The organism is Streptomyces sp. cg36 (genome assembly GCF_041080675.1).
Classification (GTDB): domain Bacteria; phylum Actinomycetota; class Actinomycetes; order Streptomycetales; family Streptomycetaceae; genus Streptomyces.
This window is the reverse complement of the sequence record NZ_CP163520.1, coordinates 4,375,217-4,431,934: the sequence shown is the minus strand read 5'-3', so window position 1 is coordinate 4,431,934 and position 56,718 is coordinate 4,375,217. Positions and strand designations below refer to the sequence as shown.

The following is a 56,718-nucleotide window of genomic DNA, read 5'->3' as shown; positions in this document are numbered from 1 at the left end:
GGTCATCACCACGATGGAGATGAGGATCGCGCCGGGCACCTTGCGCACCATCAGCGCCAGGGTGAGCAGCACGCCGAGAACGAAGACCAGGACCGGCCAGCCCAGCAGATGGCCGTTGCCGCCGAGCTGGAGCGGGACGGTGGTGTGGGCGGCGTCCGGGATCCGGGAGACGAAGCCCGAGTCGACCAGGCCGATCAGCATGATGAAGAGGCCGATGCCGATGGCGATGCCCTTGCGCAGGCCCAGCGGCACCGCGTTCATCACGCGCTCGCGCAGCCCGGTGGCGACCAGGATCATCACCACGAAGCCCGCGAGGACCACCATGCCCATCGCGTCCGGCCAGCTCATCCGGGGCGCCAGCTGGAGGGCGACCACGGTGTTGACCCCGAGCCCGGCCGCCAGCGCGATCGGCACGTTGCCGATGACGCCCATGAGGAGCGTGGTGAAGGCCGCCGTCAGCACGGTCGCGGTGACCAGCTGGCCGCCGTCGAGCTGGTGCCCGTACATGTCCTTGGCGCTGCCCAGGATGATCGGGTTCAGCACGATGATGTAGGCCATCGCGAAGAAGGTGGCGAAGCCGCCGCGGATCTCGCGGGCGAAGGTGGAACCCCGCTCGGAGATCTTGAAGTAGCGGTCCAGGCCGTTGACCGGCGGCGTCGGGGACGGCGGCGGGGTGTCGACCTTGGCGGTGGCCGAGGGGGACATGCGAAACCTCAGTCGGGAGACGGGGCAGGGAGGCGGGGCGGGGAGGAACAAGCGAAAAGCGGCCTCAACCCGAACTTCTTTGGACGTTTCAACGAACAAAACGAGTCAGCCACAAGCGGTTTCAGTATGAATACATAAGTCGAAGATCGCTATCTCCGCGCGTAGACCCAAGGGACGCCCGGCCTCCCCGCGGCCCGGAGGCCCCCGGAAACCCTCCCCCTACACTGGGCGCATGGCGAAGTGGACACCGAAACACGAGGCACCCGAGCCCCTCGAAGGGCCCGTCGTCGCCACCATCACCGGCGGCACGGTCCTCTGGTTCGCCCTCTTCCTCGTCCAGCTGCCGTTCTACGGCTGGTTCGACGACCACGGCCACCTCTGGTGGGTCTGGACGTGCCTGGCCGGCGGCGGTCTCGGGCTGATCGGCATCTGGTACGTCCGCGGACGCGACGCGGCCCTGAAGCGGCACGCGGCGGCGCGGGCGGCTACCGGGGAGGGCGCGGACGGGGACGCCCCGGCCGACGGCACCAGGGTCTAAAGTCCACGGATCCCCCGAGAAACCGGTCGCGGCGCATACCGCCGCAGGACCATTCGCCTCCTCCCCTGGTCTGATGTTCGACCTTCCCGGCAGGTGAAGCGGGAATTCCCCCCGTACCGTCGAAATCATGACGCAGCGCGCCAATATCGACGCCGGGGCCGAACTCGACCCCGTCCACCCCGTGCCGCCGCCCGCCGCGCCCGGCCGGGCCACCGGGCTGACCACCGCCGAGGTCGCCGAACGCGTCGCCCGGGGCGAGGTCAACGACGTCCCCGTGCGCAGCAGCCGCTCCACCGCCGAGATCGTCCGCGCCAACGTCTTCACCCGGTTCAACGCGATCATCGGCGTGCTCTGGGCGATCATGCTGGTGGTGGCGCCGCTCCAGGACAGCCTCTTCGGGTTCGTCATCATCGCCAACACCGGCATCGGTATCATCCAGGAGCTGCGCGCCAAGAAGACCCTCGACGGGCTCGCGGTCATCGGCGAGGCCAAACCGACGGTCCGGCGCGACGGCGCCGCCGCCGAGATCTCCACCTCCGAGATCGTCCTCGGCGACCTGGTCGAACTCGGCCCCGGCGACAAGGTGGTGGTCGACGGCGAGGTGGTCGAGACCGACGGCCTCGAAGTCGACGAGTCCCTCCTCACCGGCGAGGCCGACCCCGTACTGAAGAAGCCCGGCGACAAGATGATGTCCGGGTCGTTCGTGGTCGCGGGCGGCGGCGCGTTCACCGCGACCAAGGTCGGGCGCGAGGCGTACGCGGCGCAGCTCGCCGAGGAGGCCAGCCGGTTCACCCTGGTCCACTCCGAGCTGCGCAACGGCATCTCGCTGATCCTCAAGTACGTCACCTGGCTGATGATCCCGACCTCCATCGGGCTGGTGATCAGCCAACTGGTGGTCAAGGACGACAACTTCAAGCAGTCCATCGCGTACACCGTCGGCGGCATCGTCCCGATGATCCCCGAGGGCCTGGTGCTGCTGACCTCGGTGGCGTTCGCGATCGGGGTGATCCGGCTCGGCCGCAAGCAGTGCCTGGTGCAGGAGCTCCCCGCGATCGAGGGCCTGGCCCGGGTGGACGTGGTGTGCCTCGACAAGACCGGCACGCTCACCGAGGGCGGCATGGACGTCACCGAACTGCGCCCGCTGGGCGGCGCGGAGGAGACGTACGTGCGCAAGGTGCTCGGCGCGCTCGGCGAGTCCGACCCCCGGCCCAACGCCTCCCTCCAGGCGATCATCGACGCGTACCCGGACGCCGAGGAGTGGCGCTGCACCGAGTCGCTGCCCTTCTCCTCCGCGCGCAAGTACAGCGGGGCCGCGTTCAGCGAGGGCGACGGGGAGAACTCCACCTGGCTGCTGGGCGCACCCGACGTCCTGCTGCCCGCGGGCGACCCGGCGCTCGCCGAGATCGACTCCCTCAACGAACAGGGCCTGCGCGTCCTGCTGCTCGCCCGCGCCCGCCGCGAACTCGACGACCCGCAGGTGGCGCAGGACGCGCGGGCCACCGCGCTGGTCGTCCTGGAACAGCGGCTGCGGCCCGACGCGGCCGAGACCCTGCGCTACTTCGACGAGCAGAACGTCCACGCCAAGGTCATCTCCGGGGACAACGCGGTCTCCGTGGGCGCGGTGGCCGGCAAGCTCGGGCTGCCGGGCGCGCAGAACACCGTGGACGCGCGGCAGCTGCCCACCGACCAGGGCGAGATGGCGGAAGTCCTCGACCAGAACGCGGTGTTCGGCCGGGTCACCCCGCAGCAGAAGCGGGACATGGTGGCGGCGCTCCAGTCCCGGGGCCACACCGTCGCGATGACCGGCGACGGCGTCAACGACGTCCTCGCCCTCAAGGACGCGGACATCGGCGTCTCGATGGGCTCGGGCTCCGAGGCGACCCGGGCCGTGGCCCAGATCGTGCTGCTCAACAACAGCTTCGCGACGCTGCCCTCGGTGGTGGCGGAGGGCCGCCGGGTCATCGGCAACATCACCCGGGTGGCGACGCTGTTCCTGGTCAAGACGGTGTACTCGGTGCTGCTCGCGCTGCTGGTGGTGTGCACGCAGGTGGAGTACCTGTTCCTGCCGCGCCATCTGACCCTGCTGTCGACGCTGACCATCGGCATCCCGGCGTTCTTCCTCGCCCTCGCGCCCAACACCGAACGCGCCAAGCCGCACTTCGTACGGCGGGTGATGCGGTACGCGGTCCCCGGCGGCGTCATCGCGGCGCTCACCACCTTCGCCACGTACCTGCTGGCGCGCCACTACTACGTGGGGGACGGCGCGCGGGAGGCCGAGACCAGCGCGGCGACGCTGACGCTGTTCCTGGTGTCGATGTGGGTCCTGGCGATCATCGCCCGCCCGTACACATGGTGGCGGATCGCCCTCGTACTGGCGATGGGCGCGGCGTTCCTGCTGGTCCTGGCGGTGCCGTGGCTGCAGAGCTTCTTCGCGCTGAAGCTGGTGGGGACGACGATGCCGTGGGCCGCGGTGGGGATCGCGGTGGTGGGGGCGGGGCTGCTGGAGGTCGCGTGGAGGTGGGTGGGGAGGAAGTGGCCGGCGTAGTCCACTGCCCGCACCATCTTCTGGCCGGACCTTTCTCTACGGCCCGGCCGCACAGGGGCACGGGGCTGCGCCTGCGGCCCGGCCGCACAGGGGCACGGGGCATTGCCTATGACCCGGCCCCATAGGGGCGCGGGGAACTGCGCGACCAGCCCCCACCGGCCCGCAGACAAAGACGTGCGCAGTCCCACCAGCCCCATTTGGCCGGGGCTTTGCCCGCCGGCCACCAGGGGCGCGGGGAACTGCGCGACCAGCCCCCACCGGCCCGCAGACAAAGGCTCGCGCAGTTCCCCGCGCCCCTGAAACCCGATGCCGTCTGCGGACCGTGCCCGCCTCTCGCGCAGTTCCCCGCGCCCCTGAAGAAACCCACCTTCATCTGCGGACCGTGCCCGCTTCTCGCGCAGTTCCCCGCGCCCCTAGGGGTACGGCTCAGCCGGAGCAGCCGGCTCGGCCCTGGTGGCCCGGCCAAGATCGCCCCTCGGCCGGGGGGGGCGGGCCCAAGCGCACCCGGGGTCAGTCGAACCAGCGGGCCCGGGACAGTTCCGTCGTGCGGGTCGGGTCCTCCAGGAGGGCCGCCACCTCGAAGCGGCGGGGCCACTGGCCCGCCGCCCAGGCGAGGCCGGCGGCGACGCCCTCCAGGGTGGCCGCGTGGACGGCCCCGTCGGGCGCGCGGCGCCAGTCGAGCTCGACGCCGCCCGCCAGCAGCTCCTCGTGCTCGAAGTACGAGAGCGGGGCGGCCGGTCCGAGCAGTGTCCGTACCGGCTCCGGCACCTCGTGTTCCGTGCCGACCGTCGTCACCTCGGCCGACGCCGTCTCACCGAGCCGCCGCACCTGGAGCAGCTCGGCCAGCTCGGCCGCCCGGGCCGGGGCGACGGGCAGCAGCGGCAGCCCGTCGGTGAGCGGCAGCAGGTCGGGCGCGTCGGCGACCACCGCGTCGGCCGCGTCCACCACCCGTACCTCCCCGTCGACCACCGCGCGCAGCTCGTCCGGCAGCGTGACCTGCTCGGGGTCGAGGTCGGCCAGCGCGGTGTAGAGGGCGTGGAGCTGGGCGCCGGTGACGGGGAGGCCGTCGTCGGCGAGGCGGGCGAGCAGCTCGGCCGCGCCGCCGGGCTCGTCAAGCAGCGCCGCCACCGAGGTGCGCACCCCCAGCGCCCGCAGGACCTGTTCGTCGTCGAACCCGGTCGCGTCGGCCGACTCGTACAGCCCGGACAGCAGCGGGTCGGAGCCCGCCGCGCGCAGACCCGCCGGGCGGCGTCCGCCGAGTACGGGGTGGCCGCGCAGCCACCACGCCGTGTACGGGCGGACCGTCTCGGTCGTGCCGTCCGGCAGCAGGACGCGTACGGGCTGGGTGAGGGCGTCCCGCAGCGGCGGCCGGGCGAGCATCGCCAGCGCCCGCGGCCAGGCGTCGTCGTCGACCAGGTCGAGGTCGCGGACCGCCACGATCTCGGTGGCCACCGGCGGCACCGGGGTGTGCGGCAGCTGGTCCAGCAGGTCCTCGCACCACACGTCGACGGCGTCCAGGAGCCCGGCGTCGTCGGGTTCGGCGAAGTCGCCGTCGCGGGGCTCCAGTTCGTCCGGGTCGAGGACCACATCGGTGGCGCGCACCAGCGCGAACGTGGCCAGCACGCCGCAGGCGGCCAGCGGCTGCTCGCCCCAGCGCTCGGCCAGCTCGGCGTCGACCTCGGCGAGTTCGCCCGCGCGCACGACGGACGCGAACGGGCTTCCGGGCAGCACGAGTTCACCGGCGGGGGCGAGCTCGCCGTCCTCGTCGGGCAGGGCGAGCGCGCCCAGCCAGGGCTCGTCGCCGGGTTCGAGCCCGGCGTCCCGCACCAGCGCCAGTACGGTCTCGGCGAGTTCGTCGGCGTCCGGCGCGTCCTCGTCCCAGATCTCCCCGCCGTCCAGGGACCCGGCGACCGCCGCCCGCACCTGAGCCGTCGTCAGCACGGCCCGGGGCGTGGCCGGGAGGGCGCCGAGCTTCTCCAGGAGGGGGTGCGCGGCAGCCGCGTGCGCGACCTTCAGACCGAGCCGGGCGAGGTCGGCGGGGGTGTCGGCGAGCGGCAGCAGGATCTGGCGCGGGCCGACGGCGGTACGCCCGTCCGACAGCGGTACGGGCAGCCCGCTGAGCCGGTCCGGGTCGACCCCGGCGAGCGTGTCGTAGAGCCGGTACCACCACTCGGGGGCGCGCTCGGCGCCGCCGATCCGCTCGATGGCGTCGCCCAGCGGCAGCCGGCCCACGCCCAGCGTGCGCAGCTCGGCGCGGCGCTCCAGACCGGCGGGCAGCAGCGTCGGCAGCACCTCGGCCAGCACCTTCACGGTGTCGGCGCCCGCGCCCTCTACCACCTCGGCCTCGAACGGCCGCAGCGCGGGCAGCTCTTCGGAGGGCACGGCGGGGGCCAGGAACGCGACGCGGGGCAGCCGCTCCAGAACGGCGGCGCGCAGCGCCCCGTCCAGCTCGCCCCGGCCCAGCGGACCGGGCACCAGGTCGAGGGTGCCGGTGGAGACGGGCTGCCAGTCGCCGAGGAGCGCGGCGTACGCCTCGGCCGCGCGCTCCACCAGGAAGTCGGTGAGCGGGCCGGGGGCCGGGTGGCGGCGGGCGGTGTCCAGCGGCAGCGAGGCGATGAGCAGGGCGGGTACGCCGAGGGGCTCGTCGGTGGGGGTGGGCGCGTGCACGACGGGGGCCGTGCGGGGGCGCTGGGGGGCGCCGTCCAGATCGACGGGGACGGCCCAGGTCACCGACCAGTGCGGGCGCAGCCGTTCCTCGACGGGCCGGTCCGCGAGGAGCGCGGGCTCCAGCGCCCCGGCGGCGCTGACGGTCCGCCAGCGGTTGAGGCCGTCGCGGGTGTCGTCGATGTGGACGTAGCCGTCCTGCTCGGAGCGGCGCAGTACGCGGGTGCCGTCCGGGGTGTCGACGACGACCTCGACCAGGCCGGGCAGGGTCAGCAGCAGCGCGTCGTCGATCTCCGCGAGCAGACGGCGCACCAGGTCCTCGGCGGGCTCGTCGCGCAGCGGCAGGACGACGACCGTGTCGTAGCCCTCGGGGGCGCTGCCCTCGGCGGGCAGCGGGAGCCGCAGCAGCGGTACGTGGCCGTCGCGGCGGCGCAGCTCGTCGCCGAGGCCCGGGCTGAAGCGGGCGGCCTCGGCGGCCAGGTCGCGGGCCTCGGCCAGCGACCAGCGCACCCCGCCGGTACGGCCGACGACGGCGGGCTCGTCGCTGACGGCGAGGACCGCGGCGAAGCCGACGCCGAACCGGCCGACCGAGGTCCCGGCGTCGCGGCGCTTGGCGGAGGCGCGGAGCGTGGAGAGCGACTCCACGCCCGTGGCGTCCAGGGGGGTGCCGGTGTTGGCGGCGGCCAGGACCGGCTGCTCGCCCGGGGCGCCGGGGTGCAGGGTGAGGCGGAGGCGGCCGGGGACGCCCGCGCGGGCCGCCGCGTCGGCGGCGTTCTGGGCGAGCTCCACGACGAGGCGGTCGCGGTAGCCGCCGAGGGCGAGGTCCTCCTCGGCGTTGGCGTCCTCGCGGAAGCGGGCGGGGGTGGCGGCCCAGGCGTCCACCACGCCTCGGCGCAGCCGGGCCGTGCCGAACGGGTCGGCGCCCTCGATCGTTGTCGCCTTCACGATCACGCGCGCACTCCGCTTCTTGCGTCCACCGAACCCTGAGCCCGAAGGTACCGCGTCCACCCCTCCCCCGGCCCTCCCGGGCCCGCGCCTCCGGTGTGGAGCGTTCACCTGCGGCCCGGCGGCGGTTGCCCGCGCCCCTCATGAGCCGGATGTACGTCTGCGGCCCGGCGATCGCTCCTCGCACAGTTCCCCGCGCCCCCAACCCCGCTGTCGTCCGCAGACCGTGCTGGCTTACTCGCGCAGTTCCCCGCGCCCCTAGGGGGTACGGCTCAGCCGGAGCAGCCGGCTCGGCCACGGGCGTTTCAGGGGCGCGGGGAACGACGCGACCAGCCCCCACCGCCCCACGAGGGGCGCGGGGAACTGCGCGAGAAGCGAGCACGACCCGCAGACGAAGGCCGGTTTCCCAGGGGCGCGGGGAACTGCGCGAGAAGCGACCACGGCCCGCAGACGAAAACGGGTTTCCAGGGGCGCGGGGAACTGCGCGACCAGCCCCCCACCGGCCCGCAGACAAAAACCCACCCCAAAGGGGCGCGGGGAACTGCGCGGCCAGCCCCGACCGGCCCGCGGACGAGGTTCCGGACCGAGAAGGCGCGCGGGCGGGCCCGGAGGCTATGAGTGGCCCAGGTCCTCCGAGTCCCGGTCGGGGGACGCCTCCACCGAGCCCCCGTCCGCCACCGGACGCAGCAGCAGCGCATCCGCCCCCACCGTGTCCAGCACCGGCGCCGCCGGCTTCGGCGGCTTCGGCATGACCGCGGCCTCCGAGTGGCCGCCGCAGCCGTAGGACAGGGAGACGACACGCCCGTCGGCCGGGCCGAATTCGTTGGCGCAGATCCCGAACGCCTGCCGCAGGGACCCGGCCAGCGGCACCAGGAAGGCGCACGACACGCAGGACGCGGGCGCGGCCTGCGCCATCGGGGTCTTCGCCCCGAACGCCTCGTCCCAGCGGTCCGCCGCCACGTGCAGCCCGTACCGCGACAGGACCCGCGCCCGGCGCATGCCGAGCTCCTCGGCGACCGCCGCGATCGAGCCGCGCGAGGTGTCGGGCCGGGAGACCAGCTCCGCGTCCTCGGCCTCGACCCGCTCGGCCATCTCCTCGGAGACCGCGGAGTTCGGCGGCGGCGCGTCCTCGCCGCTGTAGCCGGGCTCCAGGCGCAGGTCGTCGGCCTCGGTGGGCAGCAGGTCGCCGGGGCCCATGTCACCCGGACGCAGCCGTTCGCTCCACGGCACCCATTCGGGCGCCTGGAGCGCGTCGGGGCCGGGCAGCAGGACCGTCTCGTCGAGGGTGACCTGCTTGGCGCGGGAGGCCCGCGCGACGGTCACCGCCCAGCGCCAGCCCCGGTAGCCCGGCTCCTTGCACTCGAAGAAGTGGGTGACGACCCGGTCGCCCTCGGCCACGGCCGATACATGTTCGCCGACCACACCGGGGTGTGCGGCCTCCTCGGCCGCCTCCCGGGCGAGGTCGACCGCTTCGGCGCACAGGCGGTCGGGGGTACGGCTTCGCGTCGTCGCAGCACTCACAGGTCTCGCTTCTCTCCTACGCCGTCTCACGGGTGCGCCGGGGACCGCGTACGTACGAGTCGCGGACGGAGCGGACCAGGGGGCCGCGTCGACGTCCGCGCCCGGGCCGTGAGCTGATCAGGGGCGCGCCTTTCGCCATCCATTCTGCGGGATCGCGGAGAGGCGCGCGGCCATGGGCAGCCGCGGGCGGCGCGCCTGTCACGCTACCCCCTTCCCGGCCCGTGGCCCACCTGCCGGTCCGAATCCCCGTCGGTACGTCATGGTCAGACGGGGTTGGGGCACTATGACTGATGTGGCTACCGCGAGGTCCACCGACGAGGCCGGTCCCCTCCGCAGGGCGGGGCGGACGGTCGGCAAAGCGCTGCACACACCCTTCACGGGCACCGCGCGTTCCATCCGAAAGGCGACGCACGCGCACGGCGCCGGTGAGTCGGGCCTGGGCAAACTCATCGAACTGCACGCGGTGAACGGCGCGGGCGACGTGATGATCACCGTGGCCCTGGCGTCCACCGTGTTCTTCTCCGTCCCCACCGACCAGGCCCGCGGCCGGGTCGCGCTGTACCTGGCGATCACGATGGCGCCGTTCACCCTCCTGGCCCCCGTGATCGGCCCGCTGCTCGACCGGATGCCGCACGGCCGGCGCGCCGCGATGGCGGGCGCGATGCTCGCCCGGGCGCTCCTCGCGCTGACGATGTCGGGCGCGGTGGCCACCGGCGGCCTGGAGCTGTATCCGGCGGCGCTGGGCGTCCTGGTGGCGTCCAAGGCGTACGGGGTGGTGCGCAGCGCGGTCGTGCCACGGCTGCTGCCACCACGGTTCTCGCTGGTCAAAGCCAATTCGCGGGTGACGCTCGCCGGGCTGCTGGCGACGGCCGCCGCCGCCCCGATCGGCGCGGGGCTGCAGCACATCGGGCCGCAGTGGCCGCTCTACGGGGCGTTCTGCGTCTTCGTGGCGGGCACGTTCCTGGCCTTCACGCTCGACCACAAGGTGGACTCCGACAAGGGCGAGAGCAAGGCGGGGCTGTCCGACCACGGCGGGCGCAAGCCGGGGCTGCGCTCGGTCGGCGCGTCCGTGCGGAACGGGCTGATCGCCAACGCCGCCCTGCGCTCCCTCTCCGGGTTCCTGATCTTCTTCCTGGCGTTCCTGCTGCGCGAGCATCCGCTGTCCGGGCAGAGCGCCGCCGTCTCGCTGGCCGTGGTGGGCGTCTCGGCGGGCGTCGGCAACGCGCTGGGCACCGCGGCGGGCTCGCTGCTGCGCTCCCGGGGCCCGGAGATCATCATCGTGGCGGCGCTGCTGGCGGCGCTGGGCGCGGCGGTGTGCGCGGCGGCCTTCTTCAGCGGGCTGCTGATGGCGGTGCTGGGCGCGTCCGCCGGGTTCACCCAGGCGCTGGCGAAGCTGTCGCTGGACGCGATGCTCCAGCGCGACGTGCCCGAGGAGGTGCGCACCTCGGCGTTCGCCCGTTCGGAGACCGCACTGCAGATGTCGTGGGTGCTGGGCGGTGCCATAGGGATCGTGCTGCCGCTGAACGGGGTGGTGGGCATGTCGGTGGCGGCGGGGCTGCTCGCGGTCGGCGCGCTCACCTCCGTACGGGGGCTGCTGAGCTCCGCGCGGCGCGGCACGCCACACCCGCGCGTGGCGTGATCACGGGGGACCGATAGCCTTCGGCTCATGACCGTTGCGTTCACCTCTGGTAAGGCCCGTCGGGCCGGCATCGCCCTCGGCGCCGTCTCCGCGGGACTCCTCGTCCTCTCCGCCTGCGACAAGCCGACGCCCCTCGCGACCGTGACGGTCGGGACGAGCTCGGTGAACGCCGAGGCCGCCTGCCGCAACGACGGCAAGGTGCTGTCCGACGAAAAGCTCACGACCTGCCTCAGCAGCGTGAAGACGTCGAAGACGATCAACTACTCGCCGGGTGCGACCCTGCGTCTGGGCGTGGACCCGGACGTCGTCGAGCACGGTGACAAGTGGGTGGCCGTGCTCGACGGCAACCCGATCACCGAGCCGTCCAACAAGACGTACCGCTCGTTCCCGAACGCGGACGTGTTCGCGACCGGCGGGCAGAGCGCCGCGCCCAAGACCAAGAAGATCAACATCATTCAGGTGAACGACAAGAACAAGCCCAAGTCGGTGTGGAGCTTCACGCTCAAGCGCGACGACAGCTGACGTGCGCGTCCTGGTCGTGACCGCGGTCCCCGCCGAGCGGGACGCGGTCACGAGGGCGTGCCCGGACGGCTTCGACGTGGTCGCGGGCGGGGTCGGCCCCGCCGCGTCCGCCGCCGCCACCGCGACCGCGCTGGCCCGCGCCCCGTACGGCCTGGTGGTCTCGGCCGGGATCGGCGGCGGGTTCCGGCCCGCCGCGCCGGTGGGATCGCTGGTCGTGGCCTCCCGGATCGTCGCCGCCGACCTCGGCGCCGACACGCCCGACGGCTACCTCGACGTCGAGGAGCTCGGGTTCGGCCGGTCCGCCCATCTGCCGCCGCGGGCGCTCGCCGCCGCCCTCGCCGCGGCCACCGGCGCCCTGTGCGCGCCGGTCCTCACCGTCTCCACCGTCACCGGCACCGCCGCCCGCGCCGCCGAACTGGCCGCCCGCCACCCCGGCGCCGGGGCCGAGGCGATGGAGGGGTTCGGGGTCGCCGAGGCGGCGGCCCTGCACGGCACGCCCGTCGCCGAGATCCGCGCGGTCTCCAACGCGGTGGGCCCGCGCGACCGTTCCGCCTGGCGGATCGGGGACGCGCTCGCGGCACTCACCGACGCCTTCGGGAAGCTTCCGCCCGTACTGGAGAGTTGGAACGGTCATGACTGAGCCGCTGCGCATCGCCTACTCGCCCTGCCCCAACGACACGTTCGTCTTCGACGCCTGGGCGCACGGCCGGGTGCCGGGCGCGCCCGAGCTCGACGTCACCTTCGCCGACATCGACGTCACCAACGGCATCGCCGAGCGCGGCGAGGACGGCCTCGACGTCCTGAAGGTGTCGTACGCGGTGCTGCCCTGGGTGCTCGACGAGTACGCCCTGCTGCCCTGCGGCGGCGCGCTCGGCCGGGGCTGCGGCCCGCTGGTGCTCACCCGGGAGGCGGGCGTCGACCTGACCGGGAAGACGGTCGCGGTGCCCAGCGAGCGCTCGACGGCGTACCTGCTCTTCCGGCTCTGGGCCGCGGACGTGGTGCCCGACGGGGTCGGCGAGGTCGTCGTGCTGCCGTTCCACGAGATCATGCCCGCCGTGCGGGACGGGCGGGTGGACGCCGGACTGGTCATCCACGAGGCCCGGTTCACGTACCAGGAGTACGGGCTGCACGCGCTCGCCGACATGGGCGAGCACTGGGAGGCCACCACCGGGCTGCCGATCCCGCTGGGCGCCATCGTCGCGCGCCGCTCGCTCGGCGGGCCGAAGCTGCGCGAACTCGCCGAAGTGATCAGGACGTCCGTCCGGATGGCCTGGGACGATCCCGAGGCGTCCCGGCCGTACGTACGCGAGCACGCCCAGGAGATGGATCCGGCGGTGGCCGACCAGCACATCGGGCTCTACGTCAACGAGTTCACCCACGACTTGGGCGAGGACGGCTACGCCGCGGTGCGCGGCCTGCTCACACGGGCCGCGGCCGAGGGGCTGGTGCCTCCGCTCGGCCGCGACGCGCTCGGCTTCGGGTGAGGCGGGGCGGCTCAGACGTCGAGCTGGTCCGCCACCGCCCGCAGCAGACCGGCGATCTTCTTGCCCGCCGCCTTGTCGGGGTAGCGGCCCCGCTCCAGCATCGGCGTGATGTTCTCCAGGAGCGTGGTCAGGTCCTGGACGATCGAGGCCAGTTCGTCCGGCTTGCGCCGCTGGGCCGCCGCGACCGAGGGCGCCGGGTCGAGGACCGTCACCGAGAGAGCCTGGTCACCACGCTGACCCGCCACCACTCCGAACTCGACGCGCTGGCCGGGCTTGAGCGTCTCCACCCCGGAGGGGAGCACGGACGAGTGCACGAAGACGTCGCCGCCGTCGTCGCGGGAGAGAAAGCCGAAGCCCTTCTCGCTGTTGAACCATTTGACCTTGCCGGTAGGCACGTCTGTCCTCGTCCTCGTACTCGTCGTCGGGTGCGCGGGGCTCGCCGTGAAAACGGCTCTGGATAGCACTGCAGCGGGTCTCCATGAGGACCCGCCGAGACCAAGGCTAATGGTCCAGAGGCTGCTGACAAGACGTCCCGGCCGGTCCTTACGGGCAGGGAACTACCCTGACCGAGTGAGTAACGAAACCCAAGCGAATTCGGCCAGGGACGAGTCGAACACCGGGGACCGGCTGGTTCGCGCCGGTGTCATCGTCTTCTTCTTCGGCGCGGTCGCCACCATGGTCACGGTGGCGCCGCTCTTCCTGCACACGTCCCGGTTCCCGCCCGCCGCGTACTGGGTCTGCATGCTGATGGGGGTGGGCTTCCTCATCGCCGCGGCCGGTGTGGTGACGTCGGTGTCGGCGCAGCGCCGCACCACGAGCTAGGGCCGGTCCGGCGGGGGCCTCAGCGGGGCCCGTCCACGTACCCCTTCCACCAGGCCGGGAACTCGGTGAGGTCCGCCAGGACCACGTCGGCGCCGGCCGCGCGCAGCTCGTCCGCGCCGACGGGGCCGGTCGCCACGGCCACCGACAGCGCGCCCGCGGCACGGGCGCCCAGCACGTCGCCGGTGTGGTCGCCGACGTACACGGCGGCGCCGTGCTCCTTCAGCGCCACCGCCTTCGCCTCGGCCCACAGCCCGCCGATCAGCTCGTCGGGCTCCAGGCCCAGGTGCGTCAGGTGCAGGCCCGCCTGCGGCCGGTTCTTGGCGGTCACCACGATCGCCCGGCCGCCCGCCGCGCGCACCGCCCCGATCGCCTCGGCGGCGCCGGGCAGGGCGGGGGAGGGGGCGATGGCGTGGGCCGGGTAGAGCTCGCGGTAGCGCCGCGCCATCTCCGGGACCAGCTCCTCGGGGAACCAGTGCCCCAGCTCCCACTCCAGCGGCGGCCCCAGCCGGCCGACGGCCGCGTCCGCGTCGATGTGCGCCCCCGTCTCGGCCGCGAGCCGCGTGTACACGGCGTGGATGCCGCGGCGGGAGTCGATGAGCGTCATGTCGAGGTCGAAGCCGACGGTGAGGGGGTGCGCGGGGAGGGACATGCGGTCCATTGTGCGGCGCGCCGCACGGGGGCAGCCGGGCAGGGCCCCCGGACCCCGGGGTCCTCGGGGCAGGTGTGCGGCACGCCGCCGGAGGCCGGACGGGGCCCCGGGCCCTTGGGTACGCGTACGCCCCGGCCGGGGCCGGACGGGACCCCGGGCCCCGGGTGCTCAGGGCCGGGGTGCGGCACGCCCGCCGCAGGCGGAGCAGAACCCCCGGAACTCCCCGGTGGCTCAGGGCCGCTGTTCAACACCCCCGCCAAAGGCCGGGCAGAGCCCCCGGGTGCTCAGGGCCGGTGCGCGGCACGCGGCCGGAGGCCGGGCGGGGGCCGCCGGGCAGGACCCCGGGCCCTTGGGTGCGCGTGCCCGCTGTGCGGCACGCCCCGGCCGGGGCCCCGGGTGCTCAGGGCCGGGGTGTGCCCCCGGGCAGGGGGCGGGAAGGATCGCCCGGCGCTCGGGGCCGCTGTGGGGCGCTCCCGGCGCGGGCACGGCCACCGGGCACGCAGGTCCGCGGGTCACCGTGCGCCCCGCCGGGCCGCGGCCGGAGGCGGCGTCTCCCCGTGACTCAGCGCGAGCGCTGTGAGCGCCAGACCACGAAGGCCGCCGAGGACAGCGCCGCGATCCGCACCAGCCACGGCCACAGGCCGTGCATCGCGTCCCCCGTCCCGCCGTCGGGGATCGGCTCGCCCCAGCGGCCGTCGTGGCGGCCCCACAGCCAGACGAGTCCGCCCGCGAGCGTCAGCCCGGGCAGTCCCATGACGGCCCACTTCGACTCGGCGGGAGTCAGCCGCCGCGAGACGTACGCGAGCAGCCAGCCCCCGCCCAGCGCGAACCAGTTGCCCAGGACCGCGCCCCCCACCAGCAGCGCGGCGGACAGGAGCAGCAGCGGGTTGGTGAGGGGGCGGGCGCGGGGGCGGGCGGGGCCGCCGGGGATCAGGGCGCGCCAGTTGGGGCGGGCGGGCGCGGCCTCGACCGCCTCCGCCCCGTCCTCCTCGGCGAACTCCTCCTCGGCCTCCTCGGCTCCCTCGGCCGCCCCCTCACCGGTCTCCTCCTTCACCGGCGGTCGCAGTATCTCGGGGATCTCCACCCCGCCCACGAACCCGGCGACCGTCTCCCCCGGCCCGCCCGCGAACGGTCCGGGCTCGACGCGCCACCAGTCGGGTTCGCCGTCCTGCGGGCCGAGTTCGTCCATGCCGGCCAGGTGCGGGGGCGAGGCGCCCGTGCGCGGGGCGGGCGGCTCCGGCTCGGCGGCGGCGGGCGCCGACGCGCGCGGGCGCGGAAACAGCTTCGGCAGCCCCCGGCCCCCGCCCCGCTGCCCCGGCACGCCCCGCCCGGCCGCCTCGACCTCGGGCGGCGCCTCGTACGCGCCGTCCCGGGCGACGGTCTCCACCACCTCGTCCGGCGTACCCAGCCGGCCCAGGATGCGGCGCACCGCGGCCGGGGAGTCCCCGGCGAACTTCGCCCGGCTGCGGTCGATCTCGTCCCGCAGCGACGTCACCAGCCGCATCCGCGTCCCCGAGGGCAGCTGCCGCTGCTGGGCCAGGTCGCCGACCCGGCTCAAGTAGTCGTAGACCAGCTGGTCGCTCTCGATCCCCACAACGTTCCCCTCCGTGCCCCGCCGGGGCCCGCCGCCGCCTCCCTGCCCTGACGGTAGCGCGCAGCGGCTACCGTGGGGCGGATGGGGACCGGCGAGCGCAACCAGGAGGCGCACGTGCCCGAAGGAACGACCGAGGCGAGCGGCGCCGGGTCCGGCGCGGGCACCGCCGCGCCCGGGGCCGGATCCGCCGCCCCCCGCACGCTCGCCGAGGCGCTGCGCGCCCGCTCCGACGCGTCCCTGGCCGCCCTGCTGCGCGCCCGCCCCGATCTGCTCACCCCCGTGCCCAACGACCTCACCCAGCTGGCGACCCGCGCCGGGACGAGGGCCTCGGTGGTGCGGGCGCTGGAGCGGCTGGACCTGTTCGCGCTGCAGACCGCGCAGGCCCTGGCGGTGGCGCCCGACCCGGCCCCGTACGAGGTGCTGCGCACCCTGCTGACCGGCGACGACGGGAACGCGGACGTGGCGTCCGCGCTGCCGGGCGCGGTCGCGGCGCTGCGCGAACAGGCGCTGGTGTGGGGGCCGGACGAACGGCTGCGGCTGGTGCGCACGGCCCGCGAGCTGCTGGCCCCGGCCCCCGGCCACCCCTCCCCCACCGGCCTCGGCCCCACCGTCGCCGAGGCCACGGCGGGCATGTCGCCGGGGCGGGTCCAGGAGATCCTGCGGGCGGCCGGGCTGCCCGCCACGCACGACCCGGTGTCCGCGGTCGCCGCGCTGACCGCCCTGTTCACCGACCGCGTCCGGATGTCCGCGCTCCTGGACACCGCGCCGCCGGAGGCGCTGGGGGTGCTGGACCGGCTGGTGTGGGGGCCGCCGTACGGGGAGGTGTCGGCGGATCCCGCGCCGCCCGTGCGCTGGCTGCGCGACCACGGGCTGCTGCTGCCGACGTCCGCGCGCACCCTGGTGCTGCCCCGCGAGGTCGCCCTGCATCTGCGCGCCGGGCGCGCGCACCGGGCGCCGGAGCCGCTGGCGCCCGCCGTCGCGCCGGCCCGCGAGTACCGCGCGCCGGTGGTGGACTCGGCCGCCGCGGGCCAGGCGCTCACCGCGCTCACCCTCGTCGAGGACCTGCTGACGGAGTGGAACGAGGGCGGCCCGCCCGTCCTGCGCGCGGGCGGGCTGAGCGTGCGCGACCTCAAGCGCACGGCGGCGGCCCTGGACACGACCGAGCAGACGGCCGCCTTCTGGCTCGAACTCGCCTACGCGGCCGGGCTGTTGGCGTCGGACGGCGAGGCGGACGAGCGGTACGCGCCGACGCCCGCGTACGACGAGTGGCTGGACCTGCCGCCCGCCGAGCGCTGGTCGCGCCTCGCCGCCGCCTGGCTCGCCGCGACCCGTACGCCGGGGCTGGTCGGCGGCCAGGACGCGCGCGCCCGCACCCTGTCGGCGCTCGGGCCGGACCTGGACCGCTCCCCGGCGCCGGAGGTCCGCCGGCGCGTGCTGACCCTGCTGGCGCACCTGCCGGAGGGCACCGCGCCCGACCCGGACACCCTGCTGGCCCGGCTGCGCTGGGAGCACCCGGCCCGCACCGGCCCCGAGGACCTGCGCCCGCGCCTGGCCGGGTGGACGCTGGCCGAGGCCGAGCTGCTCGGGGTGACCGGCCGGGGCGCGCTGTCGGGGCACGGGCGGGCGCTGCTGGGCGCGGTGCACACGGCGGGCGGCGCGCCCGGCGAGGCGGCCACCTCGGCCGCCTCGGCGAAGTCCACCACCTCGCTGCTGGCCCTGACGGCCGCCGCCGCGCTCGCCCCGCACCTGCCCGAGCCGGTCGACCACGTACTGCTCCAGGCCGATCTGACGGCGGTCGCCCCGGGGCCGCTGCGGCGCCCGCTGGCGGCGGCCCTGAACGTGCTCGCGGACATCGAGTCGAAGGGTGGCGCCACCGTCTACCGGTTCACGCCCGCCTCGGTGCGCCGGGCGCTGGACGCCGGGCAGTCGGCCTCCGACCTGCACGCCTTCCTGGCGGCGCACAGCCGTACGCCGGTGCCGCAGCCGCTCAGCTACCTCATCGACGACGTGGCCCGGCGCCACGGCCACCTGCGGGTGGGCGCCGCCTCCGCGTACGTGCGGTGCGACGACGACACGCTCCTGGACGAGATCGTCGGCGACCGTCGCTCGGCCGGGCTGCGGCTGCGCCGGCTCGCCCCGACGGTGCTGGCCGCGCAGGCCGACCCGGCCGCGCTCCTCGACGGCCTGCGGGCGATGGGGTACGCGCCGGCCGCCGAGTCCGCCGAGGGCGATGTGGTGATCACCCGCGCCGACACCCGCCGCACCCCGGCCCGCAGCGCGCCCGTGCCCGTGCCCGACGGGCCGCCGCTGCCCGACGAGACGCTGCTGGGCGCCGCGGTGCGGGCCGTCCGGGCGGGCGACGAGGCGGCCACGGTGGTCCGCAAGGAGACGCCCCGGCGGGCCGCCGCCGAGCCGGGCGGGCTGCCCCGGACGAGCTCCGCCGAGACGCTGGCGACGGTCCAGGCGGCCGTGCTGACCGGGTCGGCGCTGTGGATCGGCTATGTGAACGCGGACGGCGCGGCCAGCCAGCGCGTGATCGCCCCGGTCCGGGTGGAGGGCGGCTTCGTGACGGCGTACGACCACACGGCCGACGAGGTCCGCACCTATCCGCTGCACCGGATCACGGGCGTGGCCGAGCTCGCCGACGACCCGGCCTGACCCGGCGGCCACCCCCTCTGCTTGACCGGCTGGGGCACACTGGAGGTTTCGCCACCTGCCGCGTCCGGAATGAGGGTGTACCGCGTGAATGGGCCACTGATCGTCCAGTCGGACAAGACCCTGCTGCTAGAGGTCGACCACGAGCGGGCCGACGCCTGCCGCCGTGCCATCGCGCCGTTCGCCGAGCTGGAGCGGGCGCCGGAGCACATCCACACCTACCGGGTGACCCCGCTGGGGCTGTGGAACGCCCGGGCGGCCGGGCACGACGCGGAGCAGGTGGTGGACGCGCTGGTCGAGTTCTCGCGCTACCCCGTGCCGCACGCGCTGCTCGTGGACGTCGCCGAGACGATGGCCCGGTACGGGCGGCTGACCCTCAGCAAGCACCCGAGCCACGGTCTGGTGCTGACCAGCACCGACCGGCCGGTCCTGGAAGAGATCCTGCGGTCCAAGAAGATCACCCCGCTGGTGGGGGCGCGGATCGACGCGGACACGGTGGCCGTGCACCCCTCCGAGCGCGGGCAGATCAAGCAGACGCTGCTGAAGCTGGGCTGGCCCGCCGAGGACCTCGCCGGATACGTGGACGGCGAGGCGCACCCCATCGAGCTCGCCGAGGACGGCTGGAGCCTGCGGCCGTACCAGAAGCAGGCCGTCGAGGGGTTCTGGCACGGCGGCAGCGGGGTGGTCGTGCTGCCCTGCGGCGCGGGCAAGACGCTGGTGGGCGCCGGGGCGATGGCCGAGGCGAAGGCGACCACGCTGATCCTGGTCACCAACACCGTCTCGGCCCGGCAGTGGAAGCACGAGCTGGTGAAGCGCACCTCGCTGACCGAGGACGAGATCGGCGAGTACAGCGGGACCCGCAAGGAGATCCGGCCGGTCACCATCGCCACGTACCAAGTGCTGACGACCCGCCGCAAGGGCGTCTATCCGCACCTGGAGCTCTTCGACTCCCGGGACTGGGGTCTGATCGTCTACGACGAGGTGCACCTGCTGCCCGCGCCGGTCTTCAAGTTCACCGCCGACCTCCAGGCGCGGCGGCGGCTCGGCCTCACCGCGACCCTGGTGCGCGAGGACGGCCGCGAGTCGGACGTCTTCTCGCTGATCGGGCCGAAGCGGTTCGACGCGCCGTGGAAGGAGATCGAGGCGCAGGGGTACATCGCCCCCGCCGACTGCGTCGAGGTCCGGGTCAATCTGACCGACGCGGAGCGGCTGGCGTACGCGACGGCCGAGACCGAGGAGAAGTACCGGTTCTGCGCGACCACCGCGACCAAGCGGAAGGTCACCGAGGCGCTGGTGAAGAAGTTCGCGGGCCAGCAGATCCTCGTCATCGGCCAGTACATCGACCAGCTCGACGAGCTGGGCGAGCACCTGGACGCGCCGGTGATCAAGGGCGAGACCAGCAACGCCCAGCGCGAGAAGCTCTTCGAGGCGTTCCGCCAGGGCGAGATCAGCGTGCTGGTCGTCTCCAAGGTCGCCAACTTCTCCATCGACCTGCCGGAGGCGACCGTCGCCATCCAGGTGTCCGGCACGTTCGGCTCGCGCCAGGAGGAGGCGCAGCGGCTCGGGCGCGTCCTGCGGCCGAAGGCCGACGGGCACCAGGCGCACTTCTACTCCGTGGTGGCCCGCGACACCATCGACCAGGACTTCGCCGCGCACCGCCAGCGGTTCCTGGCCGAGCAGGGCTACGCGTACCGGATCGTCGACGCGGACGACCTGCTGGCGGGCGGGACGGGCTGAGCACCGGTCCCCGGCCCGGCGTCCGCGCCCCGGCGCCGGGCCCGCCAGGCCGTACCGCCGAGGACGGCGAGCCCGAGCAGCGGGTACGGCGACGCCAACGGCTGCTGCCACCAGGGGAGGTGGAGGTCCAGCTCCCCCTGGTGCGGCACCAGCCACAGCGTGCGCGCGGTGAAGACGGCCGCGACGGCCACGGCGGTACGGGGGCGGCCCTCGGCCAGCAGCAGCGCGAGCAGCGGCACGCACCACACCCAGTGGTGCGACCAGCTGATCGGGGAGACGAGCAGCGCGGTGACGGCGACGGCCAGCGCGCCCCGGCGCGGGTCGGGCGCCCGGCACGCCGTCCACAGGCCCGCCGCCAGGGTGGCGAGCGCCGCCACCGCCCAGGGCGCGCCGGGCGCGGGGGTGTGCAGCACCCGGGCGAACAGCCCCTGGAGCGACTGGTTGTCGACGATCCACGCCTTGCCGACCCGGCCGGTCTCGAAGAGGCGCCGGGTCCAGAAGTCGGCGCTGGCGGCGGGCAGGACGAGCGCGCCGAGCAGCACGGTCCCGGCGAAGGCCGCCGCGCCCGTCGCCGCCTCCCGGCGCCGCCCGGTGAGCAGCGCGTACAGCAGGAAGAGCGCGGGGGTGAGCTTGATGCCCGCCGCGACCCCCACGGCGAGGCCCCGGCGGCGGCCTGCGGGCTCGGCCGTGAGGTCCGCCAGGACCAGGCAGGTCAGGGCGAGGTTGATCTGGCCGAACAGCACCGTCTGGAAGACGGGTTCGAGCCAGAGGCCGGCGGCGACGGCGGCCAGCAGGGGCCCGGACCGGACCGGGAGCCCGGCGAACCGGCAGGAGAGCCGGACCAGCACGGCCAGCAGCAGCGCGTTCCCGACGACGAAGGCGGCCTTCAGCGCGGGCGGCGGGAGCCAGGCGGTCGGCACGAAGAGGACCGCGGCGAACGGCGGATAGGTGGCGGGCAGGTGCCAGCGGGTGACGGTGAACCCGTACAGATCGGTACCGCCCACGACGGCCGCGCCTTCGGCCCGGTAGACCAGGGCGTCCGCCATGGGAACGCGCGTGACGACGCAGAGCACGACGAGAGCGAGGAGGGAGACCCCGAGCAGGACGGCGCCGGTGGCGCGGGGTGAACGGTCGACCACGGTCCGGTACTTCACGGCCGCGACCCTAGGCGATCACCCGGCTGGAGAGGGACAGGCTCGGCGGGCCGGGGGCAGGCGTGGGCCCGCGGGCGACGGGCGGGGCCCGGAAGGCGGCCGGGGGCCCGCGGGGCTCGGCTCGGCGGCGGGCGGGGGCCACGCGGGCGCGGGCTCAGTGTCAGGCTCGGCGGGCCGGGGGCGGCCGGGGCCTGCGGGACGGGGCGGGATCGGCCGCAGACGCAGCGAGCCGAAGGGACAGCCGGGGGCTTGCGGAACGGGACGGGATCGGCGGGCGGCCGGGGGACTGCGCGGGGCTCAGCGGGCCGGGGGCGTGGGACTGCGGGGGCGGGTCAGCGGTGGCGGCGTACGCCTGCTTCTTCCGCGTACTCGCCGAGGACCACGACGCTCAGGGCCGCCCCGGCGAACGCCTTAGCGGCGCGCAGGGCGTTGCCGACGCGGTGCGGGGAGTGGGGGGCGCCGGTGGCGGTGGCGCCCCGGGGGCCGGGGACGGTGGACGCGGGGGTGAGGGTTGCGGGGCTCATGTATCCATGGTGCTCCCGGGGCCCCCGCGTTCCATCGCCCTGCGGTCGGAACCCCGGGCGCCCCCGTGTCCACCTTTGGTCCAACGCCATCCCCTACGGGTAGGACCCCGGGCCCCGGGGATTTCTCCGGGTCGGCCGGGGGAACGGCCCCGCCCGGGCGCCCCGCGCGCCGGAATATCCGTTCGACCGGCCGGGCGCCCCTGACTACAATCACCCTCTTCCCCGCACGCCTCCCTCCCGAGGAGCGCCGCCGCCCGGACGGAAACCGGCCGGCCGCCGAAGCCGCAAGGCGATCCGCAGCCCCGATCCGCCCCCGAGCTCTTGAGCAGGGGCCCCTTCCGGAGGAGAACTGTGTCCCCGCACGACCCCGAAGACCCCCTCGGCCGCGAGCGCGCCCACCTCACCGAGTCCCGCGCGGCACTGCGCGCGATGCGCGAGGACGTGGAGAACCTCGACATCAAGGACGTCACCGCGAACTGGGTCAACGCGGCCGTCCTGCAGCGCCAGATCGACGACCGCATCAAGGCCCTGGCGGACCTCGCGCACACCCCGCTCTTCTTCGGCCGGCTCGACTATCTGCACGCCCCGGGCGCGGAGTTGGCGGAGGGCGCGGGGGGCGAGCAGTTCTACATCGGGCGCCGCCACGTGCACGACGCCGGCGGCGACACGATGGTGATCGACTGGCGCGCGCCGGTGTCGCAGCCGTTCTACCGGGCGTCCAAGAAGGACCCGATGGACATCGGGCTGCGCCGCCGCTTCGGCTACACCGGCGGCGACCTCACCGCGTACGAGGACGAGCACCTCAGCGACCCGGCCGAGACGGCCGCCACCAGCAAGCTGCTCCAGGCGGAGATCGAGCGTCCGCGCGTCGGCCCGATGCGGGACATCGTGGCGACGATCCAGCCCGAGCAGGACGAGATCGTGCGCTCCGGGCTGGGCGGGTCGGTGTGCGTGCAGGGCGGCCCCGGCACCGGCAAGACCGCCGTCGGCCTGCACCGGGTGGCGTATCTGCTCTACGCGCACCGCGAGCGCCTGGCCCGCACGGGCACGCTGGTGATCGGGCCGAACGCGTCCTTCCTGCACTACATCGAGCAAGTGCTGCCCGCGCTGGGCGAGTTGGAGGTCAAGCAGGCGACCGTGGACGACCTGGTGGCGCACGTCGAGGTGAAGGGCGCCGACGAGGCGCCCGCCGCGATCGTCAAGGGCGACGCCCGGATGGCCGAGGTGCTGCGCCGCGCGGTCCGCTCGCACGTGACGCCGCCCACCGAGCCGCTGGTGGTGGTGCGCGGCTCGCGCCGCTGGCGGGTCCCGGCGTACGAACTGGCCGAGATCGTCCAGGAGTTGCGCGAGCGCGACATCCGCTACGGCGCCGCCCGGGACGCGCTGCCGCAGCGGATCGCGCACACCGTGCTCGTACGGATGGAGCAGGCGGGCGAGGCGCCCGACGACCGGGTGCAGGACGCGGTGGCCCGCAACAGCGCGGTGAAGGCGCTGGTCAAGGCGGTGTGGCCGCCGATCGACCCGGCGAAGCTGGTGCTGCGGCTGCTCTCGGACCCGGAGTTCCTGGCCGTCCACGCGGAGGGCGTCCTCAGCGCCGAGGAGCAGAAGGCGATCCTGTGGGCCAGACCCGCGCGGAGCGTGAAGGGCGCCAAGTGGTCGGCGGCGGACGCGGTCTTGATCGACGAGGCGAGCGACCTGGTGGCGCGCACCCACTCGCTGGGCCATGTGGTGGTCGACGAGGCGCAGGACCTCTCCCCCATGCAGTACCGGGCGGTCGGCCGCCGCTGCTCGACGGGTTCGGCCACGGTCCTGGGCGACCTGGCGCAGGGCACCACGCCCTGGGCGACGGCGAGTTGGGCCGAGGCGCTGCGGCACCTGGGCAAGGCGGACGCGGTGGTGGAGGAGCTGACGGCCGGTTTCCGCGTGCCGCGCGAGGTCATCGCGTACGCCTCGCGGCTGCTGCCGTCGATCTCGCCGGGGCTGGCGCCGGTGGAGTCGGTGCGTGAGACGCCGGGCTCGCTGGCGGTGCGCGCCTCGGACCCGGCCGCTCTGGACGCGGACGTGCTGGCGGCCTGCCGCGAGGCGCTGGGGCACGAGGGCTCGATCGGCCTGATCGCGGCGGACGCGCGGGTCCCGGCGCTGGCCGGGGCGCTGACGGCGGCGGGCCTGGCGTTCCTGGACCCGGGCGAGGAGACGACGGCCGAGTCCCGTCTCACGCTGGTGCCCGCGTCCCTGGCGAAGGGCCTGGAGTACGACTACGTGGTCCTGGACGAGCCCGCGGCGGTGGTCGACGGCGAGCCGGACGAGCGGACCGGGCTGCGCCGGCTGTACGTGGCGCTGACCCGGGCGGTCTCGGGTCTGACGGTGGTCCACGCGAGCCCGCTGCCGGAGCGGCTGGCGCCCGCCGCGTAGTGGTTTCGTATGGGTCGGGTCATGAATCGGCCACGGCCCCCGGCATTTCGGTCATCGCGCTGGCGGCCCCCCGTTGATCTGCATTAGGAACTCTGTTCGCAGAGATCGCAAAGGCGGTCCACAGCAACACGTCTGAGCAACACTTCAACGGGGGAGTGCGAACAGTGAGCAGTTCTGTCATGCGCCGGAGCGGCCGGGTCAAGCTGGCGTCGGTCGGTCTGGTGGTCGTCGGTTCGCTGGCGCTGAGCGCGTGCAACGGCGACGACGACGCGGGCAAGCCGGTCGGCGGGGCGACGCCCACGTCGTCCGCGCCGTCCGCCCAGCCGTCGTCGCAGCCGTCGTCCCAGCCCTCCGACAAGCCGTCGGCGCCCGCGGGCGGCGGCGGTACCGGTGGCGGCGGCGCCCAGGCCAAGGGCGGCCAGACGTTCAAGATCGGTGAGGCGGCGCAGTTCCCGTTCACGTACGGGACGACCACCAAGGGCGAGATCTCCCTCACCGTCGACGCGATCGAGAAGGGCAGCGCCGCCGACCTCGCGCCGCTCAAGCTGGGCGACAAGGTCAGCGGGAAGGTCCCGTACTACATCCGCTACACGGTGAAGAACGTCGGCACGACGGACCTGGCGTACGCCTCCGTCAGCCATATGAAGGGTCACCTCGGCGACGGCAGCGAGGCCCAGGACCTGATGGTCATCGGCAGCTTCGACAAGTGCCCGAGCGACTCCCTGCCCAAGGGCTTCACGAACGGCAAGACCCAGAAGGGCTGCGCGATCGCGCTCGCCCCCTCGGCGGCGACCAAGGTCGCGTCGGCGGAGTACTGGGGCGACCCGTTCACCATGGGCCAGGGCCTCTTCTGGAAGTGAGCAGGTAGGCGTACGGGAAGGGGCGGGCGGGCAACTGGCCGCCCCTTCCCGGGCGTTGTGCCGGGGTGAGGCCCATGTCACCGTTGCCACACGCGTACGACGGTTGCACATGTGATGGGATGAGGTGATGCGACCCCCCACACGCATGCCGTCCCGCCCGCGCAACCCCTACGACGAACTGGCCGCCCTGGCCGACCCCGAGCCCGGCACGGAGCCCGCGCCCCCGCCCCGGATCCTGCCGCTCGACCTCAGCCGGCTCCACGCCGAACCGGACGAGGAGCCGTGGTCGCCGCCCGACCACCGGCGCTCCCACGGCCGCCGCGCCAGGCGGAGCCGACGGCGGCGGCGCGGCCCGTTCGCCGCACTCCCCCGGCTGGCGAAGCTGCTGTGCGCGCTGGCCGTGTGCACCGGGTTCCTGGTCCTCGCGGACCGGTGCGCGGCCATGTACGCGGAGAAGAAGGCGCAGCGGGCGCTCCAGGACCAGCTCCACCTCGTGGCCGCCCCGCAGGTGGACATCCATGGATTCCCGTTCCTGACCCAGGTCCTGGACAAGCGTCTGACGCGGGTGGACGTCACCGTCCCGCACGTGGCCGCCGACCGGGTCTCGCTCACGAAGGTGCAGGCCAGTGCGCGGGACATCAAGCTGACGGGCGATCTGCCGGACGACATCGGCAGTGCGGTCGTCGGCAGCCTGGACGGGCGGATCACCCTGTCCTTCGACGACATGAACCGCGAACTCACCGCCTCCCAGCTGAAGTTCAGCAGGATCGGCGACGACACCGTGGGCGCGGACGGCAGCCTGGCCGTCGCCGGGCAGCGGCTGCGCGTACGGGCGCGGGCCCAGGTGCGGCTCGTCGGCGACAGCGGGCTCGCCACCGACGTCGACGGGATGAGCCTGGACGTGCCGGGCATCGCCACCTACCGGCCGGGCCGGAACCGGGGCCTGACCCTGCACCGGGAGTCCGCCGAGCTCCTCAGCCGGGACGCCGCCCGGGTGAAGTCGCTGCTGTCGGTGCCCGCGGTGGTGAAACGGCTCGGCGTGCCGCAGCAGGACGTGGACCTCGCGCTGCGGAACGAGACGAAGCTGCACGAGCTGACGGGCTCGCCCCGCTTCGTCGACCGGCTGATGGGGGTCAACCTCGTCGACGTGGTCGTCGACCACCCCTGGCTGCTGTCGCGGATCGGCATCGACCCGAAGCTGATCACCGGCCTGATCGCACTGCGCCCGCCGGAGCTCTCCGACCGCCTGTCCTTCTCGTTCACGCTCCCGAGGGAGGCGCGGGCACTGCGGGTGCGGGACGTACGGGTGGAGGAGAAGGGCGTGGTGGCGACGGTCTCCGGGGTGGAGGTGGGCGTGGGGAAGGGCCACTGAGACCCGGGCGACGGGTCCGGTGGCGCGGGCGGGAAACCCGGCGACCCGGGCGACGGGTCCGGTGACCCGGGCGGGAAACCCGGCGACCCGGGCGGGAGGCCCGGCGGCCCGGGCGACGGGTCCGGTGGCGCGGGCGGGAGGCCCGGCGACCCGGGCGACGGGTCCGGTGGCGCGGGCGGGAAACCCGGCGACCCGGGCGACGGCCCCCGTGACCCGGGCGGGAGGCCCGGCGACCCGGGCGGCAGGCCCGGCGGCCCGCCCCTCGCCCGGTGATCCCGTCGCGCGCCCCGCCGGTCCGCCCGTTACGCGTCCAGCGCCCCGCGCCACTCGGCGACCGCTTCCGCCGCCACCGGCGCGTCCCAGCCGTGGGGGCGCGAGGCGCCGCCGATGTGGACCGCGTCGACCCCGGCCGCCAGCAGCTCGGGCAGGTGGTCCAGGCGCAGCCCGCCGCCGACCAGGATGCGCGGCTCGTAGCCCGGCTCCCCCGCCCGGCCCGCCTCGGCGACCAGCGTGGTCAGGCCGTCGTCGACGCCCCGGGCCGACCCGGCCGTCAGATACGTGTCGAGCCCGGCCAGGCCGGAGAGCTCCTTGCGCAGGGCGTCGCGGTCGGCCGCCCGGTCGATGGCGCGGTGGAACGTCCACCGGCACCCGTCGAGCTCCGCCACCAGCGCCCGCACCGCCGTCATGTCGGGCGCCCCGGTCTCGTCGAGGAACCCGAGCACGAACTCGTCGGCGCCCTCGGCCCGCAGCGCCCGCGCGTCGCGGACGAGCGCGTCCACGTCACCGGCGGCGAAGCCGTCCGCCGCCCGCAGCATCACGCGCAGCGGGATGTCCACGGCGGCGCGGATCGCCGCGAACGCCTCGCGGGAGGGGGTCAGTCCGTCGGCCGCCATGTCGGTGACCAGCTCCAGCCGGTCCGCCCCGCCGGCCTGCGCCGCGCGCGCGTCCTCCGCGTCGAGAGCGATCACCTCAAGCAGTGCACGGTTGCTCATCTGACCCCAATTCCTCGGCTGCCTACACGTCGACAGGTCTAGTCCAATAACAAGCCTACGCGCCGACATGCCCAGCCGCATGGACACCAAAACCGAAACGGCCGGATCAGATACCACCTAGGGGTATGGGAGTGGTGCGAGGAGGGCCGGAGCCCTCCCCGCACCCACCCGATCCCCGCCCAGCCCCGCGCGGGCCCCTCACGCCACGAACCGCACCTCCGGCCACCGCGCCGACGGCCCGTCCAGCAGCCCCGCCGGGTCCCCGCCCCGCAGCCACCGGTCGAAGAAGGCCCTCACGTACGCCCGCTGCGCGGCCACCGACCGCTCCGGGTCGAGGCTGCCCACGTTCTTGGTGCGGACGGAGTCGTCCAGGCCCAACCCCCTTACGATCTGCGGCACTTGGTACTGGAGATCGGTGAAGGAGGCGTGGGCCGCGCCGGTCAGGGTGAGGTCGCGGTGCCAGCCCGTGCTGTGCTCCCAGGCCGCGCCCCAGGACGCCACGGTGTGGTGGTCGTCGCCCTCCATGCCCATGAGCAGCAGCGGGCGGTCCACGCCGTCGGTGGCGACCGTGGAGGGGTGGGAGGGGTCGTCGTCGCGCTGGGTGTAGCCCATCACGCCGTCCATGTTGAGCGCGGCCCGCACCCGGCGGTCGTCGTGCAGGGTCTGGGCGGCGGCGAAGCCGCCCGCCGACTGGCCGAACATGCCGATCGCGCACGGGTCCAGCCGCGCCCCGAGGCCGCCGGGCAGCGCCCCGAGCCGGTCCAGTACGAAACGGGCGTCCGCGACCCGTACGTCCGCGACCTTCTTCAAGAACGCGACCAGCGCCTTCGGCCCCTTCTTGCGCGCCCGCGCGTACTCGTCGAACAGCACCGTCCGCTCCACCCGGCCGTTCGGGAACTCCACCGCCCCGGCGTCATGGGTGTGGTCGACCATCACCACCGCGTAGCCGTGCGAGGCGAGTTCGTCGCAGAGGTCGGTGCCCAGCGTGCGGGGGTCGCCCGCGCCCGGCGAGTACAGGACGACGGGCAGGCGGTCACCGGCGGCGGGGGCGCCGGTGTGCGCGTGGCTGAGGGTCGCCGCCCAGTCGACGCGGCCCGGCGGCAGGTCCTCGCCGAGGCCACTGGCCAGGTCGTACGCGGCGGCCTCGCCCGGCGCCATCTGCGGGGCCCGGGGGTACCCGCGCACGTCCCGCGCCGGGTACCGCACGCTCACCATCAGCTCCCGCCGGCCCCGCGACGGCACCCAGGGATCGCGCCGCGCCCGGTCCACCAGCCGCAGCGCGACGGTGCCGACAGGGTGCGGGCCGGTCGGGGCGGGCAGGGTGAGGCGCAGGCGGGCGGGCGCGGCGCCGGACGCGGCGGCGGCGCGCGGCAGGCCGGTCACGGAAGCGGCGGCGGCGAGGGCGGCGACGGACAGCAGACCACGGCGGGAGAGCGAGGCATCCATGGCTCCACCCTCGCGGAGAACGGCCCCCCGCCCCATCCGGCGCGCCCCCGGCCGGGCCGGGGGGTTACCCCGAGGGTCCGAAGCGGCGCGGGGCGCGGCACTGGCTACCCTCGCACCCATGGCCGACCTCGACGACCTCCGCGCCCGCTGGAACCGGACCCTCACCGCCGCCCGGGGCGGCCCCGGCCCGGACCCGGACCCGTACGCCGACCGCCTGCTCGCCCAGTGGACCGAGCCGCACCGCGCGTACCACACCGCCGACCACCTGGCGGCGGTGCTGCGCCACGTCGACACCCTGGCCGGGCACGCCGGCTCCCCCGAACTCGTGCGCCTGGCCGCCTGGTTCCACGACGCCGTCTACCGCCCGGACCGCTCCGAGAACGAGGAGCGCAGCGCGGCACAGGCCGAACGGGCCCTGCCGGAGGCCGGGTTGGGCCGGGCCGACACCGCCGAGGTCGCCCGCCTGGTCCGCCTCACCGTCACCCACGACCCGCACGAGGGCGACACCGACGGCGAGGTCCTGTGCGACGCCGACCTCGCGGTGCTGGCCGGGGACGAGGAGGCGTACGCGGCGTACGCGGCGGCCGTGCGCGAGGAGTACGCCTTCGTCCCCGACGAGGCGTTCCGCACCGGCCGCGCCGCGGTCCTGCGCCAGCTCCTGTCCCTGCCGAGACTGTTCCGCACCCCGCACGGCACGAGGGAGTGGGAGGCGAGGGCACGCGAGAACCTGACGACGGAGCTGGCACTGCTGACGGGGTGAGCCGTTACCGCGCCGGCCGCCCCTTCGGCCGGCGCAGGCCCGCGGTCGTCAGGCGGCGCACCAGTTCCTTGGAGCCGATCTCCACCGCCCCGGCCCGCACCGCGTCCGCGTAGCGCGCCTCGGGGACGTCGTAGTGGTCGCGTTCGAAGGCGCGCGGCGGGCAGCCGATGGCCGCGGCGAACGTGTGCAGTTCCTCGTACGAGACGTCGCTGACCAGGTGCGACCACATGCGGCCGTGGCCCGGCCAGGTCGGGGGGTCGATGTAGACCGTCATGCGGCCGGGCCCGCGCCGAGGCCGCCGACCGGGGCCACCGTCACGCCCGCCTTGCCGCACACCCAGTGCGGGTCGGGGCCGAGCTCGGGCTCCACGTCCAGCGCGTGCGGGTCACCGGCGTCGCACACCGGGCAGATCGGCCAGCGGCCGTACTTCTCCAGGAGCGCGTCCTGCACGTCCTGGGCGACCAGCCCCGCCACGTACGCCGCGCCGTCCGGCCACTGCTCCACCCACCAGCGGCGGTGCGTCACCGCGTCCTCGACCAGCGAGACCACGTCGGCCCAGGCCACCTCGCGCGCGGCCAGGTCCGCCAGCACCAGTGCGCGGGCCGCGTGCAGGGACTGCTCCAGGGGGTCGACGTCGTCCATGCAGCCATTGTCACCCCTGTGGCCCCGCGCGCCCGCCCGCTCCCGGAGGGTTGACCCCGCCCCACCTGCGAAAATATCTTTCAAGGGTGAACCATGACGTGAAGGAAACCTTCACCGGCCGCGAGGCGCCGCCCCCGCCCGCCGCGCTCGCGGCCAAGGTGCGCACCCTGGCGCCCTCCATGACCCGTTCCATGCAGCGCGTCGCCGAGGCCGTCGCCCAGGACCCGGCCGGGTGCGCCGCCCTCACCGTCACGGGCCTCGCCGAGCGCACCGGCACCAGCGAGGCCACCGTGGTCCGCACCGCCCGGCTGCTCGGCTACCCCGGCTACCGCGATCTGCGCCTGGCGCTCGCCGGGCTCGCCGCCCAGCAGCAGTCCGGGCGCGCCCCGGCCGTCACCGCCGACATAGCGGTGGACGACCCGATCGCGGACGTCGTCGCCAAGCTCGCCCACGACGAGCAGCAGACGCTCGCCGACACCGCCGCCGCCCTGGACACCGTCCAGCTCGGCGCCGCCGTCGCCACCCTCGCCCAGGCCCGCCGCATCGACATCTACGGCGTCGGGGCCTCCTCGCTGGTGGGCCAGGACCTCGCCCAGAAGCTGCTGCGGATCGGGCTGATCGCGCACGCCCACACCGATCCGCACCTCGCCGTCACCAACGCGGTGCAGCTGCGGGCCGGGGACGCGGCCGTCGCCATCACCCACTCCGGCTCCACCGGCGACGTCATCGAGCCGCTGCGGGTGGCCTTCGACCGGGGCGCCACCACCATCGCCATCACCGGCCGCCCCGACGGCCCCGTCTCCCAGTACGCCGACCACGTACTGACCACGTCGACCGCCCGCGAGAGCGAGCTGCGCCCGGCCGCGATGTCGTCCCGGACCAGTCAGCTCCTCGTCGTGGACTGCCTCTTCATCGGCATCGCCCAGCGCACGTACGAGACGGCCGCCCCCGCGCTCGCCGCCTCCTACGAGGCCCTCGCCCACCGCCACAGCCCGCGCACCCGCTGACCCCGGGTGCCTCGCACACGTACGGAAAGAGCAGCGCTCCCATGACTTCCACGTACGGGGAACTCCGCGCCCAGCTGGCCGCGTTGACCACCGAGGCGTTCCGGCCCGAGCTCGCCGGGATCGACCGGCTGCCGACCGCCGAGATCGCCCGGATCATGAACGGCGAGGACGCCACGGTACCCGCCGCCGTCGCCGACCGCCTTCCGCAGATCGCCGCCGCCATCGACGCCACCGCCGAGCGGATGGCCCGCGGCGGCCGGCTCGTCTACGCGGGCGCGGGCACCGCCGGGCGGCTCGGCGTGCTGGACGCCAGCGAGTGCCCGCCCACCTTCAACACCGACCCCGCCCAGGTCGTCGGGCTGATCGCGGGCGGCCCGGCCGCGATCGCCTCGGCCGTCGAGGGCGCCGAGGACTCCCGGGAGCTGGCGGCGGCCGATCTGGACGCGCTGGGGCTGACCGAGCTGGACACCGTCGTCGGCGTCTCGGCCTCGGGCCGCACCCCGTACGCGGTCGGCGCGGTCGAGCACGCCCGCGCGCGGGGGGCGCTGACCGTGGGGCTCTCCTGCAACGCCGGTTCGGCGCTCGCCGCCGCCGCCGAGCACGGCATCGAGGTGGTGGTGGGGCCCGAGCTGCTGACCGGCTCGACCCGGCTGAAGTCCGGCACCGCGCAGAAGCTCGTCCTCAACATGATCTCGACGATCACGATGATCCGGCTCGGCAAGACGTACGGGAACCTGATGGTGGACGTGCGCGCCTCCAACGAGAAGCTGCGCGCCCGCTCCCGGCACATCGTGGCGCTGGCCACCGGCGCCGACGAGCCCGCGATCGAGGCGGCCCTCGCGGCCACCGGCGGCGAGGTGAAGGACGCGATCCTGACGATCCTGGGCGAGGTCGACGCGGCCACCGCGGCCCGGCTCCTCGCCGAGTCGGACGGCCGGCTGCGGGCGGCGCTGGAGCGGGCCGCCGAAAAGCCCGGCGGGGAGCGGCCGGGGTCCGGCGGCTGATCCGCGACCGGTCCGGGGCGCGGCCCGCCACAGGGCTGTCACAGAAGCGTACGGACAAGATCCGCGCGCCCCGGCCGGTCCTACGATCCTTGTCATGACCGAGTCGGACCCACCAGCTGACCGCCACCCCGCCGACCGACCTGCCGACAGCCCCGGCGACCGACCCGCCGGCCAGCCCGCCGACCGGCCCGGCGACCGATCTGCCGCCCGCGCCGCCGAACAGCCGGGCGACCGGCCCTCCGGCCGGCCCGGTGGCCAACCCGGCGACGACCAACCCGGTGACCGACCCGTCGGCCAGCCCGCCGACCGGCCCGCCGCCAGACGCGCCGGCCACCCCGGCGACCACCCCCGCGAGGAGCCCGTCTTCATCCGGGTCGGCTGGGGCAAGGGCCTGGGCGGGGGGCGGGCCTACAACCCGCGCAACCCGGCCGGGCTCACCATGATCTTCGTTTCGCTGGCCGCCGTGGTCATCGGCTTCTGGTGGCTCCACGACAGCTCCAACTGGAGCTCGGGCGAGCTGCGCAGCGCGGTGCGCCAAGCCGCGGAGGCGCTCCAGGAGGAGCCGGTCGTCTACGACCGGTTCCTGGGGCTGGAGATGTACATCGACAAGGCCATCGACGACACCGGCGAGGGGCCCGGCGCCCTGGTCTCCCGCGCGGGCGGTCCCGACGCCGACGACTACACCGTGACCGGGCCGGGCACCGACGCCGCGTTCTGTCTGCGGATCTCGAAGGTCCCGGTGGACTCTGCGCCCCCGCCGGGCGCACCCCCCGGATACCGCTCCTCGTACGTGCACCTCTTCGTCAACGTCTCGGAAGGCCGCTGCGACGCGGCCTCCCACTAGGCCGCTGCCGTCCCACCCCGGCGTTCCAGGGTTGGACGTTTTCGCAGGTCAAAGGGGTGGAAACGTTCCGGCGTCCCTGATCATCCGGAGCCCCTGGCGGCCGGGCCGGGCCGGGCGGCACAGTGAGGGCACCGGCCGCTCCGGCCCCCACCACCTCCCACCAGAACACGGGGAACAGCCATGTCCACGACCCTGCCCACGCGCTCCAAGACCACCCGCCGCCGCCTGTTCGCGGGTGGTCTGGTCACCACCGCCGCCGCCCTCGTGGCCGTCGCCGCCACCCCCGCCAGCGCCGTGTACGGCGGCTCGGGCAGCACCACGCAGGCCGCGCCGTTCATGGTCGTCCTGGAGAACCCGGACGGCTCGCAGTGGTGCGGCGGCGCGCTCATCGCCCCGGACAAGGTGCTGACGGCCGGTCACTGCGTCAAGAACTCGCCCGACCCCAAGGGCCTCCTGGTCATCGGCGGGCGCACCGATCTGAAGTCGAAGGCCGGGCAGGTGCGGCACGTGAAGTCGGCCAAGGTGGCGCCCAAGTACAACTGGAGCCTGGAGCACGACGCCGCCGTCATCACGCTCGACAAGCCTCTCCCGTACAAGACGCTGCGGGTGGCGACCAAGAAGGACGCGGCGCTGTACGCGAACGGCCGCACCGCCACCGTCTACGGCTGGGGCCTGACCGCCACCGACACCCTGGGCCAGAAGCTCAAGAAGGCCACGCTGACGCTCTCCGCGCCCGCCGCGTGCGACCCGTTCATGGCGACCGACGACCCCACCCTGAAGCTGTGCGGCACCTCCACCAAGGGCCGGACCGACAGCGTCTGCTCGGGCGACTCCGGCGGCCCGCTGGTCGCGGGCGACGTGATCGTCGGCATCGTCTCGGCGGGCAACAAGTTCTGCAACGCCGAGTTCCCGGTCTCGGTCTTCACCAACGTCGCCACCGTGGGCCCGGAGATCGGCCTCAAGTAGCCGCCGGGGCCGGGCGGAAACGCCCGAGGGCGGCACCCCCGTGCAGGGGGTGCCGCCCTCGGCGTACAGCCTGGAACCGCTGAGCCGTGGCTCAGAAGTCCATGTCACCGCCCGGCATGCCGCCCGGAGCCGCCGCGGCGGCCTTCTCCGGCTTGTCGGCGATGACGGCCTCGGTGGTGAGGAACAGCGCGGCGATCGACGCGGCGTTCTGCAGCGCGGAGCGCGTGACCTTCGCCGGGTCGATGATGCCCTCGGCGATCATGTCGACGTACTCGCCGGTCGCGGCGTTCAGACCGTGGCCGACGGCCAGGTTGCGCACCTTCTCGACGACGACGCCGCCCTCAAGGCCACCGTTGACGGCGATCTGCTTGAGCGGGGCCTCCAGGGCGAGCTTCACGGCGTTGGCGCCGGTCGCCTCGTCACCCGACAGGTCCAGCTTCTCGAAGACCGAGGAAGCCTGGAGCAGGGCCACGCCACCGCCGGCGACGATGCCCTCCTCGACGGCCGCCTTCGCGTTGCGCACGGCGTCCTCGATGCGGTGCTTGCGCTCCTTGAGCTCCACCTCGGTGGCGGCGCCGGCCTTGATGACGGCCACGCCGCCGGCCAGCTTCGCCAGACGCTCCTGGAGCTTCTCGCGGTCGTAGTCCGAGTCCGAGTTCTCGATCTCGGCGCGGATCTGGTTCACGCGACCGGCGACCTGCTCGCTGTCACCGGCACCGTCGACGATGGTGGTCTCGTCCTTGGTGATGACGACCTTGCGGGCGCGGCCGAGCAGGTCGAGGCCCGCGTTCTCCAGCTTGAGGCCGACCTCCTCGGAGATGACCGTGCCGCCGGTGAGGATGGCGATGTCGTTCAGCATGGCCTTGCGGCGGTCGCCGAAGCCCGGGGCCTTGACGGCGACGGACTTGAAGGTGCCGCGGATCTTGTTCACGACCAGGGTCGACAGGGCCTCGCCCTCGACGTCCTCGGCGATGATCAGGAGCGGCTTGCCCGACTGCATGACCTTCTCGAGGAGCGGCAGCAGGTCCTTGACCGAGCCGATCTTCGAGTTGACGATCAGGATGTACGGGTCGTCGAGCGCGGCTTCCATGCGCTCCATGTCGGTCGCGAAGTACGCCGAGATGTAGCCCTTGTCGAAGCGCATGCCCTCGGTGAGCTCCAGCTCCAGACCGAAGGTCTGGGACTCCTCGACCGTGATGACGCCTTCCTTGCCGACCTTGTCCATCGCCTCGGCGATGAGCTCGCCGATCTGGGTGTCGGCGGCGGAGATGGAGGCCGTCGAAGCGATCTGCTCCTTGGTCTCGACATCCTTCGCCTGCTCCAGCAGCGCGCCGGAGACGGCCTCGACGGCCTTCTCGATGCCGCGCTTCAGCGCCATCGGGTTGGCACCGGCGGCCACGTTGCGCAGGCCCTCGCGCACCAGCGCCTGGGCGAGGACGGTCGCGGTGGTCGTACCGTCACCGGCGACGTCGTCCGTCTTCTTGGCGACTTCCTTGACCAGCTCGGCGCCGATCTTCTCGTACGGGTCCTCGAGCTCGATCTCCTTGGCGATGGAGACACCATCGTTGGTGATCGTGGGGGCGCCCCACTTCTTCTCAAGGACGACGTTGCGACCCTTGGGGCCAAGGGTGACCTTGACGGCGTCGGCGAGCTGGTTCATGCCGCGCTCCAGGCCGCGCCGGGCCTCCTCGTCGAACGCGATGATCTTGGCCATGTGAAGTGGTCCTCCCGGACAGGGGTGGATTGCTCCGGATCGAGGAGGCGCCCGCGACGGACGGCCTGCGCGCCTTGTGGTTCCTTCCCACGCGGCTCGCGGACCTCACCGACCCGATCCAAGTTCTGTCACTCTCACTCGGAGAGTGCTAAGCCCAATGATTAGCACTCGACCCAGGAGAGTGCAAGGCCGTCCCACCGACCCGGCCGGGTCCCGGACGCCCCGGCGGGGCCGTCGGCGGGGGTCCGGACACACACGTGGGGCCCGCATCCATTTACAGAGGATGCGGGCCCCACGTGCGTGAGTGCGTCGGTGGTCGATCGCGCCGAGATCAGCTTGCGGCGAGCTTGACCATGTCCGCCTGCGGACCCTTCTGGCCCTGCGAGATCTCGAACTCGACTCGCTGACCTTCTTCAAGGGTGCGGTAGCCGTCCATCTGGATCGCGCTGTAGTGGACGAAAACATCCGCACCACCGTCGACCGCGATGAAGCCGTACCCCTTCTCCGCGTTGAACCACTTGACGGTGCCCTGAGCCATGCCTAACTCCCCTATTACTGGCCCTTGCACGGAGCCGCACTTCGCGGACCCGGGTCAGACCTCCACCCTCCGACAGGAGAGGGTGTGCGCCGGAACGCGTCGACCGCGGCTGAATGTATCTGCCCAACTGCCCTCTGCAACAGGTCAATCGGACGAGAATTCAGGGCAGGGGGGAAGAGCGGAATGCCGCGAAATTCAGCATTCCGGGGCAAGTCGGGCCGGGCAAAGCGCACTTAAGGCGCAATATGCTCGAACACTTTGACTGCTTCTCGACGCCGGTTCGTCGCGTTCTCATATGCATGCGGCACGCACAACGAAGGGGACTTCCCCACTGTACCGCGCTCAACCACACTGAATTGCCCCCTCCGCTTAGCTTGCGGAGGGGGCAATTCAGGTAACGCAGCGTATCTTCCGGGGCCCTTGGGGCGCGTCGGATCAGCCGCCGGCGACGGCCGGGATGATCGAGACCCCGGCGCCGTCCGGCGTGGCCGTCTGCAGGCCCTGCTCGAAGCGGACGTCGTCGTCGTTCACGTACACGTTGACGAAGCGGCGCAGCTTGCCCTGGTCGTCCAGGACCCGGGCGGCGATGCCGGTGTGGTTCTTCTCCAGGTCGGCGATGACCTCGGCGAGGGTGGCCCCCTCGGCCGCGACCTCGGCGGCGCCGCCGGTGTACGTACGGAGGATGGTGGGGATGCGGACGTTGACGCTCATGTCTTCTGCCTTCCGTGCTTCCGGAGCGGTGGGTCAGCCGGCCAGGCCGGCGTCGCGGAACGCGTCCAGGCTCGGGCGGATGGTCGCGGTCGGTCCAGTGGTCGGCGCCACCGCGTCGAGGGTCTTGAGGCCGTCGCCCGTGTTGAGGACGACGGTGGTCAGGGCCGGGTCGAGCAGGCCGTTCTCGATGAGCTTCCGGGTGACGCCGACGGTCACGCCGCCCGCCGTCTCGGCGAAGATGCCCTCGGTCCGGGCCAGCAGCTTGATCGCGTCGACGACCTGCTCGTCGTCGACGTCCTCGACCGCGCCGCCGGTGCGCCGCGCGATGTCCAGGACGTACGGGCCGTCCGCCGGGTTCCCGATCGCCAGCGACTTGGCGATGGTGTTCGGCTTCTGCGGGCGGACCACGTCGTGCCCGGCCTTGAAGGCGGTGGAGACCGGCGAGCAGCCCTCGGCCTGGGCGCCGAAGATCTTGTACGGCTTGTCCTCGACCAGACCCAGCTTGACGAGCTCCTGGAGACCCTTGTCGATCTTGGTGAGCTGCGAGCCCGAGGCGATCGGGATGACGATCTGGTCGGGCAGCCGCCAGCCGAGCTGCTCGCAGATCTCGTACGCCAGGGTCTTGGAGCCCTCGCCGTAGTACGGGCGCAGATTGACGTTGACGAAGCCCCAGCCCTCGCCGAGCGGGTCGCCGATGAGCTCCGAGCAGAAGCGGTTGACGTCGTCGTAGTTGCCCTCGATGCCGACCAGCTCGCCGCCGTAGACCGCGGCCATGACGACCTTGCCCTGCTCCAGGTCGTGCGGGATGAACACGCAGGAGCGGAAGCCGGCGCGGGCGGCGGCGGCGCCGACGGCGCCCGCGAGGTTGCCGGTGGAGGAGCAGGAGAGCGTGGTGAAGCCGAAGGCGCGGGCGGCCTCGACGGCGATCGCGACGACGCGGTCCTTGAAGGAGTGCGTCGGGTTGCCGGAGTCGTCCTTCACGTACAGGCCGCCGGTGACACCCAGCTCGCGGGCGAGGTTGTCGGCCTTGACGAGCTTGGTGAATCCGGGATTCAGGTTGGGCTTTTCAGCCACATTGGCCGGAACGGGCAGCAGGGGCGCATAGCGCCAGATGTTCTCCGGGCCCGCTTCGATGCGCTTGCGGAGCGCCTCGGGGTCACCCGTGGGAAGGTCGTACGCGACTTCGAGCGGGCCGAAACACAGGGCGCAGGCGAAGATCGGGCCGAGGTCGAACCGCTCGCCGCATTCCCGGCAGGAAAGCGCGACGGCGGGACCGAGATTCACGGTGGTGGTGGCGTTGCTGACGGTGTGCACAGCCATGATGGCGAGGCCCTTTCTCCTCATCTTCCCCATGGCGCATTTCGCCATGAGACGGAATTGGCACCTTCCCCACCGATACCTCGCGGTCGGCAGGAGGGTTGCCGGGACTTCAACGGGCCGTTCCCTCAGTCCCTCTGGATGAGCGCTGTGGCACTGGGTCCGGGACCCAGGCGTTTGTTCGCGCGACGACCCCCGACATGCGACGGCCATCCGCGTTGTTCAAGACTGTAACCGAAGGCGCGGACGGTTGAGATAGTCGTCCGAACCGCGAGATGGATCACATCAGGACCGCTACGAGGAGGCCCGGGCCCGTGTTGGAAGAGGTGGAGCGCTGGCTGAGCAGGCGTTCCTGGTCGGCCGCCGACCGTCCGCTGGACGCGGTCATGGCCGCCAAGCGCCGTACCGCCACCACGGTCAGCGTGGTCCTGCCCGCGCTCGACGAGGAGGCCACGGTCGGTGACATCGTGGCCGCGATCCGGCGCGCGCTGATGAGCGACGCCGTGCCGCTGGTGGACGAGCTGGTGGTGGTCGACTCCGGCTCCACCGACCGCACCGCCGAGGTCGCCGAGAAGGCCGGTGCCCGGGTGGTGCACCGGGACGCGATCCTGCCCCGGCTGCCCGCGCTGCCCGGCAAGGGCGAGGTGCTGTGGCGGTCGCTGCTGGTCACCACGGGTGACGTCGTCTGCTTCATCGACGCGGACCTGAAGGACTTCGACCCCGGCTTCGTCTCGGGGATCGTCGGCCCGCTGCTGACCGATCCGGACGTGGACTTCGTCAAGGCGATGTACGACCGGCCGTTCGGCGACTCCCCCGGTCAGGGCGGGCGGGTCACCGAACTCGTGGCCCGGCCGCTGCTCAATCTGCACTGGCCGCAGCTGGCCGGCTTCGTGCAGCCGCTCGGCGGCGAGTACGCGGCCCGCCGCACGCTGCTGGAGCGGCTCCCCTTCCCCGTCGGTTACGGAGTGGAGCTGGGGCTGCTGGTGGACGCGCTGCACACGGTGGGCCTGGACGCGCTGGCCCAGGTGGACGTGGGCGTGCGCAAACACCGCCACCAGGACGGGCAGGCGCTCGGCCGGATGGCCGCGGCGATCTACCGCACGGCCCAACTGCGGCTCTCCCGCGCCCACTTGGTCCGCCCCTCGCTGACCCAGTTCGAACGCGGCGAGGACGGCTTCGTGCCGCGCACGTACGCGGTGGACACCGAGGAACGGCCCCCGATGCGCGAGATCGACGAGTACGCGGTGCACCGGGCGGCGTAGTCGGGGGCGCGGGGCGCCGGGTGGCGCGGACCGGTACGAGGTGCGCCGCGCGGGCGCGTACGGGTACGCCGTGCGCCGGGTGGCGCGGACCCGTACGGCGTGCGCCGGGCGGCTGAGCGGCCGGTGGCCGTCGGGGGCCGTCCCGGGCTTCGCACGTTTGAGGCATTCGGGGACGGGCTAGGTTCGTCTCCATGGTCCCCGCGCGCGCTGCCCAGGTTCTCGTCGCGTCCAACCGCGGCCCCGTCTCGTACGCCCTCGAACCCGACGGGACGCTCTCCTCCCGGCGCGGCGGCGGCGGGCTGGTCTCCGGTCTGTCCGCCATCGGCGGCGAGGCGGACGCCCTGTGGGTGTGCGCCGCGCTCGGCGACGGCGACCGGGAGGCCGTGCGGCGCGGCAGCGCGGACGAGGCGGGCGTGCGGATGCTCGACATCGACGCGGACGTGCACGCGGACGCGTACAACGGGATCGCCAATTCGGTGCTGTGGTTCGTCCACCACATGCTGTACCAGACGCCCCTGGAGCCGGTCTTCGACGCGGAGTTCCGGCGGCGGTGGGCCGCGTACGAGACGTACAACCGGGCGTTCGCGGCGGCGCTGGCCGAGGACGCGGCGGACGGGGCGGCCGTCCTCGTCCAGGACTACCACCTCGCCCTGGTCCCCGGCATGCTCCGGGAACTCCGCCCCGACCTGCGGATCGGCCACTTCTCGCACACCCCGTGGGCGCCGCCGGAGTACTTCCGGATGCTCCCCGACGACGTGGCCGCCCAGCTGCTGCGCGGGATGCTCGGCGCGGACCGGCTGGGCTTCCTCACCCGGCGCTGGGCCGACGCGTTCAGCCGCTGCTGCGCGGACGTGCTGGGCGGCACCGGGGCCACCCGGATCGGGGTGCACGGGCTCGGCGCGGACGCGGAGTTCCTGCGGCGGCGCGCCCACGAGCCGGACGTCGAGGAGCGGATGGCGGCGCTGCGGAAGCAGATCGGGCCCGGCCGCCGGACGATCGTGCGGGTGGACCGCACGGAGCTGTCCAAGAACATCGTGCGGGGCCTGCTGGCCTACCGCCAGCTGCTGGCCGACCGGCCCGAGTGGCGCGGGCGGGTGGTGCACGTGGCGTTCGCCTATCCGTCGCGGCAGGACCTGGCGGTGTACCGGGACTACACGGCCGAGGTGTCCCGGCTCGCCGAGGCCGTCAACTCGGCGTACGGGACGCCGGACTGGACTCCGGTGATCCTCCACGTCGAGGACGACTTCGCCCGCTCCCTCGCGGCGTACCGGCTCGCGGACGTGGCCCTCGTCAACCCCATCCGGGACGGGATGAACCTGGTGGCCAAGGAGGTGCCGGTGGTCTCCGACGACGGGTGTGCGCTGGTGCTGTCGCGGGAGGCGGGGGCGTGGGAGGAGCTGCGGGAGGACGCGGTGTCGGTGAATCCGTACGACGTTTCGGGGACGGCTTCCGCGTTGCACGAGGCGTTGTCGATGGGGGTGGAGGAGCGGGGGGCTCGTAGTAAGCGGCTCGCTGCTGCGGGGAGTGCGTTGTCGCCGCAGCGGTGGTTCCTGGAGCAGTTGGAGGCTCTGCGGGGCTGAGGTTCCCCACCCCGCCCGTTCCCTTAAGCCCTCTGGCGGGCGGCCGGGGAGTGGCTGCGGGCCGTGCCGGCTTGCTCGCGCCGTTGCCCGCGCCCCCTGGACGCGCCCTGCGGGCTGCCCAGGTGTTTTGCTGCGGACCGTGGGGGCTGGTCGCGCAGTTCCCCGCGCCCCTTCGGGGCGCGCCCCTGTGGCGGTTCTTCTTCTGCGGGCCGTGCTCGCTTCTCGCGCAGTTCCCCGCGCCCCCCTGGACGCGCCCCTGCGGGCTGCCCAGGTGTTTTGCTGCGGACCGTGGGGGCTGGTCGCGCCGTTCCCCGCGCCCCTTCGGGGCGCGCCCCTGTGGCGGTTCCTCTTCTGCGGGCCGTGCTCGCTTCTCGCGCAGTTCCCCGCGCCCCTTGTCACGCGCCCCTTCGGGGCGCGTTCCTTCGGGGCTGTGGGCTACAGGGTCTCCGACAGGGTCTTCAGGAGTTGGACCACTGATTCCGGGCCCGGGAGCAGGAGGTCTGATCGGTCTGCCAGGTCTGGGGTTTCCGTCGAGCCGCTGCACACCAGGAGGCCCGGGACCCCCTCCGAGCGGAGCTTCTCCACCGCGCCGAACGCGGGGAGGTCGCCCAGGTCGTCCCCGGCGTACAGGACGGAACCCGCGCCCACCTCCCGCAGGTACTCCGCCAGCGCGACCCCCTTGTCCATGCCCGGCGGGCGCAGCTCCAGGACCAGGCGGCCGGGCTCCAGGACGAGGCCGTGCCGGGTGGCCAGCGCGGCCAGCGGGTCGCGCAGCGCGGCGTAGGCGGCCCGGGGGTCGGTGGCCCGGCGGGTGTGGACCGCCACGGCCTGCCCCTTCTCCTCGATCCAGGTCCCGCGCCACGCCCCGTGCGCGTCCAGCACCCCGGGCAGCTCGGCCCTGGCCGCGGTGACGCCGGGGTGCGGGGCGGGGGCGCGGACGGTGCCGGTGACCGCGTCCCAGCGCTCGGCCCCGTAGTGGCCGAGGACCACCAGGTGTTCGAGGCCGGGAACGCCCGCGAAGCCCCCGTACCGTACGGCCACGCCCGCCGGGCGGCCGGTGATCACCGCGATGGAGGCCACCTTCGGGGCGAGCGCGGCCAGCGCGGGGACGGCGCCGGGGTGGGCGCGGGCCCGCTCCGGGTCGGGGACGATCTCGGCGAGGGTGCCGTCGAAGTCGAGGGCGACCACGGCCCTCCCGGGCTCGGCCACGATCGCGGCGAGCGCCTCACGTCCGGCGGCGGTGGCGGGGGTCGGCAGGGGGTGCGGTTGGCTGCCCATGGCTACGACCCTAGCGGCGCACGCCGGACCGCAGCCATGGCACCGGGGGGCGGACCCGCGGACCGGCTCACCCCCGCCGCTCCCGCTGCCCCTCCCGTATCCGGCGCAGGCGGTTGACGGTGACCGGGTCGTGGGCGAGGGCGCGCTCGTCGTCCAGCAGGGCGTTGAGGAGCTGGTAGTAGTGGGTCGGCGAGATGCCGAGCCGCTCGCGGACGGCCCGCTCCTTGGCCCCGGGCCCGGCCCAGGACCGCCGCTCCAGCGCGAGGACGGCCCGGGCCCGCTCGCCGAGCCCGCCGGCCGCGTCCCGGTCGTCGTCGTCAGTCATACGGTCCAACGTAGCGCCGGGGTCCGACAACGGCCCGGCGCCCGGTGCGCACTACTCCGCGTTCTCCGCCTCGGTGGCCACCTTGGCGATCTGCTCCAGCACCGTCTTGGGGTCGCCGTTGGGGGAGACCGCGTCGCCGATCCGCTTCTTGATCGTCTCGCTGACCTTGGGCCAGGACGTCTTGCCGACCGGCGGCAGCTCCGAGGTCGGCAGCGCGGCCAGGAACTCGTTGAGGTCCTGGTGCTTGCCGTCGTTCTGCATCGCCTGGGACGCCGTACGGGTGGCGGGCAGCAGGTCGTACTTGTCGGCGAAGGACAGCACGTTCTTGTCGTTGAACGTGAAGTCCAGGAACTTGCCGATCTGCTCCCGGTGGCCGTTCTGCTTGAAGCCCATGATCCAGTCGGCGACGCCCATGGTCGCCTTCGACCTGCCCTCGGTGCCGGGCAGCGGGACCATCCCGAACTTCACGCCCTTCTTGCGGGCCTGCTGCATCAGCGAGGGGTGCCCGTTGAGCATGCCGACCTCGCCCTTGGCGAAGGCGTCGAACGCGGTCTGCCGGTTGAGCTTGCCGGGCGCGACGGGCCCGGTGAGGCCCTCCTCGACCAGGTTCTTCTTCAGCCACTGGAACGTCTTGATGTTGTCCGGGGAGTCGATGTCGTACCCGGTCGTCTGGTTGACGTACCCGCCGCCGCCGCTGAGCAGCCACTGCATCGTCTCGGCCTGGGCCTCCTCGCTGCCGAGCGGCAGCGCGAACGGGGTCTTGACCCCCTTGGCCCTGAGCGCCTTGGCGTCGGCCTCCAGCTGCGCCCAGGTCGTGGGCGCCTTGATGTGCGCCTTGTCGAAGAGCGTCTGGTTGTAGAAGAGCAGCCGGGTGGAGGCGACGAAGGGGATGCCGTACTGGACCCGCTTCATCTCGCCCGCGTCGGCCAGCGGCGCCAGGAAGTTCGCCTGGACGGGGATGGAGAGCAGCTGGTCGACGGAGTAGAGCTTGCCGCCGGCGGCGTAGTCGGAGTACGCGCCGATCTGCGCCATGTCGGGGGCCTTGCCCGCCTTCACCATCTCCGCGACCTTGGCGTCGACGACGTCCCAGGAGTAGACGGAGACCTCGACCTTGATGCGCGGGTTCGCCTTCTCGAAGTCGGCGACCAGGTCGTGCCAGTACGTCTTGGTGCTGTCGCCGCCCGCGATGTCGTAGTCCGCGACGACCAGCTTGAGGGTGGCGTCGCCGGAGCCGCTGTCGCTGCCGCAGCCCGCCAGGCCCGCCGTCATGCCGAGCGCGGCGACAGCCGCCGTCAGATTGATGAAGCGCCGCTGCACGTGCCCTGCCCACCCTCGTTGTTCGCCAGTCGGTTCCTGGTGAACGTCCTGTTAGCAACGTCCTGTCTACATGAGCTGCGATCCTCTCGTGCGGCCGGGGTTGAGGTCTACACCAATCGGGTCTCACTTCCGCAACTTCTGCCGCTCCAGGCGTCCTCGTACGGCCGTAATCCCGGGGGCACTTGGGAAAACGCTTACCCGGCACACGGTGAGTGGACTAGACCTTTCATGGGTGAACGGGTCAGACTGTCCCCCGTGAGACACGTCATCGCCCTGGATGTGGGCGGCACCGGCATGAAGGCCGCCCTCATCGGGGCGGACGGCGGCCTGCTCCACGAGGCGCGCAGGCCCACCGGCCGCGAGCGCGGCGCCGAGGCCGTGGTCGAGTCGATCCTCGACTTCGCCGCCGAGCTGCGCACCTACGGCGAGGAGCACTTCGGCGAGAGCGCGCGGGCGGCCGGCGTCGCCGTGCCCGGCATCGTCGACGCCGAGAACGGCATCGCGGTCTACGCGGCCAACCTGGGCTGGCGCGACGTCCCGATGCGGCGGCTGCTGAGCGAGCGGCTCGACGGCGTACCGGTCGCCCTCGGCCACGACGTGCGCACCGGCGGCCTCGCCGAGGGCCGGATCGGCGCCGGCAAGGGCGCCGACCGCTTCCTCTTCATCCCGCTCGGCACCGGCATCGCCGGGGCCATCGGCATCGACGGCCGCATCGAACCCGGCGCCCACGGCTACGCGGGCGAGATCGGCCACATCGTGGTGCGCCCCGGCGGCGTCCCGTGCGGCTGCGGCCAGCGCGGCTGCCTGGAGCGGCTCGCCTCCGCCTCCGCCGTCACCCAGGCGTGGGCCGAGGCCAGCGGCGACCCGGACGCGGACGCGGCGGACTGCGCCAAGGCCGTCGAGTCCGGCGACCCGGCGGCGCTCGCCGTGTGGCAGGGCGCGGTCGACGCGCTCGCCGACGGCCTGGTCACCGCCCTCACCCTGCTCGACCCCCGCACCCTGATCATCGGTGGCGGGCTGGCCGAAGCCGGGGAAACCTTGTTCGTACCGCTGCGGGCGGCCGTGGAGGAGCGCGTGACGTTCCAGAAGCTGCCCGCCATCGTTCCGGCCGCCCTCGGCGACACCGCGGGCTGCCTGGGCGCGGGCCTGCTCGCCTGGGACCTGCTCACCGACTCCACCGACTCCGCGGAGGTAACCGCCTGATGGCCACCAGCAAGGTTCTCTCCGGCGCCCGTGTCGTCCTGCCGACCGGCGTCGTCGAGAACGGACGCGTGATCGTCGAGGGCGGGAAGATCGCCGGAAGCGCGCCGGAGGGCGCCGACCGCGTCGACCTCACGGGCCACTGGGTGGTCCCCGGCTTCGTCGACATGCACGTGCACGGCGGCGGCGGCGCCTCCTTCACCAACGGCACCGTCGAGGACGTCCTCAAGGGCGTCCACACCCACCGGCTGCACGGCACCACCACCCTGGTGGCCTCCACCGTCACCGGCGAGATGGACTTCCTGGCCCAGCGGGCCGGGCTCCTCTCCGAGCTGGTGGAGCAGGGCGACCTGGCGGGCATCCACTTCGAGGGCCCGTTCATCTCGCCGTGCCGCAAGGGCGCGCACAGCGAGGACCTGCTGCGCCACCCGGACCCGGCCGAGGTGCGCAAGCTGATGGACGCGGCCCGGGGCACCGCCAAGATGTTCACGCTCGCCACCGAGCTGCCCGGCGGCCTGGACTCGGTGCGGCTGCTCGCCGAGCACGGCGTGATCGCCGCCATCGGGCACACCGACGCCACGTACGAGCAGACGGTCGAGGCGATCGACGCGGGCGCCACCGTCGCCACCCACCTCTACAACGCGATGCCCGCGCTCGGCCACCGCGCGCCCGGCCCGATCGCCGCGCTCCTGGAGGACGAGCGGATCACCGTCGAGCTGATCAACGACGGCACGCACCTGCACCCCGCCTCCCTGGAACTCGCCTTCCACCACAAGGGCGGCGGGCGGGTCGCGTTCATCACCGACGCCATGGACGCGGCCGGGTTCGGCGACGGGCTCTACCACCTGGGGCCGCTGGAGGTCGAGGTCAAGGAGGGCGTGGCCCGGCTGGTCGAGGGCGGCTCCATCGCGGGCTCCACGCTCACCCTGGACCGGGCCTTCCAGCGCGCGGTGACCGTGGACGGCCTCTCCGTGGAGGACACCGTCCGCGCGATCTCGGCCAATCCCGCGCGGCTGCTCGGCGTCTACGACACGGTCGGCTCCCTGGAGCCCGGCAAACACGCCGACCTGGTGGTCCTGGGCGAGGACTTCGCGCTCAAGGGCGTGATGCGGCGCGGCGCATGGGTGGTCGCGCCCGCCCTGGGCTGAGCCGTTTCGCACGCGCACGGCACACGGTGACCGGATCCGGGCCCCGCGGGGTCTGGGCCGGTCACCGTCCTTTTGGCATGATCACCTCGTGATCCTCACCGTCACGCTGAACACCGCGCTCGACCTCACCTACCGGGTGCCCGCCCTGGTCCCGCACGCCGCGCACCATGTGGAGGAGGTCACCGAGCGGCCCGGCGGCAAGGGCGTCAACGTCGCCCGGGTACTGGCCGCGCTCGGCCACTCCACGGTCGTCACCGGCTTCGCCGGGGGCCGCACCGGCGAGGTGCTGCGCGAGCTGCTCGCCCCGCTGGCCCCGGTCGACGCGCTGGTCCCGGTCGCCGGCACCACCCGCCGCACCATCGCCGTGGTCGACGCGGCCACCGGCGACACCACCCAGCTCAACGAGCCCGGCCCGCACATCACGGCCGAGGAGTGGGAGGCGTTCCTGGCGGCGTACGAGCCGCTGCTGCGCGGGGCGGACGCGGTGGCCCTCTGCGGCAGCCTGCCGCCCGGGGTCCCGGTCGGCGCCTACGCCGATCTGATCCGCCGGGCCCGCGCCGCCGCCGTCCCGGTCCTCCTGGACACCAGCGGCGAACCGCTGCGCCGCGGCCTCGCCGCCCGGCCCGACCTGATCAAGCCGAACCTGGACGAGCTGGCCCGGCTCACCGGCTCCCGCGAGCCGCTGCGCGCGGCCCGCGACGCCCGCCGCCGGGGCGCGCGCACCGTGGTCGCCTCGCTCGGCCCCGAGGGCCTGCTCGCGGTCACCCCGGAGGGCGTCTGGCAGGCGGTCCCGCCCGCCCCGGTCCGGGGCAATCCGACGGGCGCGGGCGACTCGGCGGTGGCGGCCCTGCTCTCCTCCCTGGTGGAGGGGCTGCCCTGGCCGGCCCGGCTGACCCGGGCGGTGGCCCTGTCGACGGCGACGGTCCTGGCACCGGCGGCCGGGGAGTTCGATCCGGCCGCCTACGAGGAGCTGCTGCCCGGGGTGCGGGTGAGCGAGCACCCGGCCTGACGGCGAAGGGCCGCCGACACCTGGTGTCGACGGCCCCTGGCCCACTGCGGGTCCCGCTCGTCAGTTCCGGACCTGGCCGGCCTTCAGCGACACCTGGTCGAGATTGGTCTCGCACTGGTCGCCCTGCTCGCAGGAGATCTTGATCGTGTTCGACCCCTTGTTGAGGTTGATCCACGAGTAGGTGTGGGTCCAGCCCTTGTCCCACGCCCCCGGCTGGGCCTTCGCGAAGTTGGCCATGTTTATCTTCGTGGGCGGATTGCCGTTGACGACGAGGGTCGTCTTGGCGTCCTTGCCGGGCACGCCGTAGTTGATGAACATGGTGTACGCGCCGCTCTGCGGCACGTCGAACGTCCAGGTCGCCGCGGCCCCGGCGGTGTTCAGCGTCACGTAGTTGCCGCCCGCGCCGACCGCGCCCGGCACGTCCTTGCCCAGGGCCGCGCCACCGGTCAGCTTCAGCGTCGCCGCGTCCTGCTTGGGCAGGTCCGCGGGCGCGGAGGCCGAGTTGGTGGGCGGGGTGGAGGGCTGCTGGGAGGTGCCGGCGGAGCCGCCGCCCGCCGGGGGCTTCGCCGTGTCGTCCTTCTTGTCGCCGTCGCTGTTGCTGAGCAGCGCCACGCCGATGCCGATGACGACCGCCGCGACCACCGCGACCGCGCCGATCAGCAGGCCCTTGGTGTTGGGCCCGCGCCCGCCGCGCCCGCCGTCGGCGGGGGGCGCCGGACGGGAGGGGGCACCGCCGGGGTACGTCTCGGGCGCCGCGTACTGCGCGGTGGGCTGCCCGTACGGCTGCTGGCCGTACTGCTGCGGCGGCTGCCCGTAGGGCTGCTGGGGCTGCTGGGGCTGCCCGTAGGGCTGCTGCGGGACCTGCCCGTACTGGCGCTCCCCGACCGTGCGCACCTGGTTGTACGAGGTTCTGGGCACGCCGGGCTGCTGGGGGGCGGCCGGGCCCGGGTAGCCGTAGCCACCGGTGCGGGGCGGGGTGGCACCGGATGCCTGCCCGTCCGCGTACAGATAGCCGAACGGATCGTCGTCCTCGGGCGTGCTCGCGCCGTTGTTGCCGGGCGTCATCCGGGGTCACTCCTCACTGTTCGCCAGCCGTCGCCGACCGGCCGAGCCTACCCCGAACGGCCGACCCCATGGCTGTGACCTCGTCGGCGGGCGGCGCCGGCGGCCGGGGCGCGCGGCGGCGCGGCGGGGGTCAGCCGGCCCGCCGGTGGACCTTGGCGCGCGACCGCTTCTCGATGTACATCCGCTGGTCGGCGGAGCGCAGCACCTCTTCCACCGACATGCCGCAGCTGGCCCAGCCGATGCCGAAGCTCGCCCCCACCCGGACCGCGCGGCCGTCCACCCGGATGGGGGGGATGATCGCGTTGCGCAGCCGCACCGCGAGGTCGGCCGCGTCGGCCGCGCCCAGGCCGTCGGCGAGGACCACGAACTCGTCGCCGCCGAGCCGGGCGACCGTGTCCCCGTCCCGCACCCCGGTGGTGAGGCGGCGGGCGACCTCGATGAGGACGGCGTCGCCGGTGTTGTGGCCGAACCGGTCGTTGATGGACTTGAAGCCGTCGAGGTCGCAGAAGAGGACCGCCAGGCCCTTGGTGCCGTCGTCCTCGTCGCCCTCGGGCGCCACCGTGTGGACGTGGTGGTCGAAGGGGCCGCCGCCCGGGACCGGCTCGAAGTCGAAGCCGCCGGGGGCGCACACCGCGTGCCCGGGGGTCTCGCCGCGCCCGTCGTACGCCGCCCCGTACGCCGCGTCCAGCACCTCGACCGCCGTCGCGCCCACCGCGTAGGGCCGCTGGCAGAGGCGGGCGGAGAGGCGGGCGCGCAGTTCGGCGCTGTTGGGCAGGCCGGTGAGGGAGTCGTGCGAGGCGCGGTGGGCGAGCTGGAGCTCGTGCCGCTTGCGCTCCTCGATGTCCTCGACGTGGGTGAGCAGGAAACGGGGACCGTCGGCGGTATCGGCGACGACCGAGTTGCGCAGCGACACCCAGACGTAGGTGCCGTCGCGGCGGCCCAGCCGCAGCTCGGCGCGCCCGCCCTCGGCCGAGGTCCGCAGCAGCAGACCGATGTCCTCGGGGTGGACGAGGTCGGCGAACGAGTAGCGCCGCATCACCGCGGCGGGCCGGCCAAGGAGGCGGCAGAGCGCGTCATTGGTGCGCAGCAGACGTCCGTGCTGGTCACCGCCCATCTCGGCGATCGCCATCCCGGACGGGGCGTACTCGAACGCCTGCCGGAAGCTCTCCTCGCTGGCCCGCAGCGCCTGCTGCTCGCGCTCCAGGCGGACCAGTGCGCGCTGCATGTTTGCGCGAAGTCGGGCGTTGCTGATCGCAATGGCGGACTGCGAGGCGTACATCTGGAGCGCTTCGCGTCCCCAGGCGCCGGGGCGCCGCCCGTTGCGCGGCTTGTCGACGGAAATGACGCCGAGCAGCTCGCCCCCGCCGCCCGAGGCGTACATCGGGGCGTAGAGCCGGTCCTGGGGGTGCCACTCGTCCTCGAAGCGGGGCTCGGGCCCCTCGGTGTACCACTGCGGGACGTCGTCCTCCAGGAGCACCCAGCCCTCGGTGTGCGGTATGAACCGCAGGTCGCCCCAGCTCTCGCCCATGGTCAGCCGGCGCTCCCAGGAGGCCCGGGAGCCGACGCGGCCGGTGATCAGGGCCTCGGCCGCGGCGTTTCCGGCGAAGGCGGCGACGACGAGGTCTCCGTCGGGGCGTACGAGGTTCACGCAGGCCAGCTCATATCCGAGCCCGGCGATGACGCCGTCGGCGACGGTCTGCAGCGTGTCCGCCAGGCTGCGGGCCGTGTTCAGGTCGGTGACCACCTGATGCAGCTGCCGCAGGGTCGCAAGGCGGACGTACGGCTCCGACTCGGTCTCCATTGTTCGCTCTCCCCGAGACCTCGACAGCAACTCCAGGATTCTGATTCGGCGCGCTTCTTCTCTGGTTTCCGGACTTCCCCGTGGATGCTTTTCGTGCAGTGTCCCCGTCACTGAATCACAGCGAGCTGCTCACTCGGTACACAGGGTCAACAATTACTGCGCTCTGTGACTCAAGTCACATGGGGTAATGAGAGGCGGCCCCGGAGGGGTGGGAGCGCTCCGCGAAATTCCGGAATGCAAACGGGCAGTAATGCCGGTTTTTCGGTCCGGGGAGAGGGCGCCCGGACGGCCGAGTTTGCACTGCGGGCGGCCCGGCGGGAGGAGCGGGGACGGTACGGGCGGGGCCCGGCCGGGGCCGGCCCGGACCGGAATCCCTGGTCCCGGGCGGTCCTAGGTCCCTTTCGGGGCACTTCTGGTCCCAGGGCCCGATGTGCGGCGCCGGAGCGGAGACTAGCGTTCAGTGCGTGTTGCAGACAGACGTTCTCCAGGCTCTCCCTTCCCTGCCGTCGCAGAACCCCCATGCTGAGGGGGTGAGCAATGACGAATTCCGCGCCGCGATGTCCCGGCTGGCGGGCGGGGTGGTCCTCGTGACCGCCCACGACGAGGACGCGGGCCCGCGCGGCGAGGACGTCGGAATGACGGCCACGGCATTCCTGTCGGTCTCGATCGACCCGCCACTGGTGCTGGTGAGCGTACGGAACGGCTCCCGCATGGACGACCTGCTGGCCGAGCAGCCGCTGTGGGCGGTCTCGGTGCTCTCCGAGAGCCAGCGCCACGTCGCCGGCCGCTTCGCGATGAAGGGCCGCATCAGCGACCGCCTCCTCTTCGACGACATCCCCTACAAGAGGGGACCGCTCAGCGGCGCCCCGCTGGTGGGCGGCGCGCTCTCGACGCTGGAGTGCCGCACGGAGCAGCGGGTGGAGGCGGGCGACCACACCCTGGTCATCGCGCGCGTGCTGGGCGTCGACCTGCCGAGCGCGGAGGGCGGCCCGCTCTCCTACTTCCGGGGGCGCTACCGGCAGCTGGGCTGACCGGGGCGCGGCGCGCGCGTGCCGGGCGGGCCGACCGGCCGCGGCGGGCGGTGCCGGACGCGCCCCGGGGGCTCACCGGCGGCTCACCAGTCCTGGCCGGTGCGGCCCCGCTTCGTCTGGCCCCGGGCCTTCTTCTCCCGCAGCCGCCGCTCGTTGATGCCCCGCGGGATCTTCGTCGCCCGCCGCGGCCTGGGCGGCGGCGCGGTCGCCTCCGCCAGCAGCGCCGCGAGCCGCACGGCCGCGGTCTCCCGGTTGCGCCACTGCGAGCGGTGCTCGGAGGCCCGTACGGTCACGACCCCGCCCACCAGGCGCGACGCCAGCCGCTCCAGCGCCCGCGCCTTCCACACCTCGGGCAGGGACTCGGTGCGCCCGAGGTCGAAGCGGAGCTCCACCTGCGAGTCGCTGGTGTTGACGTGCTGCCCGCCGGGCCCGGAGGACCGCGAGAAACGCCACATGAGCTCGGCCTCCGGCAGGGAGACGGAGCCGCGGATGGGATAGGGCCCGGACATGGGCTCCATGGTCCCCCGCCCGGCGGGCGCCGTCACCCCTTTTTGCGTCCGGCCCGGACTCCCGCGTCAAGGGCCCGGCAAAAAAGCGGGGCCGGGCAAAGAAAGTAAAGCGAGCTGGAACCCCAGCCTCCCCTGCCGACGTTAAGAGGGGTGACGGTAGCTTCGGGAACGGCCGAGCCCGCACATCACGACGAAGGGGACACCCCATGGCTGTAAGCCTGTCCAAGGGCGGCAACGTCTCGCTCACCAAGGAGGCCCCGGGCCTGACCGCCGTCACGGTGGGCCTCGGCTGGGACGTCCGCACGACCACCGGCACCGACTTCGACCTCGACGCCTCGGCGATCGCGGTCAACGCCACGGGCAAGGTCTACTCGGACGCCCACTTCGTCTTCTTCAACAACAAGTCGACGCCGGACCAGACCATCGTGCACACCGGTGACAACACCACCGGCCAGGGCGAGGGCGACGACGAGGCGATCAACGTCAACCTGGCGGGCCTCCCCGCCGACGTCGACAAGATCGTCTTCCCGGTCTCGATCTACGACGCGGAGAACCGCTCGCAGAACTTCGGCCAGGTCCGCAACGCGTACATCCGCATCGTCAACCAGGCCGGCGGCGCCGAGATCGCGCGCTACGACCTGAGCGAGGACGCCGCCACCGAGACCGCGATGGTCTTCGGCGAGCTGTACCGCAACGGCGCGGAGTGGAAGTTCCGCGCGGTCGGCCAGGGGTACGCCTCGGGCCTCGTCGGCATCGCCCAGGACTTCGGCGTCAACGTCTGAGACGGCTGACGCGCGGCCCCCTGGGCCGCCGGGTGTCCTGAACCAGGAAGGGGCCGGATCCATCGGATCCGGCCCCTTCGGCATGCCCGCCCCCCGGTCCGCCGCGCCTGTCGACATACCGTCAACTGCGGTCGCCCCACGGCCGAAACACATCGGTTACCGGACACTGTGCACCACCTGACGGACACGTTCCGGTCAAATAATTGTCGGGCCTCTGTCAAAAAGTAGTCGTCTGCTGGCACGCTCCCACGAGCACCACATGCAACCGCAGCACCCGCATGTGGCCGGGCTACATCCACTCGCACCACCCCCCACCGCACCACGGATCGAGTGAAGGAGACCCATCCAGTGAGAACTTCCCTGCGCGCCGCCGCCCTTGCCGCCACCGCCGCCATGGTCGTCGTCGGAGTCCAGTCCGGGACCAGCGCCGGTGCCGCCGACCGCGAGGCGGGAGCGAGCGCCCGCACGCTCGGTGTGGCCGAGCGTGCGAGCGCCCTCCAGGCCGCCCAGGACGCCGCGCCCGCAGCCGCCCGCCAGATCGGCCTCGGCGCCAAGGAGGCGCTGGTCGTACGTGACGTCATCAAGGACGTGGACGGCACCGTCCACACCCGGTACGAGCGTACGTACGACGGCCTGCCCGTCCTCGGTGGCGACCTCGTCGTCCACAGCAAGAAGGACGGCGCCGTCAAGAGCGTCAGCAAGGCGACCGACGCGCGCATAGCCGTCGCCACCGGCGGCGTCTCCCTCAAGGCCGCGCCGGCCGGCGCCCGCAAGGTCGTCTGGGCGGGCAGCGGCAAGCCCGTCCTGGCGTACGAGGCCGTCATCACCGGCACCCAGCGCGACGGCACGCCCAGCCGCCGCCACGTCATCACCGACGCCGCCACCGGCGCCCAGCTGTTCTCGTACGAGGCCATCGAGACCGGCACCGGCACCAGCATGTACTCGGGCAACGTCACCCTCGGGACGACCAAGTCCGGCTCCACGTACAGCCTGACCGACGGCGGTCGCGGCGGCCACAAGACGTACGACCTCAAGGGCGGTTCCTCCGGCACCGGCACCCTGTTCACCAAGTCCACCGACGCCTGGGGCAACGGCACTCCGCAGAACCGCGAGACCGCCGCCGTGGACGCCCACTACGGCGCCGCGGTGACCTGGGACTTCTACAAGGCCGAGCTCAACCGCAACGGCATCGCGGGCAACGGCAAGGCCGCCTACTCCCGGGTCCACTACGGCAACGCGTACGTCAACGCGTTCTGGGACGACAGCTGCTTCTGCATGACGTACGGCGACGGCCAGGGCAACACCAAGCCGCTCACCGCGCTCGACGTCGCGGGCCACGAGATGAGCCACGGCCTCACCGCCGCCACCGCCAAGCTCAACTACAGCAAGGAGTCCGGCGGGCTCAACGAGGGCACCAGCGACATCTTCGGCACGTCGGTGGAGTTCTTCGCCAACAACTCGTCCGACCCGGGTGACTACCTCATCGGCGAGAAGATCAACATCAATGGCAACGGGACCCCGCTGCGCTACATGGACAAGCCCAGCAAGGACGGCCAGTCGGCCGACTACTGGTCGAGCACGGTCGGCAACAAGGACGTGCACTACTCGTCCGGCGTCGCCAACCACTTCTTCTACCTGCTGTCCGAGGGCAGCGGCGCGAAGGTGATCAACGGCGTCAGCTACAACTCCCCGACGTCCGACGGCTCCAAGGTCACCGGCATCGGGCGGACCAAGGCGTACAAGATCTGGTACAAGGCGCTCTCCACGTACATGACGTCGACGACCAACTACGCCAAGGCGCGCACCACGACCCTCCAGGCCGCGTCCGACCTGTACGGGGCGAGCAGCACCGAGTACAAGACGGTCGCGGCGGCGTGGACCGCCGTCAACGTGAAGTAACGCGACCGAGGGGCCGCAACTGGCCTGGCTCTACGGGGAATCGGGCTTCCCGTCCCCGTAGAGCCAGGAGTCCCACAGGTCGTCCAGGTCCTTGCCGGACGACCTCTCGTCCACGAACCGGACGAATTCCTCGGTGGACGCGTTGGCGTGCGCCCGGTCCTTCGTCCAGCCCCGCACCAGCGCGAAGAACGCGTCGTCGCCCAGCGCCCGGCGCAACTGGTGCACCACCATCGCGCCGCGCACGTACACCGGCTGGTCCGAGACGCGCGCGGCCGACGGGGGCGCGGCGGGCGGGAACGCCCAGATGGCGTCCGAGCCGTCCTTCGCGTACTCCTCGTCGAAGTGCTCCTGCGCCGAATCGCCGCCGTGGTCCTCGCTCCACAGCCACTCCGCGTACGTGGCGAAGCCCTCGTTGAGCCACATGTCCCGCCACCGCTCGGGCGTCACCGAGTCGCCGAACCACTGGTGGGCGAGCTCGTGCGCCAGGGTCTCGGTGTCCAGCTGGTCCGCCGGGACCACCGGCCGGTTCTGGGTCTCCAGCGCGTACTCGGCGGAGCCCTCGGGGGCCACGATCACCCCGGTCGAGGAGAACGGGTACGGCCCGAACTTCTCCCGCTCCCACTCCACGATCTCCGGGAGCCGGCCGACGACGTCCGCCGTCTCCTTCCGCGCCGCCGGCGCCACCGCGTCGTAGAACGGGATCCCGGACCTGGTGCGGCCCTCCGTCACGTCGTACGCGCCGATCGCGACCGTGGCCAGATAGCTCGCCATCGGCTCCCGGGTGCGCCAGGTGTACGTGGTGCGCCCGCCGTTGGTCACCGAGGAGGTCAACTCGCCGTTGGAGACGGCCCGCAGCCCCCGGGGCACGGTCACCGCGATGTCGTACGTGGCCTTGTCGCTCGGGTGGTTGTTGGAGGGGAACCAGGCCATCGACCCCGTCGGCTCGCCCAGCGCCAGGGCGCCGTCGGCGGTGCGCAGCCAGCCCTCGTGCGAACCGTCCTGGTCGGTGAGGGTCTTCGGGGTGCCGGAGTAGGTGACGGTGGCGCGGAACCGGGCGCCCTCGTCGAGGTCCTCGGCCGGGCGCAGGGTCAGCTCGGTGCCCGCCCGGTTGGCGTCCGCCCGGCGGCCGTCGACGGTCGCGCCCGTCACCTCCATCCCCGCGAAGTCCAGGTTGAACGCGCTGAGGTCCTGGGTGGCGCGGGCGTCCATGGTCATGCTGCCGGTGAGGTGGGCGCGCGCCGGGTCGTAGTCGAGGACGAGGCTGTAGTGGTCGGCGTCGTACCCGCCGTTGCCCAGCTTGGGGAAGAGCCCGTCGCGCAGCCCGGCCGCCCCCGGCTTGCCCGCCACGCCGCCCGTGCAGCCGCCGAGGGCGAGCAGGACGGCGCCCGGGAGGGCGAGCCGGCGTATCGCGCTGCGGTGATCCACAGGGCGATCCTACGTTCGGCGCCCCGCCCGCACCCGCCGGTACGGGTGCGGGCGGGGCCGCCGTACGGGGACTACTTGGCCAGCGCCGCGACGCCCGCCTGGGCGAACTTCTCGTCGAGGTCGCCGCTCGGGGCCCCGGCCACGCCGATGCCCGCGATCGGGGCGCCCTGCGCCTGGACGGGGGCGCCGCCCGCGAGGAAGAGCGTGCCGGGGATGTCCTTCAGGTTGGGCGTCTGCGCCAGCCGGCCCGCCAGGACCGAGGTGGTGGCGTTCCAGGAGACGGCCGTGTACGCCTTGCGCTCGGCCGACTCGGGGGACTGCGGGCCCGCGCCGTCGCCGCGCAGGGTGACGATGGTGTTGCCGTTGCGGTCGACGACGGCGACCGAGACGCGCTGGTTCTCCTTGCGGGCGGCGTCCAGGACGGCACTGGCGGCCCGGGTCGCGGCGGAGACCGAGAGGTGCGTGGAGTGGGTGAGGTCGCGGGCGGCCGGACCGGAGGTGCTCGCGGCGGGGGCGGCCGGGGCCGCCGGGGCCGCGGCGTTGGCGCTGACCGCGCCGAACGTACCGGCGCCGAGCGCGGCGGCGGCGAGGGCGCCGACGAGGATCTTCTTGCCGCGGGACTTGGGGCCGCGGTGGGCGGGCTGCGTCGTGTTGGTGTCCATGCCTCCATGCTGGCCGCGCCGCCCCCGCCCCCCGGTCGGCGTACCGGCTCGTCCCCGCACCCCGCCCGAAGGACCCGCCCGTCAGCCGTTCGGTTGATGCGGGGGTGGCCGGACCGGGTGAGGATGGGGGCGGAGCACCGCG

The 56,718-nt window shown here is 73.7% G+C and carries 49 protein-coding genes and 1 riboswitch (1 of these 50 running past the window's edge); of the genes, 25 read left to right on the top strand and 24 right to left on the bottom strand.

Translation table 11 applies throughout. The annotated features are described in order from the left end of the window. On the bottom strand, window positions 1–705 hold the beginning of the coding sequence (locus AB5J87_RS19810; protein WP_369378179.1) for an NCS2 family permease. Its footprint begins 744 nt before the window's first position; only the first 705 of its 1,449 coding nucleotides appear in the window; the start codon lies at window positions 703–705; the stop codon falls past the left edge of the window. 232 nt (window positions 706–937) lie between these two features. Here AB5J87_RS19810 and AB5J87_RS19805 point away from each other — a divergent pair, with 232 nt between their 5' ends. After that, window positions 938–1,243, top strand: coding sequence for a DUF2530 domain-containing protein (locus tag AB5J87_RS19805; RefSeq protein ID WP_369378177.1), 306 nt, complete (start codon window positions 938–940; stop codon window positions 1,241–1,243). Between the two features lie 127 nt (window positions 1,244–1,370). Continuing rightward, entirely contained in the window at window positions 1,371–3,788 is a 2,418-nt protein-coding gene (locus tag AB5J87_RS19800; RefSeq protein WP_369378175.1) for an HAD-IC family P-type ATPase, read from the top strand. Window positions 3,789–4,298: 510 nt separating this feature from the next. On the opposite strand, the gene AB5J87_RS19795 is transcribed toward AB5J87_RS19800, so the two are convergent. Both AB5J87_RS19795 and AB5J87_RS19790 read right to left on the bottom strand, forming a co-directional pair. After that, a complete protein-coding gene (locus AB5J87_RS19795) occupies window positions 4,299–7,397 on the bottom strand; it encodes a sacsin N-terminal ATP-binding-like domain-containing protein (RefSeq protein WP_369383589.1) in 3,099 nt (1,032 codons plus the stop codon). 612 nt (window positions 7,398–8,009) lie between these two features. Continuing rightward, window positions 8,010–8,918: a DUF3027 domain-containing protein gene (locus tag AB5J87_RS19790; protein WP_369378174.1), complete on the bottom strand. Its 909-nt coding sequence runs from the start codon at window positions 8,916–8,918 to the stop codon at window positions 8,010–8,012. A gap of 292 nt (window positions 8,919–9,210) precedes the next feature. Here AB5J87_RS19790 and AB5J87_RS19785 point away from each other — a divergent pair, with 292 nt between their 5' ends. From AB5J87_RS19785 to AB5J87_RS19770, 4 genes are read left to right on the top strand one after another with little or no spacing between them, the layout of a single operon-like run. Further along, window positions 9,211–10,557 (top strand): MFS transporter, encoded by a 1,347-nt coding sequence (locus tag AB5J87_RS19785; protein ID WP_369378173.1) that lies wholly within the window; start codon window positions 9,211–9,213, stop codon window positions 10,555–10,557. A gap of 27 nt (window positions 10,558–10,584) precedes the next feature. After that, entirely contained in the window at window positions 10,585–11,079 is a 495-nt protein-coding gene (locus AB5J87_RS19780) for a DUF2771 domain-containing protein (protein ID WP_369378171.1), read from the top strand. 1 nt (window position 11,080) lies between these two features. Further along, window positions 11,081–11,719, top strand: a complete 639-nt coding sequence (locus AB5J87_RS19775; RefSeq protein WP_369378170.1) for a futalosine hydrolase — start codon at window positions 11,081–11,083, stop codon at window positions 11,717–11,719. Beyond that, window positions 11,712–12,563, top strand: a complete 852-nt coding sequence (locus AB5J87_RS19770; RefSeq protein WP_369378169.1) for a 1,4-dihydroxy-6-naphthoate synthase — start codon at window positions 11,712–11,714, stop codon at window positions 12,561–12,563. The genes AB5J87_RS19775 and AB5J87_RS19770 overlap by 8 nt, the downstream gene beginning before the upstream one ends. 11 nt (window positions 12,564–12,574) lie before the next feature. Here AB5J87_RS19770 and AB5J87_RS19765 read toward each other — a convergent pair whose 3' ends face one another. Beyond that, entirely contained in the window at window positions 12,575–12,958 is a 384-nt protein-coding gene (locus AB5J87_RS19765; protein WP_067162767.1) for a cold-shock protein, read from the bottom strand. A 175-nt stretch (window positions 12,959–13,133) separates the two neighbouring features. Between AB5J87_RS19765 and AB5J87_RS19760 the strand changes: the two genes are divergently transcribed. Continuing rightward, window positions 13,134–13,385 carry a hypothetical protein gene (locus AB5J87_RS19760; RefSeq protein ID WP_369378168.1) on the top strand — a complete coding sequence of 84 codons (252 nt, stop codon included), beginning with the start codon at window positions 13,134–13,136 and terminating at the stop codon, window positions 13,383–13,385. A 19-nt stretch (window positions 13,386–13,404) separates the two neighbouring features. Here AB5J87_RS19760 and AB5J87_RS19755 read toward each other — a convergent pair whose 3' ends face one another. Further along, complete coding sequence (locus AB5J87_RS19755) at window positions 13,405–14,043, bottom strand: HAD family hydrolase (RefSeq protein ID WP_369378166.1); 639 nt, start codon at window positions 14,041–14,043, stop codon at window positions 13,405–13,407. 553 nt (window positions 14,044–14,596) lie between these two features. Continuing rightward, window positions 14,597–15,628 (bottom strand): hypothetical protein, encoded by a 1,032-nt coding sequence (locus AB5J87_RS19750; protein WP_369378165.1) that lies wholly within the window; start codon window positions 15,626–15,628, stop codon window positions 14,597–14,599. Window positions 15,629–15,709: 81 nt separating this feature from the next. Here AB5J87_RS19750 and AB5J87_RS19745 point away from each other — a divergent pair, with 81 nt between their 5' ends. Together AB5J87_RS19745 and AB5J87_RS19740 are read left to right on the top strand one after the other, a co-directional pair. Continuing rightward, the gene (locus tag AB5J87_RS19745) at window positions 15,710–18,286 is read left to right on the top strand and encodes a helicase-associated domain-containing protein (RefSeq protein WP_369378164.1); all 2,577 of its coding nucleotides are present in this window, start codon (window positions 15,710–15,712) and stop codon (window positions 18,284–18,286) included. An 84-nt stretch (window positions 18,287–18,370) separates the two neighbouring features. Beyond that, window positions 18,371–20,020: a DNA repair helicase XPB gene (locus AB5J87_RS19740; RefSeq protein WP_369378162.1), complete on the top strand. Its 1,650-nt coding sequence runs from the start codon at window positions 18,371–18,373 to the stop codon at window positions 20,018–20,020. Here AB5J87_RS19740 and AB5J87_RS19735 read toward each other — a convergent pair. Beyond that, on the bottom strand, window positions 19,966–21,174 hold the full coding sequence (locus tag AB5J87_RS19735) for a glycosyltransferase 87 family protein (RefSeq protein WP_369378160.1): 1,209 nt from the start codon (window positions 21,172–21,174) through the stop codon (window positions 19,966–19,968). The genes AB5J87_RS19740 and AB5J87_RS19735 overlap by 55 nt on opposite strands. A gap of 332 nt (window positions 21,175–21,506) precedes the next feature. Then, on the bottom strand, window positions 21,507–21,698 hold the full coding sequence (locus AB5J87_RS19730) for a hypothetical protein (protein WP_369378158.1): 192 nt from the start codon (window positions 21,696–21,698) through the stop codon (window positions 21,507–21,509). 351 nt (window positions 21,699–22,049) lie between these two features. Here AB5J87_RS19730 and AB5J87_RS19725 point away from each other — a divergent pair, with 351 nt between their 5' ends. From AB5J87_RS19725 to AB5J87_RS19715, 3 genes are all read left to right on the top strand, one after another. After that, on the top strand, window positions 22,050–24,110 hold the full coding sequence (locus tag AB5J87_RS19725; protein WP_369378157.1) for an ATP-binding domain-containing protein: 2,061 nt from the start codon (window positions 22,050–22,052) through the stop codon (window positions 24,108–24,110). 164 nt (window positions 24,111–24,274) lie between these two features. After that, window positions 24,275–24,970 (top strand): hypothetical protein, encoded by a 696-nt coding sequence (locus AB5J87_RS19720; protein ID WP_369378155.1) that lies wholly within the window; start codon window positions 24,275–24,277, stop codon window positions 24,968–24,970. 127 nt (window positions 24,971–25,097) lie between these two features. Then, on the top strand, window positions 25,098–26,342 hold the full coding sequence (locus AB5J87_RS19715) for a DUF2993 domain-containing protein (protein WP_369378154.1): 1,245 nt from the start codon (window positions 25,098–25,100) through the stop codon (window positions 26,340–26,342). Window positions 26,343–26,644: 302 nt separating this feature from the next. Here the strand turns inward: AB5J87_RS19715 and AB5J87_RS19710 are convergent, their stop codons facing one another. Continuing rightward, window positions 26,645–27,334 (bottom strand): copper homeostasis protein CutC, encoded by a 690-nt coding sequence (locus AB5J87_RS19710; protein WP_369378152.1) that lies wholly within the window; start codon window positions 27,332–27,334, stop codon window positions 26,645–26,647. 198 nt (window positions 27,335–27,532) lie between these two features. Continuing rightward, window positions 27,533–28,780, bottom strand: coding sequence for an alpha/beta hydrolase family protein (locus AB5J87_RS19705; protein WP_369378150.1), 1,248 nt, complete (start codon window positions 28,778–28,780; stop codon window positions 27,533–27,535). Window positions 28,781–28,898: 118 nt separating this feature from the next. Here AB5J87_RS19705 and AB5J87_RS19700 point away from each other — a divergent pair, with 118 nt between their 5' ends. Then, window positions 28,899–29,540: a hypothetical protein gene (locus AB5J87_RS19700; RefSeq protein WP_369378149.1), complete on the top strand. Its 642-nt coding sequence runs from the start codon at window positions 28,899–28,901 to the stop codon at window positions 29,538–29,540. A gap of 4 nt (window positions 29,541–29,544) precedes the next feature. On the opposite strand, the gene AB5J87_RS19695 is transcribed toward AB5J87_RS19700, so the two are convergent. Continuing rightward, a complete protein-coding gene (locus AB5J87_RS19695; RefSeq protein WP_369378147.1) occupies window positions 29,545–29,814 on the bottom strand; it encodes a DUF4031 domain-containing protein in 270 nt (89 codons plus the stop codon). After that, window positions 29,811–30,182 (bottom strand): hypothetical protein, encoded by a 372-nt coding sequence (locus AB5J87_RS19690; protein ID WP_369378145.1) that lies wholly within the window; start codon window positions 30,180–30,182, stop codon window positions 29,811–29,813. Before AB5J87_RS19690 ends, AB5J87_RS19695 begins: the two co-directional genes overlap by 4 nt. 86 nt (window positions 30,183–30,268) lie before the next feature. On the opposite strand from AB5J87_RS19690, the gene AB5J87_RS19685 reads away from it, so the two are divergent. From AB5J87_RS19685 to AB5J87_RS19670, 4 genes are all read left to right on the top strand, one after another. Then, complete coding sequence (locus tag AB5J87_RS19685; RefSeq protein ID WP_369378143.1) at window positions 30,269–31,189, top strand: MurR/RpiR family transcriptional regulator; 921 nt, start codon at window positions 30,269–30,271, stop codon at window positions 31,187–31,189. 41 nt (window positions 31,190–31,230) lie between these two features. After that, a complete protein-coding gene (murQ, locus tag AB5J87_RS19680; protein ID WP_369378142.1) occupies window positions 31,231–32,193 on the top strand; it encodes an N-acetylmuramic acid 6-phosphate etherase in 963 nt (320 codons plus the stop codon). A gap of 94 nt (window positions 32,194–32,287) precedes the next feature. Next, the gene (locus tag AB5J87_RS19675; protein ID WP_369378141.1) at window positions 32,288–33,037 is read left to right on the top strand and encodes a hypothetical protein; all 750 of its coding nucleotides are present in this window, start codon (window positions 32,288–32,290) and stop codon (window positions 33,035–33,037) included. A 180-nt stretch (window positions 33,038–33,217) separates the two neighbouring features. Next, a complete protein-coding gene (locus tag AB5J87_RS19670) occupies window positions 33,218–34,003 on the top strand; it encodes a trypsin-like serine protease (RefSeq protein WP_369378139.1) in 786 nt (261 codons plus the stop codon). Window positions 34,004–34,094: 91 nt separating this feature from the next. Here AB5J87_RS19670 and groL read toward each other — a convergent pair whose 3' ends face one another. The 4 genes from groL to thrC form a co-directional block, all read right to left on the bottom strand. Beyond that, window positions 34,095–35,717: a chaperonin GroEL gene (groL, locus tag AB5J87_RS19665; RefSeq protein ID WP_067162842.1), complete on the bottom strand. Its 1,623-nt coding sequence runs from the start codon at window positions 35,715–35,717 to the stop codon at window positions 34,095–34,097. A 331-nt stretch (window positions 35,718–36,048) separates the two neighbouring features. Beyond that, a complete protein-coding gene (locus tag AB5J87_RS19660) occupies window positions 36,049–36,255 on the bottom strand; it encodes a cold-shock protein (RefSeq protein WP_369378137.1) in 207 nt (68 codons plus the stop codon). Between the two features lie 435 nt (window positions 36,256–36,690). Next, window positions 36,691–36,966, bottom strand: coding sequence for a MoaD/ThiS family protein (locus AB5J87_RS19655; protein WP_369378136.1), 276 nt, complete (start codon window positions 36,964–36,966; stop codon window positions 36,691–36,693). Window positions 36,967–36,999: 33 nt separating this feature from the next. Then, a complete protein-coding gene (gene thrC, locus AB5J87_RS19650; protein ID WP_369378135.1) occupies window positions 37,000–38,286 on the bottom strand; it encodes a threonine synthase in 1,287 nt (428 codons plus the stop codon). Window positions 38,287–38,303: 17 nt separating this feature from the next. Next, window positions 38,304–38,431, bottom strand: a riboswitch (SAM riboswitch). 166 nt (window positions 38,432–38,597) lie between these two features. On the opposite strand from thrC, the gene AB5J87_RS19645 reads away from it, so the two are divergent. Beyond that, window positions 38,598–39,545 carry a glucosyl-3-phosphoglycerate synthase gene (locus tag AB5J87_RS19645; protein WP_369378134.1) on the top strand — a complete coding sequence of 316 codons (948 nt, stop codon included), beginning with the start codon at window positions 38,598–38,600 and terminating at the stop codon, window positions 39,543–39,545. A gap of 191 nt (window positions 39,546–39,736) precedes the next feature. Further along, window positions 39,737–41,125, top strand: a complete 1,389-nt coding sequence (locus tag AB5J87_RS19640) for a trehalose-6-phosphate synthase (protein ID WP_369378133.1) — start codon at window positions 39,737–39,739, stop codon at window positions 41,123–41,125. 435 nt (window positions 41,126–41,560) lie between these two features. Here the strand turns inward: AB5J87_RS19640 and otsB are convergent, their stop codons facing one another. The 3 genes from otsB to AB5J87_RS19625 all read right to left on the bottom strand — a co-directional run bounded on the left by otsB (window position 41,561) and on the right by AB5J87_RS19625 (window position 43,997). Then, entirely contained in the window at window positions 41,561–42,403 is an 843-nt protein-coding gene (otsB, locus tag AB5J87_RS19635) for a trehalose-phosphatase (protein WP_369378131.1), read from the bottom strand. Window positions 42,404–42,470: 67 nt separating this feature from the next. Then, window positions 42,471–42,728: a DUF3263 domain-containing protein gene (locus AB5J87_RS19630; RefSeq protein WP_369378130.1), complete on the bottom strand. Its 258-nt coding sequence runs from the start codon at window positions 42,726–42,728 to the stop codon at window positions 42,471–42,473. 51 nt (window positions 42,729–42,779) lie between these two features. After that, window positions 42,780–43,997, bottom strand: coding sequence for an extracellular solute-binding protein (locus AB5J87_RS19625; protein ID WP_369383588.1), 1,218 nt, complete (start codon window positions 43,995–43,997; stop codon window positions 42,780–42,782). Window positions 43,998–44,300: 303 nt separating this feature from the next. Here AB5J87_RS19625 and AB5J87_RS19620 point away from each other — a divergent pair, with 303 nt between their 5' ends. From AB5J87_RS19620 to AB5J87_RS19610, 3 genes are all read left to right on the top strand, one after another. Further along, window positions 44,301–45,248 (top strand): ROK family protein, encoded by a 948-nt coding sequence (locus AB5J87_RS19620; RefSeq protein ID WP_369378129.1) that lies wholly within the window; start codon window positions 44,301–44,303, stop codon window positions 45,246–45,248. Continuing rightward, complete coding sequence (gene nagA, locus AB5J87_RS19615) at window positions 45,248–46,393, top strand: N-acetylglucosamine-6-phosphate deacetylase (protein ID WP_369378128.1); 1,146 nt, start codon at window positions 45,248–45,250, stop codon at window positions 46,391–46,393. The genes AB5J87_RS19620 and nagA overlap by 1 nt, the downstream gene beginning before the upstream one ends. An 88-nt stretch (window positions 46,394–46,481) precedes the next feature. Further along, window positions 46,482–47,402: a 1-phosphofructokinase family hexose kinase gene (locus AB5J87_RS19610; RefSeq protein ID WP_369378127.1), complete on the top strand. Its 921-nt coding sequence runs from the start codon at window positions 46,482–46,484 to the stop codon at window positions 47,400–47,402. Window positions 47,403–47,462: 60 nt separating this feature from the next. Here the strand turns inward: AB5J87_RS19610 and AB5J87_RS19605 are convergent, their stop codons facing one another. Both AB5J87_RS19605 and cdgB read right to left on the bottom strand, forming a co-directional pair. Continuing rightward, window positions 47,463–48,467, bottom strand: coding sequence for a CBM35 domain-containing protein (locus AB5J87_RS19605; RefSeq protein WP_369378126.1), 1,005 nt, complete (start codon window positions 48,465–48,467; stop codon window positions 47,463–47,465). A gap of 130 nt (window positions 48,468–48,597) precedes the next feature. Further along, a complete protein-coding gene (gene cdgB / locus AB5J87_RS19600; protein WP_369378125.1) occupies window positions 48,598–50,268 on the bottom strand; it encodes a diguanylate cyclase CdgB in 1,671 nt (556 codons plus the stop codon). 428 nt (window positions 50,269–50,696) lie between these two features. On the opposite strand from cdgB, the gene AB5J87_RS19595 reads away from it, so the two are divergent. Beyond that, window positions 50,697–51,299 carry a flavin reductase family protein gene (locus AB5J87_RS19595; protein ID WP_369378124.1) on the top strand — a complete coding sequence of 201 codons (603 nt, stop codon included), beginning with the start codon at window positions 50,697–50,699 and terminating at the stop codon, window positions 51,297–51,299. 83 nt (window positions 51,300–51,382) lie between these two features. On the opposite strand, the gene arfB is transcribed toward AB5J87_RS19595, so the two are convergent. After that, complete coding sequence (gene arfB / locus AB5J87_RS19590) at window positions 51,383–51,817, bottom strand: alternative ribosome rescue aminoacyl-tRNA hydrolase ArfB (protein WP_369378123.1); 435 nt, start codon at window positions 51,815–51,817, stop codon at window positions 51,383–51,385. Between the two features lie 197 nt (window positions 51,818–52,014). Between arfB and AB5J87_RS19585 the strand changes: the two genes are divergently transcribed. Together AB5J87_RS19585 and AB5J87_RS19580 are read left to right on the top strand one after the other, a co-directional pair. Continuing rightward, a complete protein-coding gene (locus tag AB5J87_RS19585; RefSeq protein ID WP_369378122.1) occupies window positions 52,015–52,590 on the top strand; it encodes a TerD family protein in 576 nt (191 codons plus the stop codon). A 393-nt stretch (window positions 52,591–52,983) separates the two neighbouring features. Continuing rightward, complete coding sequence (locus tag AB5J87_RS19580; protein WP_369383587.1) at window positions 52,984–54,489, top strand: M4 family metallopeptidase; 1,506 nt, start codon at window positions 52,984–52,986, stop codon at window positions 54,487–54,489. Window positions 54,490–54,519: 30 nt separating this feature from the next. Here AB5J87_RS19580 and AB5J87_RS19575 read toward each other — a convergent pair whose 3' ends face one another. Next, window positions 54,520–55,914: a M1 family metallopeptidase gene (locus AB5J87_RS19575; RefSeq protein WP_369378121.1), complete on the bottom strand. Its 1,395-nt coding sequence runs from the start codon at window positions 55,912–55,914 to the stop codon at window positions 54,520–54,522. Between the two features lie 71 nt (window positions 55,915–55,985). After that, window positions 55,986–56,576, bottom strand: a complete 591-nt coding sequence (locus AB5J87_RS19570; RefSeq protein WP_369378120.1) for a heme-binding protein — start codon at window positions 56,574–56,576, stop codon at window positions 55,986–55,988. Window positions 56,577–56,718: the final 142 nt, after the last annotated feature.

Excerpts from the sequence above, each read along its gene's own strand:
- AB5J87_RS19660 (WP_369378137.1), bottom strand. The coding sequence starts at position 36,255 with ATGGCTCAGGGCACCGTCAAGTGGTTCAACGCGGAGAAGGGGTACGGC.
- AB5J87_RS19805 (WP_369378177.1), top strand. The coding sequence starts at position 938 with ATGGCGAAGTGGACACCGAAACACGAGGCACCCGAGCCCCTCGAAGGG.
- AB5J87_RS19780 (WP_369378171.1), top strand. The coding sequence starts at position 10,585 with ATGACCGTTGCGTTCACCTCTGGTAAGGCCCGTCGGGCCGGCATCGCC.
- AB5J87_RS19695 (WP_369378147.1), bottom strand. The coding sequence starts at position 29,814 with ATGACGGTCTACATCGACCCCCCGACCTGGCCGGGCCACGGCCGCATG.
- AB5J87_RS19580 (WP_369383587.1), top strand. The coding sequence starts at position 52,984 with ATGGTCGTCGTCGGAGTCCAGTCCGGGACCAGCGCCGGTGCCGCCGAC.
- AB5J87_RS19630 (WP_369378130.1), bottom strand. The coding sequence starts at position 42,728 with ATGACTGACGACGACGACCGGGACGCGGCCGGCGGGCTCGGCGAGCGG.
- AB5J87_RS19670 (WP_369378139.1), top strand. The coding sequence starts at position 33,218 with ATGTCCACGACCCTGCCCACGCGCTCCAAGACCACCCGCCGCCGCCTG.
- murQ (WP_369378142.1), top strand. The coding sequence starts at position 31,231 with ATGACTTCCACGTACGGGGAACTCCGCGCCCAGCTGGCCGCGTTGACC.
- groL (WP_067162842.1), bottom strand. The coding sequence starts at position 35,717 with ATGGCCAAGATCATCGCGTTCGACGAGGAGGCCCGGCGCGGCCTGGAG.
- AB5J87_RS19595 (WP_369378124.1), top strand. The coding sequence starts at position 50,697 with ATGTGCGGCGCCGGAGCGGAGACTAGCGTTCAGTGCGTGTTGCAGACA.
- AB5J87_RS19700 (WP_369378149.1), top strand. The coding sequence starts at position 28,899 with ATGGCCGACCTCGACGACCTCCGCGCCCGCTGGAACCGGACCCTCACC.
- cdgB (WP_369378125.1), bottom strand. The coding sequence starts at position 50,268 with ATGGAGACCGAGTCGGAGCCGTACGTCCGCCTTGCGACCCTGCGGCAG.
- AB5J87_RS19755 (WP_369378166.1), bottom strand. The coding sequence starts at position 14,043 with ATGGACCGCATGTCCCTCCCCGCGCACCCCCTCACCGTCGGCTTCGAC.
- AB5J87_RS19655 (WP_369378136.1), bottom strand. The coding sequence starts at position 36,966 with ATGAGCGTCAACGTCCGCATCCCCACCATCCTCCGTACGTACACCGGC.
- AB5J87_RS19605 (WP_369378126.1), bottom strand. The coding sequence starts at position 48,467 with ATGACGCCCGGCAACAACGGCGCGAGCACGCCCGAGGACGACGATCCG.
- thrC (WP_369378135.1), bottom strand. The coding sequence starts at position 38,286 with ATGGCTGTGCACACCGTCAGCAACGCCACCACCACCGTGAATCTCGGT.
- AB5J87_RS19585 (WP_369378122.1), top strand. The coding sequence starts at position 52,015 with ATGGCTGTAAGCCTGTCCAAGGGCGGCAACGTCTCGCTCACCAAGGAG.
- otsB (WP_369378131.1), bottom strand. The coding sequence starts at position 42,403 with ATGGGCAGCCAACCGCACCCCCTGCCGACCCCCGCCACCGCCGCCGGA.
- AB5J87_RS19705 (WP_369378150.1), bottom strand. The coding sequence starts at position 28,780 with ATGGATGCCTCGCTCTCCCGCCGTGGTCTGCTGTCCGTCGCCGCCCTC.
- AB5J87_RS19690 (WP_369378145.1), bottom strand. The coding sequence starts at position 30,182 with ATGGACGACGTCGACCCCCTGGAGCAGTCCCTGCACGCGGCCCGCGCA.
- nagA (WP_369378128.1), top strand. The coding sequence starts at position 45,248 with ATGGCCACCAGCAAGGTTCTCTCCGGCGCCCGTGTCGTCCTGCCGACC.
- AB5J87_RS19800 (WP_369378175.1), top strand. The coding sequence starts at position 1,371 with ATGACGCAGCGCGCCAATATCGACGCCGGGGCCGAACTCGACCCCGTC.
- AB5J87_RS19745 (WP_369378164.1), top strand. The coding sequence starts at position 15,710 with ATGGGGACCGGCGAGCGCAACCAGGAGGCGCACGTGCCCGAAGGAACG.
- AB5J87_RS19675 (WP_369378141.1), top strand. The coding sequence starts at position 32,288 with ATGACCGAGTCGGACCCACCAGCTGACCGCCACCCCGCCGACCGACCT.
- AB5J87_RS19715 (WP_369378154.1), top strand. The coding sequence starts at position 25,098 with ATGCGACCCCCCACACGCATGCCGTCCCGCCCGCGCAACCCCTACGAC.
- AB5J87_RS19640 (WP_369378133.1), top strand. The coding sequence starts at position 39,737 with ATGGTCCCCGCGCGCGCTGCCCAGGTTCTCGTCGCGTCCAACCGCGGC.
- AB5J87_RS19710 (WP_369378152.1), bottom strand. The coding sequence starts at position 27,334 with ATGAGCAACCGTGCACTGCTTGAGGTGATCGCTCTCGACGCGGAGGAC.
- AB5J87_RS19730 (WP_369378158.1), bottom strand. The coding sequence starts at position 21,698 with ATGAGCCCCGCAACCCTCACCCCCGCGTCCACCGTCCCCGGCCCCCGG.
- arfB (WP_369378123.1), bottom strand. The coding sequence starts at position 51,817 with ATGGAGCCCATGTCCGGGCCCTATCCCATCCGCGGCTCCGTCTCCCTG.
- AB5J87_RS19570 (WP_369378120.1), bottom strand. The coding sequence starts at position 56,576 with ATGGACACCAACACGACGCAGCCCGCCCACCGCGGCCCCAAGTCCCGC.
- AB5J87_RS19770 (WP_369378169.1), top strand. The coding sequence starts at position 11,712 with ATGACTGAGCCGCTGCGCATCGCCTACTCGCCCTGCCCCAACGACACG.
- AB5J87_RS19625 (WP_369383588.1), bottom strand. The coding sequence starts at position 43,997 with ATGACGGCGGGCCTGGCGGGCTGCGGCAGCGACAGCGGCTCCGGCGAC.